Origin of the sequence: Ensifer sp. (assembly GCF_035999185.1) — a bacterium.
Classification (GTDB): domain Bacteria; phylum Pseudomonadota; class Alphaproteobacteria; order Rhizobiales; family Rhizobiaceae; genus Ensifer.
In genome coordinates, this window is sequence record NZ_DASYHB010000015.1 from 1 (window position 1) to 52,730 (window position 52,730).

Genomic DNA, 52,730 nt, shown 5'->3' on the forward strand with positions numbered 1-52,730 from the left:
CCGGGAGAGTAGGTCGTTGCCGGGCCTGTCAAGAATATCCCCTCATCACAATGACGAAACGCACAACGAACGCGGCGGCCGACACAAACGTCGCCGCCGCGTTCCGCGTCTCAAGACCAGGCCCAAAAATGCCTGGAAACCCGTTCAAGCCCTTGTCGCGGGTCAGGTTCCAGGACTTCAACATCATCCCGGTGACGGGTCCGTCGAGCGCTGCAGTCAGGCCGACGCGGATCATCTGCGCAATGCCACGAGCAATGTGACCGTCCGACTTGTTGAGGTGTTGCGCCTTCAGCAGCGATTTCATGTGCTGCGTCTCGATGCAGATCACCGGCAGGCCTGCTTCCGCCATGCCATTCACCAGCCACTGCGAGAGCGGCCCGGCCTCAATCCCTATCGGGCCATAGTCACCACTGAGTGACCTGAGCAGCCCGACCGAGATCGTCCGGCTCGCTCGCAACCTTCTGCTCAAACACAACCGTGTCGACTTCATCGTCGACGCATATTGTATCCTCTGCCAGCGGCGCGGGCGGATTTCAGGAGAAGCGGCGGCTCTATCGCAGCGTCCTTGCGAAGAAGGGCCTACGAAGGCTTTCGTCTTCTATGCGACCTGTTTCACGCCCGGCGGCTGCCATGTCCCTGCGCCCGCCGGCAAGATCGAAGGCGGCGTCGGCTTCGGCCAATACAGGCGCATCACGAGGTAGATCTTGTCAGCCGGCGCCGGGAGCCAGTTTGCTTCCTTGTCCGCGCCGGGGCTGTCCTTTTGGAGGTAGAGCGTCAATGAGCCATCCGCGTCTTTCTTCATCGCGGGCAACATCGGAGAGTTGATGAGGTAGCGATTGATCGGATTCTTAACCAAAAGCTGGCTCTTGCCGTCATACATCGTCACGGACCAGAACGCGTCTACAGGCGGCAACTGACCGGGCGCGAAGGTGATGGTGTACTTGTGCTTGCTCCCGTCTAGCGGCTCGCCGGTCGCGTCCGTTCGGGTGTACGGATACATGGCCTCCGCGGCATCGTTGCCCAGGAGACCACCCTTGGCGGAGCCGGCCCGCATCACCCAATCGCCGTTATAGAAGTTCTCGTCGCCAAAGAACGAGCCGACATTCCAGCCGTTGATATTCTTGTTTCCGTTAGCCAACCATTTGTCGACTTTGTCATTGCCTTGCTTCATGCCGACCAGGATCTCGGCCTTGTGTTCGAACGATAGATCCTTGAACGCGAAGGTCTTGCCGGGGCCGATGCCGATCTTCGCAAGTTTTGCACGAACCGCCCTGTCCCTTGCCGTCTCGGGCACGAATTGTAGGGCCGCGTCGAGATACTCGAAAAAATTATCCTTGATTCCCGCCGTGGTGGCAGGAACGAAGGCGTTCTTCGGCGCGGCGGGCGGGGCGGGCTGTTTGAGGAAGGCCGAGAGTGGCAGCGCCTTGTAGCCGAGCTGGATTTTCTCGACGTTCGGCATGTCGGCGGGGTTGAAGAGCTGGGTGCGGATCAGTGCGAGCGAGAACGGCGTCGTCGAGCGGAAGGCCTGCTTGATCCCGGTCGGCGTTGCACCCTTCCAGTCCGGGCCTACGACCAGATAGTCGCCCGGCTCGGTCCCTGTGGTGCGCGTGCCGATGTAGCCGTAATTGTAAGTGTTGCCGTCGATGAGCTGGACCGCGTAGTAGCGCTCCCTTGCGATCGCCGGCACCGAGATGACCATCGGCTCAGCCCGCAAATCCAGCCAGAGCATCGAGTAAGGCGTGTCGCTGTTCGGCGTGATAACCGCCGTGTCCGCGGGGGTGGCGACGTGGTGCAAGTTTTTGATTTCGTTAAACGGCGCCTTGAACTGCCCCGAGTTCCTATCGACGGCGAATTCCTGCATGACCGCGTAGATCATCACGAGCGGCAGTCCGTAGATGAAGCCTTCCTCCGCGATGTCCTTGGCCTCCAACAGCCTGGGCCACTGAGGGTTATCCTTCTCAAAGACAAGGGGGGAGACCGGATTGGCCTTTGCCGTTGTGCTGATAAGCCCCGCCATCGCCGCAGAGCCGAGCAGAGCGCGTTTCGTGATCATCTGAACACTTCCTTCCGGTTCGCAACTGTTCGTTGAAATCACGTAGGTAGCAGGATGAAACTAGGCTTCGATGACCGAAATGCAGTTACGGCGAGTGCAGAGCCACTTGTATGTCGGCGCCGGCGCGATCACGACAACGGGGAGGCATTCCACAAGGGGCTGCTTCCCCCATCATTTGGGAAACAGGAACTGGAGCTGAGCTCTCAATTGCCAATCGGCGGCGCCGCTGGGCTTTGCGACATTGTAGTAGGCTGCCAGCTGCGCATTGACGGGCTGATGACCGATCTTGAACACGCGCCCAAAACCGCCGCCGATCGGCACCGTCCAGCGGTCGCCATGGCCGGCCTCCCAGTCGGCGGTGATGATGGGCGACGACGTCAGATACCACCCGCCGTGGAAATTGTAGTTCACAAAGGGCTGCAACGTCATCGCATTGACCGTATTGCGGTTGCTCTTGCCCGCGAAGGACCAGACGTTGTTGACGAGAACGCCGACAACCCAGGGCCCTTCGATTGCCAGGGCGACGAAGGCCGGGCCCGCCGAGTACTTGCCGCTGGTCAGGGTTTTGTCGGTGCCGGTCGGGAACACAAAGGTCGGGCCAACGCCCCAGATGATGCCGTGCGTCGGTTGCTTCGGCGAGAAGAAGAAGCTGGGGTTGATGTCGCCCAGGCCAAATTCGCGATCGTCATTCACCGTTAAGGCCGGTTGTGAGATCACCGGCGTAATCCAGCGCGTGATCAGGTTCCAGTCCTTGTTCAGTGTGATCGGGACTACGGGCTGGATGTTGAGGACGTTTTGTAGCTTTTTGTGGGGCCCGACATTGAAGTTGAAGTTGTTCTGGAACGGCACGCTGATCATGTCGGCAACGGGGTTCTGCGCTGCTTTCGCCAGATCGCCGGGGCTCGGTGAATCCTCCGCCAGCGCCACTCCCGAGCACGACAATGTCGCAAAGAGTGTCAGTGTAGCCAGCCCGATAAGATCTCTCGCGCGCATGTCCCCACCTCAGCCATATGCAAGCCGACGGACACGATCGGGCTTACCGTCGCCCGCGGAATTTATACCGTTCTACAAAATATATCGGATGTCCAGAGCGGTCATTCTGAGACAGCTTGTCGAACTTCCCTAGTGTCAACCGCGTGACTGAGGTCCCCGTCATCACAGGCCACATCCTGCATGGCGTTGTCATGTTAACTGGTCGGTGATGCACGGGGACAATGGAGGTGGCGATATTCTGGCCAACGGCATCATGGGTAACGGCAATCGCGTATGATGCGGCCCCAGACGCCCGCCCGGCGCCATCGGACGAAGCGGTTATAAGCAGGTCGTGTAAGGGCCAAAATGATCCGGCAGATCGCGCCAAGGTGCCTTGGATCGCAAGACCCAGAAGATGCCGTTGAGGCACGCCGGTCGTTTGCCCGAGGAACGTCACGCGGGTTGTTCGGCAGCATGGTCGGCAAACCATTCATGATCCGCGAGCTCGTAGCGCATGATTCGAGCCTGCAGTTTAGGAGTTTGGTTCACGGGGGTCTGGCTAATCGCAACGCTTTCGGCTCAGTTCCGGTCCGGCGCTACGGATTAGGAACGGATATCAGCACGTCGACCAATCCCTGCTGAACAAGACACACTAGACCACGGTCCAACTTGATTTCGCATCTGTGCTGCGGAAACGTGGCTTTCGCCAGTGGTTTTCTAACGGAGATCGCTTGGGGAGCAAATCAGAACGAGCCGGGTCAAACTCAAACGCTAGTCGTTGAATCGAGCGCAGGTCGAGTTGACGGCGCAGTCAGGGAGGAGCGTTCGATGACGGCACCAAATCGACCAACCGGCGGTTCACGTACATCGCGTTCCGTACCGATCATCGACCGACGCGCATGGCTGATGCTCTCCCTTGCAGCAAGCCTGTTCGGGAACGTTAAACCCGCGCGCGCGCAGTCCGACCCGCTGCCGTCCTGGCACGAGGGGCCGACGAAGAAATCCATTGTCGATTTCGTTGCACGTGTGACTGCGCGGGGTTCGGGGGATTTCGTGCAACCCGCCGAACGCATTGCGGTTTTCGACAACGATGGCACGCTGTGGTGCGAAAATCCCATGCCCTTCCAGTTAGCCTATGTCGCGGACACGTTGAGGCAGATGGCCGTGGAGAGGCCGCAACTGAACCAGGATCAAATGGTTCAGGCGGCATTGGCGGGCGACTACGCGAAGCTCATCGAAGGAAAATACGATGGCCTGTTGCGCATCTTGGCTCTCACCCACACAGGGATGACCACCGATGAGTTCACGGCAAGGGTCGAGAAGTGGTTCGCAACCGCCCGCCATCCCCGCTTCGGGAAACCCTATGATCAGCTTGCTTATCGACCAATGCAGGAAGTGCTCGGCTATCTCCGCAACAATGGCTTCAAGACCTTCATTGTGTCGGGCGGCGGCGCCGATTTCATGCGTGTTCCGAGCGAGCGGGCTTATGGCATCCCGCCCGAGCAGGTTGTGGGATCGTACAGTCGCGTCAAATATGAACTCCGGTCCAACCGGCCCGTGCTGGTCAAGACGACGGACTACGTGTTTGTCGACGACAACGACGGCAAACCTGTTGGCATTCATCAGTTCATCGGCCGCCGCCCGATTGCCTGCTTCGGTAACGCTGATGGCGACCAACCCATGCTCGAATATACCACGATCGGAAATCCGCGGCCGAGCTTCGGCCTGATCGTCCATCACACTGACGGCGAGCGCGAATACGCCTACGACAGTCACCCCAAAAGCAGCGGCAAGTTGGTTGAGGCGTTGAAAGTGGCTCCACAACGCGGCTGGACTGTCGTCGACATGAAGCGCGATTGGAGAAAGGTTTTTGCCTTCGAGAAATGAAGGAGCAGGCGCTGTCATCCACCGCGGCGCGACGTGCGATGTGGGAATGTCCAGTTGTGACGGCCCTTCTCGGAAATCCAACAGCGTCCGCTGCTGCGCCGCTGTTAGAGACAAGAGGACACCAAATGCGCCGTTACCGAGCCTCCTGATTTATGAGTACACTGCCTAGAACCTGCCGACGGGCTACTCGATGGTGGCAGCGCAAAGCAAGCTTGCGGTCGTGCTGCGATGCCGTAACGCCAGCCAATTTCAGATAGCGTTTCATGGATTTCGGCCTTCACAGCGACACCGGATGTGCGGCGCCTCATCCGGCACCACGCATCAGTACGACCTGGGATAATTATTGCGCTGCGACGAGACCGGGCGGCTGCCACGTGCCTTTGCCCGGCGGCAATATTGAAGGCACTTCTGTCTTCGGCCAGTAGAGGCGCATGGCGGCGTAGATCGGGCCGTTCGGCGCCGGCAGCCAGTTCGCCTCCTTGTCCGCACCCGGCGACCTGTGCTGGAGGTACAGCGTCAGTGATCCATCCGGGTTCTTCTTCATGTTCGCCAGCATCGGCGAATTGATCAGATACCGGTTGATCGGGTTTTCGATCAGCAATTGGGTCTTGCCGTCGTACATCGTCACCGACCAGAAGGCATTGACGGGCGGCAATTGACCGGCAGGGAAGGTCAACGTGTAGTTATGCTTGCTGCCGTCGAGCGGTTTTTCCTCGGCGTCGAATTTCCCGAGCGGGTAGGTGGCTTCCTCCGAATCGTGTCCGTAGATGCCTGCCGTGGCCCCCGCGGCGCGCTTCAGCCAATCGCCGTTGATGAACTCGGCATCGCCCCAGAGGGCGCTGAGCCGCCAGCCATTGACCGACACACCCGCCTTGTCGGTAGCCTCACGAACGTTTCGCTCGCCTTGCTCCATACCGATCAGGATCTCGGCCTTATGCTCCAGCGGCAGGTCCCTGAAGTTGAACGTCTTTCCCGGCCCCACACCGATGCGGGCAAGTTTTGCCCGAATATCCTTCTCGCTCGCAAGCTCCGGCGCGAACTGCAAGCAGAAATCGAGATACTCGAAGAAGTTCGTCTTCACGAGCTCCTTGTCGATTTTCGGGAAGCTCACAGCTGGCGAGGCCGTCGGCACGAGTTGTTTCAGGTATGCGGAAAGAGGCTGCGCCTTATAGCCGGCCTGTACCTTGATCACATTATCGATGTCATTCGGTTCAAAAAGCTGGGTGCGGAAAAGGGCCACGGAAAACTGCGTGCTCGACCGGAACACCTTTTTGACCCCGGCTGGCGTCGTTCCCTTCCATTCCGGTGCAACCACCATGTAGTCGCCGGCATCGTTGCCAGTGGCCCGACTGCCGATATAGCCGTAGTTGAATGTGTTGCCGTCAACGAGCTGGACAGAGTAGTAGCGCTTTGGCTCCACCGCCGGGACCGTAACCACGATCGGCTCCGCTCGCAGGTCCATCCACAAAATCGAATAGGGCGTGTCGCTGTTCGGCGAAACGACGGCGGTGTCCTTATACGTAGCGACGTGGGTTTGGCCTGCCCCGATTGAGTGGTCCGGCTTCAATCTAATGCATGGTCGGCTTCACGGCCATGTTTGACGGCGGCACGATAGCTGCTGGGGCTGGCGGCTTGTAGCCAAGCGAGGAGTGCGGGCGCCTGGTATTGTAGTGCTGGCGCCAGCTCTCGATCACGGTCTTCGCTTCGGCGAGGCTGTAGAAGATCTCGCCGTCCAGAAGCTCGTCACGCAGCTTCGCGTTGAAGCTCTCGCAATAGCCATTTTCCCACGGCGAGCCAGGCTCGATGAAGGCCGTCTTCGCTCCAACGGCCGCGATCCAGTCCCGCACCGCTTTGGCGACGAACTCCGGGCCGTTGTCCGAACGCACATGTCCCGGCACGCCGCGCAGGATGAAGAGGTCCGAGAGGACGTCGATGACATCGGTCGATCTGAGCCGCCGATCGATGCGGATCGCAATGCATTCCCGGGTGAACTCGTCGATCACGTTCAGCATGCGGAACTTCCGGCCATTGTGCGTGCGATCCTCGACAAAGTCATAGGACCAGACGTGGTTGGGATGCTCTGGCCGCAGCCGGACACAGGAGCCGTCGTTCAGCCAGAGGCGCCCCTTCTTCGGCTGCCGCTGAGGCACTTTGAGCCCTTCGCGTCGCCAGATCCGCTCGACGCGTTTGACGTTCACCGCCCAGCCGGCGGCATGCAGCAGCGCTGTGATCCGACGATAGCCATAGCGCCCGTACTGGGTGGCAAACTCGACGATGTCGGCCGTCAGCGCTGCCTCGTCGGCACGACCCATTGGCTGCTTTCGCTGTGTCGAACGATGCTGCCCCAGAACCCGGCACGCCAGTCGCTGCGACACGCCAAACTTGGTCATGGCGTGGTCGATGCAGCGGCGACGGCGGGCGGGGCTCAATAGTTTCCCCGAGCAGCCTCGGCAAGGATCAGCTTCTCAAGCGTCAGGTCCGAGACCGCCTTGCGCAGCCGTTCGTTCTCCTTCTCAAGGTCCTTCAATCGCTTCACCTGGTCGCTCTTCAGGCCGCCGAACTCCTTGCGCCAACGATAATAGGTGAAGGCCGTCACTCCGATCGTGCGGATGCCCTCGGCAACCGGCCGACCTTGTGACAACAACACGTCGACCTGCCTCAGCTTCGCGACGATCTCTTCAGGCCTGTGCTTCTTCTGCGCCATAGCGGCTTCCTCCAAGGCTCAAAAGCCTACTTCACGGAGGACCACTTTTCAGGGGGCAGGCCAGGTTTCGTTCTTGATCTCGTTGAACGGCGCCTTGAACTGGCTCGAAGTCCGATCGACGGCGTATTCGTACATGATGCCGTAGTTCATCACGATTGGAAGACCATAGATGAATCCGGCCTCGGCGATGTCCTTGGCCTCGATAATGCCGGGGTGGCTCTGCGCCATCAGGAACCCTGGCTTTGCAATCGCAGAGCCAGCGGTCATCACTGCGGTCGAACGAAGTAGATCGCGCTTCGTCAACATTTGGCTTTCCCCCTTTTTCCTTCCAACATCACCTTGGAACGAGATGAAAGCAGCTATGTGTAGCTTTGCGCCAAGGCAGCTTAGATTGTTTAGTCAAGTAAATTCAAGTCAAGAGCCGGCCGTGCGAACCGGGCCGTTGTCCATGCTCGCGCGAGATCGATACCGTACTGCAATAAGCATGTTTCGAAAATTAGGCCGTGTACTCAAAAATGAGGAGGATCGGTACTGGCGCATTTGGTGTCCCCTTGTCTCCGACAGTGGCGCGCAAGCGACTTGTTGGACTTCCGAGAAGGGCCGCCACAACCGGCCAGCCACACATCGCGCTTCGCGCCGTGGTGGATGATACCGCCTTCTCCTTCACTTCTCGAAGACAAAGACCTTTTCCAGTCGCGCTTCATGTCGACGACAGACCAGCCGCGTTTGCCGCGCTCGTCCCTGCAAACAATCATCGTGTCGGTCACGGCACCAGACGCGGTTCAAAGGCGAAGGCACTCAGCCCTAGCCATTGTTGCATGGAGCCAGCCAGGGCCTTATCGCCGTCGATCTCCAACTGGCCAGTGTCCGACTCCTTCTTGATCGTCGTCAGCCCCATCCAGATCGCCGTCATCGTGCGCAGGGAACTGGTGACCAGCAGGTCGAGCGGATGACCGGGGTCGAAATTGCACAGCTCGACCGCACCGTCGGCAACCACCAGCCACCACCGCTTTTGCGACCCTGAAAGCTCGGGATACAGAAACTGTATCGTGCAGCGATGCGCGGGCAGCAGCTTGATGTTGAGGCTTCGGTGCATGTCCCACATCAGCAGCGACGGGTCGAGGTTCTTGAGCGAAAGCCGCGATTCCATCCAGCGTTGCGCCCAATTGCCGAGGCCCATGATCAACGGTCTCAACTCCTCGCCCGCCTCGGAGAGATGATATTCAACCGAGCCCCTCGTCTTGCGCGAGACGGTAAGAACCCCGGCCTGCTGCAATTCCTTGAGCCGTTTCGAGAGCAAAGCGGGCGACATTTTCGGCAGGCCGCGCCGCAGATCGTTGAAGCGGGTGCTGCCGCAGAGCAGTTCTCGGACGACCAGAGTCGTCCATCGGCTGCACAAAATCTCCGAGGCCATCGACACCGGGCAGAACTGACCGTAGCCGCCGCGATCGTTCATGGCGAACCCCGTTTTTCTTCTGGTGAATGCTATCAGATCGGGGTCGTACGGAAAACGCCGGCAGTTCAGTTCCTGAACTGGAAACCCAAAGCCGCTGCGGTCATCCTTCTGCCTTGCAGCAATGGAGGACTCCATGTCGACTATCACTGCTTCGAAGGCCTCGACCCCGTCAGTCGGTGCAGGCGCCGACCCTTCCACTAGTGTCGTGCAGACGGCGCGCAATCTCGCTCCGAAACTCGCCGCGCGTGCCGCCGAGATCGACCAGAATGACCGGTTCGTCAGCGAGAACTATTCCTTGCTGAAAGAGGCCGGCCTCGTGGAGGCAGGCGTCCCGCGCGAACTCGGCGGCGTCGGCGCCGAGATTTCCGAGCTCGCTGAGATGCTCCGCTTGCTCGCAACGGCCTGTGGCTCCACAGCTCTGGCGTTCTCCATGCACACCCATCAGGTCGCCATCCCCGCCTGGCGTTGGCGGCACCAGAAGGTCGCCGCCGTGGAACCGCTGCTGAAACGGGTTGCCGCGGAGAGAATTATTCTGTTGTCGTCCGGCGGCTCGGACTGGATCGCCGGATCCGGAAAAGCGGAACGGGACGGCGAAGGCTATCGCATCAACGCCCGGAAAGTGTTCACCTCCGGCGCCGAAGCCGGTGACGTCCTGATGACCGGAGCGGTCTACGAAGGCGAGGACGGGAGCCGGTCGGTCATCCACTTCGGTGCGCCGATGAAGTCTTCGGCGGTTCACATCGAGGAGACCTGGCGCACGCTGGGCATGCGTGGCACCGCGTCGAACGATGTCGTGATCGAGGATCTCTTCATCCCCGCCGCGAATGTCGCTTTTTCGCGCAAGGCCGGCGAGTGGCACCCGGTCTTTGAGACGATTGCGACGATCGCTTTCCCGTTGATCTACGCGGTCTACCTCGGAGTTGCCGAGAGCGCCCGCGAGATCGCCATCGACATCGCGAAGAAGAAGCCGGCATGCGATCCGTCGTTGGCCGGTCGCATGGACACCGAGTTGCGGGCTGCGCAGCTCGCACACCGCCTGATGTTGGATACCGTAGCGCGTAATGCGCCGTGCGCCGAGACGGTCAATGAAGTCATGATCGGGCGCACTCTGGTCGCTCGCCACGCGATTGCGGCCGTCGATCTCGCTATGGAGCTGGCAGGGGGGGCGTCGTTCTATCGGGCAACGGGATTGGAGCGGCGCTTCCGTGACATCCAAGGTGCGCGATTTCACCCGCTTCAGTCCGGTCCCCAGGCCCGCTACGCCGGTGCAATGGCGCTCGGCTTGCCAACGGGCTCGATTTTTTGATGCGCCGGCCGGAGGAGGACACGACATCTCGGGCCTCCTTCGGTCTTATCTCTGGTTCGGACTTCGCCCAGCGAGGCATTTGCCAGTCTCCAACCGACATTGTCGCGACCTGAACCTCCGGCGAGCTCGCTGGAACCCGCGCGCAGGTCGCGTTAACGTCTGCTTCCCGGCAGGCGCGGCCCGGCCTTTTGACGCTCAACACCCAAGCGACGGGCTTGACCTTGGATGCAGCAATTAGGCCTCAACCTCTCCGGAGCCGATGCATTCTTTGATCGCCTCCGAAAAGGCGATGATCGTTGCCTTACGGTTTTCGGCGCACATGGCTCGGAACACATTGAGGAAGTCATCAGTGCTGATCTGCATGACAACCTTTGAATTGCCCCCGCCGGAAGCCATAGCTCCACGAAGGGTGACACCACTCCGGCCTTGGCCGTCAGGACCTTTGCCAACCCATGCGCCGTGGGAAATTTGAACGTTCCCTTCGTACTGCCAGCGGCCGCTCCCCTGTAGGGGCGCCCTCCATAGCTGGCTACGTTCGCCCATGGTAGCTCCTTAAATTCTGTGGGTCGCGTGCTCTAAATCCGCGCGAACTCGTCACTCATTAGCTGGGCGCCATTTACGCCCCTCCAGCCGGAACATCCACGGCCGTCGCCGCGACCTGGCGTCAACAACTCGACCAATCCTCAATCCCGGCCGCGGGACTTGGCGCACTCAGATGCGTAGCTGCCGATCGACCTCCAACTTCAACGTCCCGACCCTGATTTCTGCTTTCCGGCGGCGAACCAAGGACCGCTTATGGCGCTATCCAAAAAGAAATCGTGACGTAAGATTTCAGAATCACGCTCGGAACGAACGCCGGCGGCCTATGAACAGTCGTCGGAAATGAGCCGAGTTATGGGTAAGCAGAAACCCTTGGCGAGCGCTGGGCCGTTTGCGCCTCTCAAGAATGTCACGTTCAGGGCAATCTGGCTCGCCGGGCTGATCTCAGGATTGGGATGGCTGATCCAGACCATCGCAATGGGCTGGTTGATGGCGACTATCACCCCGTCCAGCGTGATGGTCGCACTGGTTCAGGCCGCAACGAACTTGCCGGCCTTCATTTTATCGATTTTCGCTGGGGCCATTGTCGACAATTTCAATCGCCGCAAGGTGATGCTGATGGCCCGGTCCCTGATGGCCGTGACCGCTGCCGCCCTGACGATCCTCGTCGCAGTTGGAATGATCAATCCCTGGATCATCCTGTTCTTCAGCTTTCTTGCGGGATGCGGCATCGCCTTCAACGATCCGGCCTGGCAGGCGTCCGTGGGCGATATCGTTGATCGCAAGGATCTCGCGGCAGCCGTTACGCTGACATCCGTCGGGTTCAACACGGTGCGCAGCGTGGGGCCAGCGCTTGGGGGCATCATTCTCGCGTCATTCGGTCCCCTGACTGCGTTTTGCCTCTACACCCTTGGGCATCTCGCGCCGCTGATCGTGGTCTGGCGATCCAGGTGGAAAGTTCCCGTCTCAAGACTTCCGCCCGAAGCGATGCTGACGGCGATCTCCGACGGAATTCGTTTCACCTCCCTGTCTTCAGAGATCAAGACGGCGGTCACACGCGGCTTCCTGTTCGGCCTCGCCGGCATCGCCATCCTCGCCCTGCTTCCGTTGGTGGTTCGTGATCAGCTGAAACAGGGGGCGGTCGCTTATGGCGTGCTGATGGCCGGCTTCGGCGGGGGCGCGCTACTGGCGGGGCTGGCATCGACGGCGCTCAGGCGAAAGCTGTCGGACGAACAGCTGCTGAAGTTGGCTTGCGTCGCTTGCGCGACATGTACGCTCTGCCTTTCTCTGACGGCCACCGCTGCTGTCGCAGCTGTGGCGCTCATGCTCGGTGGTGCTGGGTGGGTGCTGGGATGGTCGGGCCTGAGCATAAGCGTGCAATGGGCGAGCCCCCGTTGGGTCGTTGGCCGGACGATTTCGCTCTACTACGCTCTCACCTCGTTTGGGCTCGCGATCGGGAGTTGGCTCTGGGGGATGGTCACCGAAAGCTATTCCCTGAGTTTCGCCTTGCAGGCGTCGACCGTAGCCTCTCTTGGCGTCGCCATTCTCGGCTTGCTCCTGCCCATCCATCAGCGGAAGGACGCAGATGTTTCGACGCCCGACAGCTTCGAGGCGCCTGCGGTCAACCTGGATTTGAAGCCGCGAAGCGGTCCGATTGCGGTCAAGATCGAGTATCGGATCGCTGCAGATCAGATCGAGACCTTTCTCGGCTTGATGCTGCAGCGTCGGCGCGCCCAAGGACGCAACGGCGCACGTCGATGGATTTTGATGCGCAATCTGCGCGATACGGCGGTTTGGACCGAGACGTTCCGCACGCCCACCTGGAACGATTATCTACGATTCAATTACCGCCAGACCGCAGCCGACAGGGCGCTTAATGCCAGGCTCGTCGAGCTGCACATGGGGCACGCCGCACCGGAGATAGCCCTCTCGATCGAGAGACCCACCGCTGCGCCGCGAAAAGCCGATGTGTTTCGACCCGAAACGCCCCATACCTAGAACTCGCGCTTCCATAGGCTCGGAAGCAGTCGAGTCTGCTGAGCGACTTTCTCGCTCCGAACGTCCGTTTTCAGGTCAGGCGTCGGAGTCCGCTCAGGGCGCATGTCGACAACGACACTGGCTTCATAAGCCCATTGCGACATCGTCGTAGAAGCGAGTCGGCATTTTGATTGCGCTCCGCAGCAAACTGGGCCAGCTTCATCACTCAACAAGCAATAATCCCGCTCGTTCTCTGGAATTTGCGAGGCTTGAGTATGGACGGCATCGCGAGGACTGCTAGCGGGCCAACAGCCCGTGCCATGCGGAGAGCTCTGCAACTTATTCTAGCCTATTCTAAGCTACGGTTATCAGAGCGAAATCGCCGGCTCCTGTCCTTCGTCGTGTCCGCGACAATCAAGGGCAATGCTGAACGCATCAAGGCTTCCACAATTGGGGTCGACGTTGTCGGTCACGGCGAAAGCTTTGATCCGACAACGGACCCACCGAATCTACGCGTATCGACACGCCACGTCGGATTTCGTTGCGTTGTCAAACTCACCCCCTGATGCCCAAACAGAAGGAGGACAATACGATGAAGAATGATCTGGATCAGAACGCTAAAACAATTGCTGCCAAGGAAGAGGCAAGCCTGGATCGTCGGAATCTCCTTCTCTCGGGGACGGCCTTCATGACTGCGGCTGCTGGCTTCGCCTCCGGGGCAGCGGCGCAGGCGCAACAGCCCGCGCCGGCCCCGCAGAGGCCGGCTCCTTCCGGTCGCGTGCCTAACATTCTTGTCATCTTCGGTGACGATATCGGCGTCCCGCAGATCAGCGCCTACACAATGGGAATGATGGGATACCGTACTCCTAATATTGATCGCATCGCCAATGAAGGCGCTATCTTCACGGATGCCTATGGCCAACAGAGCTGTACTGCCGGGCGGGCCTCGTTCATCATCGGGCAGGAGCCGTTCCGGACCGGCCTCCTGACAATCGGCATGCCCGGCGATCCGCACGGTATCGCAGATTGGATGCCGACGATTGCGGACGCGCTTAAGACCGCGGGCTACGCTACCGGCCAGTTCGGTAAGAATCATCTAGGCGATCGCGACGAGCACCTGCCGACCCGACACGGCTTCGACGAGTTCTTCGGCAATCTGTACCACCTCAACGCCGAGGAGGAACCCGAGGGCTACTTCTACCCGAAAGATGCGAATTTTCGGCGCCAGTTCGGACCACGCGGCGTGATTAAATCGTCAGCCGATGGCAAGATCGAGGACACCGGCCCGCTGAACACTAAGCGCATGCCGACCGTCGACGAGGAATTCCTGGCGGGCGCCAAGGATTTTATCGACCGCCAAGCTAAAGCGCAAAAGCCATTCTTCTGCTGGTTCAATTCGACACGCATGCACGTCTTTACCCATCTCAAGCCGGAATCCTTAGGCAAGACGGGCATGGGCATCCATGCCGACGGCATGGCCGAGCATGACGGTCATGTTGGGCAGTTGCTGAAGCAGCTCGACGATCTTGGCATCACCGAGAACACCATCGTGCTCTATACGACCGACAACGGCGCGGAACTCGCGCTCTGGCCCGATGGCGCGATGACACCGTTCCGTGGCGAGAAGGGTACAACTTGGGAAGGCGGTCTCCGCATTCCGATGATGGTGCGGTGGCCGGGAGTGGTTAAGCCGGGCACGCAGGTCAACGACATGATCACGTTGATGGACTGGTTTCCGACCTTCTGCGCTGCAGCAGGCTTGGGCGACGTCAAGGAGAAGATGAAGGCCGGCTTCCAGAGCGGTAGTAAGACCTTCAAGGTTCACCTCGACGGCTACAACTTCATGCCCTTCCTGAAAGGCGACGAGAAAAAGGGCCCGCGCGAAACAATGTTCTATTTCGACCAGGGCGGCAATCTCAATGCCGTCCGCTGGAACGACTGGAAGGTCAGTTTCGCCGTCGCGAGTGAAGGTAATATCGCGACTGCAACCCGCGAGGTGACGTCATGGGCGGGCATAACTAATCTCCGGATGGATCCCTATGAGCGCGGCATGAAAGAGGGCGGCGAGGCGATGAAGTTCTTCGGCCAGCAGATGTGGCTGCTCGTTCCGGTGCAGTCCAAGGTGAAAGAGTTCTTCTCGGACTTCAACGACTTCCCTTACCAGACCGGAAGCTCGCTGAACGCCTCCGGCATTAACTACGGCTTCCTGCAGCAGCAGGCTGCTCTCAAGCGCCTGGGCGATCTGGAACGCCTCAAACCCCGTTAAGCTCGAAATTGGCGCGGCGGCCGGTGCCGCCGCGCTTTGTGCTCAAATATTTGCGCTTTCGAGATTTGCAGGCATCGGGGAACTGATGAGTTCAAATGTCGGAAAGTACGTCGTCCCGCAAGACCTACGTGGCGACGATGCCGGAGAAGGCGTCCCACCGCGAGAGCATCCTTGAGCTTCAAGCCCGGATGAAGGCGGACATAATCGAGCAGGAGCGGGTGGTCGAGTGCACCGTCTCCGAGGGAAATGTACTGCTAGCGATGATCTTGACGAGGTCGGAGAACTTCATTCCCCAATTTGGTGGTGAGCGCGGGTGGAGTACTCGCAATCAGGCGACGAACGCGAAGTCAGCCGCGCTAGGGCATGCCTGATCGTGGCGCAGCCCTACGCGAGATCTCATCGCAAACCGCGGTCCAAAAGCTCAAGCTCAGTTGGTCTTCTTCGGAACGCGCTTGGCGGATCAGACGCCTGGCGGCAAGGAAGGCGCCTTGACCGTGGTCGCGCATGAGAATGCCTGCTGACAGGGATACAGAACGCCTCCAGGCTCTTCGCCTGGCAAGTAATTTGGATGAATGATCGCGCATACCTCGGTTTTGCGCACGGTCGGGAACCCGTCAATTTGAGCTGAATGTTCATGATAACGATTAGCCTTACCCTCATGTCCCACCTCACCAGCGACTCGTCAACGAGGCGGTGCGCAAGCCCGCAGGCTTCAGCTTTCATCGCGTGCCCAGCTTACTGGTGCGCTGGCGTCCTTTTTTGGTCAGAGTTCCCGCTATCCATTTATGGTCTGGTTGGCATCAAGTGCGTTGGCGATATCGCGCGTCATCGCCGTGGCTCGCTGGCCATCGGGCGTAATGGCTGGGTTTCTTCTTGGCATCCTCTCGGAGCGAATGACGCATCGGTTTGGTGACGCCGATCAGGCACAGACGAGTGAGGCGACACGTCACCCCTTATTTCAAGGGTCAGACTCCTCGGACGCTCGGCCGAGCGCCCGCTCGACAGAATGATTGATCAGCAGAAGCAATAACGCCAACAGTGTCGCGCTGAGCACGATGGCATAGTCACCCAGGCCGGCGGCACATCCCAGCGCTGCTGTGACCCAAATGGCTGCGGCGGTTGTCAGCCCCTGAGGCGTTGTTTCGCCTCGCCGAAGGACGATAACTCCGGCACCCAGGAAACCGATGCCTGTGAGGAGGCCCTGGACAACACGGCTCGCTGCGTCTGCCTCGTGCGGGTCACTGAAGATGGTCGCGGCAGCTGCTGTGCCTAGTCCAACAAGGCCAAAAGTTCTTACCCCGGCTGAACGCTGCTTGTTTGTCCGCTCCCAGCCCACAACAATACCTGCCGCCATTCCGGCGAACAATCGCAACAGCAAGTGAAATTCTGCCCAGATGTCGAATTGCACGACGCTCTCCTACAAAGGCCCTGCGTTGCGAACGCACGAGACGGGTACTCGTTCTCTCAGACGAGGTGAGTTTGGCGGTTTGCGGAGACCCGGCGAGGTGCAATCGCAGCTGGCGATGTCTGGTGGCCTGCCTGGAAGACGATGGCGGTGTCGCATAGCGCGGTGCCGAAGCCCAGCGGGCGATGCATGTCGCGTCAGTGGAAGGCTAGAGCGTCCGCTGAAGGGCACCCGGCCAATTCGAGAGACATGAACGGCTTAGCTCTTTGCCTAGCTTTCCATCGCCAGCGCAGCTCCTGTAAAAGTCGTACTTTAGCTTCGACATAACAATCTTCGGAGGAAACGAGATACTCGTCGCGCGCGCCTTACTTCCTTGGTGCTTCGCGGCGCCAGGATGGATTGCTCCGCAAACTGGAAACGGCGATGGCCGCCAAGTCCAGCGCTTCGAACGCGGATCTTTTCCAACGCCTTTCGCCAAACGAAAAGCCCGTCAGGTATCCCGCTAGGAATACAATGACGAGCAGGCCAGCCTCCATGGCGCGAGCCCTCACTAAATGCCAATCGGCAGATACAGGCGAAGCGATCTGAGCCGGGTCGCTTGTGACGTGACACTTAACGAAGCCACGTGCGCGTAAAGCCAAGCTTTCAGAGATCTCAGAAAGCCCGGCCTATCCGTCCAGTTTTGAATTGAAGGCCGCAAGCGCGAACGGTCAGGAGCTATGGCCGGTCGGACGCAACTGAGCGCGGCCTGCGCAATTTACGCTCGATGAGGCGCCGCCAGAAATTGGTCATACGACACAAGCTGTGCGTCGCATCCATAGCCGTGCCCAACGCCGAAGCGCCAACTATCGTGACAAGCGCGAGCGCCAGGATAATCCCACTGGACTTCGCGCCGCCTAAGCTTCACGACGCCACAGTTTCACTACGGTCACTAGCAGTCCTACATCCGCCTGCGTTCCCTGGGCTTCATCCGGTCGCCAAACAGGACGGCGATCTTGGGGGCACCCGGCTTGGGACAATCTGGACGCGCCACGGCGACAATTTAGGCCCTGGGTGACAAACTCTCTGAATCTCGAAATTTGAGGTGCTTCGGCCAACAATCGTATGGTTTCCTGAAAGTATCACAACAAATCGTACGGATCTGTCAGCGAAATCCGGATCATCCTTGCGTTTGGACAATCAGGGTTTACCCCGCTCAAATTGCGGGTTTGCCGAAGTAGCGCCCATGGGCGGATTCGCTGAGATTGCCTAAGTCGTAGAACGCTCCGGTTTGGGAAACGTCCCAACGAGCGCTTGCGACGCGGATCCGTTTTCGCGACGTGGCGTCTGCTGCGGCTCGTCATTGGTAGACTTGGATATCTATATGCGGAGCGAACGATGTCAGACGCTGATGCCATTGATTTAGCCGCCAATCGTCGTGATGTCATTAAGGCAGCGGCCGCTGCCGTGGGGGCAGGGGTAGGGCTGATGGGGCTCGGCGCTTCACCCGCCCTTGCTCAAGACGGCCAGCAGACACTTGGCGGTCAGCCGCCGAGGGGGGCGAAGGCGTCGATCAAGAGCTTCGACTACCAGATCAAGTACCAGCGTGCCTTTGAAGCCGTTCTGTGGGGCATCCCCGCTGCCGCGATCTACAGTTTCCGCAGGGCGGCTTTCAGCGACCTCGGGCTGAAGGACAACGACATCATCGCCTATTCCGCGACGGCGACCCCGAAGCTCGAAGCCATCACCGCCAACAGCACGACGCCCTACATCACGGCCTTCTCGGACCTGCGCAAAGGCCCGGTCGTTCTTGAGTTGCCTGTCGCCGGCGACGATGGCAGCGTTTACGGGCAGGTCGTCGATGCCTGGCAGCTCACGATTGCCGATGTCGGGCCATCCGGCCTCGATCAGGGGAAGGGCGGCAAGCTGCTGTTCACGCCGCCGGGGTATCAGGGTGCCGTCCCGGAGGGCTACATCCATGTGGCCTCGCCGAGCATCCGGATCGCGCTCGCCTTCAGGTCGGTGCCCGCGCCCGGCAAGAGTGTGGCGGATGCCTACGCCTACGCCAAGAAGCTGCGCATGTACCCGCTGTCCGAGGCGGGGAACCCGCCGCAACAGCGTTTCGTCGATCCCATCAACGATCGCTATCCGACGCTGCCCTTCTTCGATGAGCGCTTCTTCGAGGATCTGCACGCAATCGTCAGCACCGAGCCCGTCAATCCGCAGGACAAGGTGATGATGGGGATGCTGGCGTCGCTCGGGATCGAGCAGGGGAAACCCTTCGCTCCCGATGCGACAGCAAAGCGTGCCATGAAGCAGGCCGCCATCGATGTCTGGTTTTACCTGCAGCAGTGGTTCGACAATTTCCCGAAGGATCGGCTGTACTGGCCGGATCGGCATTTCGCGTCGCTGCTGATGACCGACACCAACAAGAGCTTCACCTTTGTCTACCCCGATCGCATCGACTTAATCGACCGGGCCGCCGAGTATTTCTGGTGCACCTACATGCCGAAGGTGCTGAGTGACACGCCGGCGACCCAGTACATGATGGCGATGGCCGACAAGAACGGGAAACTGCTCAAGGCGGGCAAACTCTACAAGATCGACGTGCCGGCCGACATGCCGGTCAAGCAATTCTGGGCTCTGACGGTCTACGATCGTGCGACGATGTCCTTCATCTACAGCGAAACGAATCGCACCACGCTGTCGTCATATGACCTTGGCAAGATGAAGAAGAATGCCGATGGTGGCGTGACGATCTATGTCGGCCCGAAGGCGCCTGCCGGGCTGGAAGCCAATTGGATACCGACCGCCGGAAAAAGACCGCTGCCGGCCATGCGCTTCTACGGCCCGACCGAAGCGATGAACAACAAGACATTCAAGTTGCCGGATTTCGAATTGGTCAACTGAACAAATTTTCGGCGGATCACTCTGTGGGCCTGAAAAGCTCACGAACTGCTCTGCTAACCAAAGCCTAAAAAGGGAGATGCGTTATGGGTCGTCCGTCAATCCGCACACTATCGCTGGCTGTCGCCCTGATGGTTGGCACACCCGCCGTGACCAATGCTCAGGCTCCCGCGACAACCGACCAGATCGACGAAAACGTTGCATACGCCATCGGCATGGAAGCTGTCTTCTACGGCCTCGCGCCGGTCCTGATGCAGATCGGCATCCAAAGCCAGACCGACGCCGACAAGCCTTATGACAACGGGCAGGCCCCGACAAACCAGATGGGTCACGCCCGGCGGCTCTACGGCCCCGACGACAAGTTCGTCGTCACCGCGAACAACGACACGCTCTATTCTTTCGCCGGGTTGGACCTGTCGAAGGAGCCGATGGTGTTGACGATTCCCGACACCAACGGGCGCTACTACATCATGCAATTGCTCGACGCCTATTCTCGCGCGATCGACGATGTCGGGATCGGCACGCTTGGTGCGAAGGGCGGAACGTTCGCCATTGTAGGGCCTGCCTGGAAAGGCACTCTGCCTCCCGAGATGGTGCAGATCAGATCGCCGACCCCGCAGGTCTACATCATCGGGCGAACCGGCGTCGACGGCGACGCCGATCTGCCGGCGGCAAGAGCGATGCAGGACCGGTATCAGCTCACGTCGTTGAGCAATTATGGCAAGCCGCCTGCCAAGGTGGAGCTGGGCCATAAGGCGGCGAGCGCAAAGCCGGCCTTTCCCGAAGGACTCAATTTCTTCTCGGTGGTGGACACGGCCATGCGCCGCAACCCCTTGCCCGACGATGCTCCGGTGACGGACCAGTTCAAGCGGATCGGCATGGGGCTCGACAAGCCGTTTGACGCGGCGTCGCTGTCCGAGCCGACGAAACGCGGCATGACCAGAGCGCTTAAGGACGGGATGGCCGCGGTTCAGCGCGTCGCGGCGGATAGCGGCTCCCGCGTCAATGGCTGGAACATGGAGTTCAAGGGCGGCGAATACGGAAACGACTACCTGCTTCGCTCGGCGATCGGCTTCAAGCAACTGGGTCTGAACAAGGCTCTGCGCGCTCTGTACCCGAACCGATACATCGACGCCGACAACAAGCCGCTCAACGGGCAAAATGCCTACACGATCAAGTTCGACGGGACAGTTCCGGTCAAGGCGTTCTGGTCGCTGACCATGTACGACGCCAAGGAACTCTACATGGTCGAGAATGCGATCAAGCGCTATTCGATCGGCGACCGCACCAAGGGCCTCAAGACTGCGCCCGACGGCAGCCTGACCCTGTACATCCAGGCCAAATCGCCGGGCCCCGACAAGGAAGCGAACTGGCTCCCGGCGCCCAATGGCGACTTCTTCCTGCAAATGCGCCTGTACGAGCCGGCGGAGCAGGTTTTGAGTGGAAGTTACCGGCTCCCACAAGTCACACGCGTAGATGGCCGATAGGCCCACGACCATGACGGGCGGGCGATCATGAGGACTTCACACCACCTCGGTCGCTTTTTCCAGGAGGGCCAACCGATGAGTGTACATCGCCGTGCAGTTCTGGCGGTCGCCGCTTTGGCATGGGCCGTTCCAGCACCTGCCCAGGACCGGCTCATCGCGATCGACGTGCTCTTGCAGCCTGACGACGCGATGCTTGGGGAGGCGTCCCGTTGGAATGGGCGGATGCGCGAACAGAGTCCCGAGGGCTTCAAGCTGGACGAACAGCATGCACCCCATATCACGCTGCTCCAGCGCTTTGTCGCCGAAACCGATCTTCCCGCGGTTCTCGGTGCGGTCGATCAGGTCAGATCGAAATTCGACACCTCGACGATACGCATGAAGGCGACCGGCCTCTACCATATACCCTCAGGCAACATCGGGCTGGCCGGCATCGTGGTTGAGCCATCGGACGAATTGGTCGCCTTGCAGCAAGCGATGATCGAAGCGGTCAATCCCTTCGTCCGACAGGGCGGCGACGGCTCAGCCTTTGTGCCCGACCCAACAGGAGCCCCGTTCGATCCGATGCTCTTCAAATACGTCGAAACCTTTGTGCCCGCTCAGACGGGTCCGAAGTTCAATCCGCATGTGACCGTCGGCATAGCACCTCTCGGATGGCTTGGAGAGCGTGAGAAGGAGCCATTCAGCTCGTTCGACTTCGGAGCCAAGGGAGTCGCCGTCTATCAGCTCGGCAATTTTGGGACCGCTTCCAAGCGATTGGATGACGTTAAGTAAGCGGCGACAGCTTGCCTCATTGCTGGCATAAGGCTGACGAAACGCCATCCGACAAGACCAGCAACAGGTCGATTTCGGGCGTGCGACGGCGGCCTCCGATGGACTGCTTGGGCATGACGTTGGAGTCCGCTATGAGCGCAGGAGCGCTGGTAACCGAGGTGCAAACCCAAGGACCGACGTGGTTGGATAGCATTTCCAGGGGGAGCACTTCCAGTTTTCAGACCTGCGGCGTCAGGATAGGCTCACGGTGACAGAAGTATTCGATCGCTAAAAGCCAGATTTCGCCAGCGCATCGTTGGATAGCATATCGCTACGCACGAATTTGCAAAGGGAGGCTGCAATGACGAATGATTTCGCATCGGTTCCAAGCGAAGGCAACGAAGAGATGGCGCCAACACCACCTTCGGCGATGTCTCGGCGAAAATTGCTCCTCAACTCGACCGTTCTCGCGGCGGCATCGGCTTTGACGCCGATGGCGGCGGTGCAGAAGGCCAACGCGCAGCAGGCGGCGACAGGCCGGCGACCAAACATCCTCGTAATCTTCGGCGATGATGTCGGCTGGCAAAACGTGAGCGCCTATGGTCTTGGCGTCATGGGCTATAGAACGCCGAACCTCGACCGCATCGCCAAGGAAGGCGCGATGTTCGTCGATCATTATGCGCAACCGAGCTGCACCGCCGGCCGCGCGGCATTCATCACCGGATCTTACCCGATCCGATGCGGCATGACGACAGTCGGACTACCGGGCGACAAGCTCGGATTGAAAGCCGGCACTCCCACCCTTGCCGACACGATGAAGGCACAGGGCTATGCAACGGGCCAATTCGGCAAGAACCACCTCGGCGACAACAACGAGCATCTGCCCACTGTTCACGGGTTCGACGAATTCTTCGGCAACCTCTACCACCTCAACACACAAGAGGAAGCCGAGCAACGTGACTATAAGGCTTGGGCGCAGAAGTACGGCCCCGACTTCGAAAAGAAATTCGGCACGCGCGGAGTTCTCGACTGCGTTGCGACTGACACCGATGATCAGACCGTGGATCCTCGCTTCGGCAAAGTCGGCAAGCAGCGAATTCGAGATACAGGGCCACTAACGGCCAAACGAATGGAAAATTTCGACGCTGCAGAGGTAATGCCGCGGGCGTTCGATTTCATGAAGAAGAACCGGGACGCTAACAAGCCTTTCTTCGTCTGGCTCAACACCAGCCGAATGCATCTGTACACGCGGCTCTCGGACGCCGATCGCTACCTGGCTGAAAAATTCACCTCGGAAGCGGATATCCATGGCAGCGGCATGCTCCAGCACGATCGCGACATGGGAACAGTGCTTAAGTGGCTCGATGACAATGGCCTGACGCAGAACACCATCGTCGTCTACACCACCGATAACGGGCCCGAGCATTCGTCGTGGCCCCATGGCGGCACCACGCCCTTCCGCAGCGAGAAGATGACGACCTATGAGGGCGGCGTCCGTGTGCCCTGCATGGTCCGCTGGCCCGGTCAGATTCCTGCGGGACAGGTCCTGAATGGGATTCAGACGCATGAAGACCTTCATGCGACACTAGCAGCAGCAGCGGGCGTTACTGACCTGGCCGATCGTCTGAAGCGACAGTCCAAATGGTATCTCGATGGACTCAACAACCTCGACTACTGGACAGAAAAGACCCCTGATTCCAAGCGCGAGTTCTACATTTTCTATATCGAGTCCAACGTTGCCGCAGTCAGAGCAGGTCCCTGGAAATGGCATTTCATTACCAGCGAGAACTATTACGGAACGCCGAAAAAGCTCGGGAAGCCGCTCGTTTTCAATATTCGCATGGACCCGTTCGAAAGCTACGATACTGTCGATGCTTACGGTCACCTCCTGCAGAAGGTCTCGTGGCAGTTTGCACCCATAAGCGAAAAACTGAAAGAACACCTGCAAACATTGATCGAATTCCCTCCCGTTCAAGGAAGTGGAACCTTTGACGTCTCAAAAATCATAGAAGAGGCAATACAGAAGGGTCAGCAATGACTTGACGTGGCCGCTCGATACGGGCGGCCACTCGACGTCATGACGCTGGCGCGATGGAGATCTGCTCCAAACCGGCGGCTCTCTGAGAAGCAGTGTCTGAGGTCCGAGGCGCGCAGATGTCGTTGAAAATGTCTGCGTTGCGGCGGGTGTGAGGTCTAGATTCGGTCCCCGGGGCGGAGGGCAGTGCGATGTGTTGGCTAACCGAGCTCAGTTGTTGCGAATGACGCAGCGGAAGCCGACATGGCTGGTCGAGGTGTCGACCGGCTCGGCATGCCGTGCAGGTGGTCGATAGCGCTGGCAGTAGTTCGGCGCACACAGATGCGATCCGCCCTTGAGCACCCGACGTGGAATCCGGACCTCCGGCTGGCACGGATCGTAGCTGTCGCCCTCGGGGCCGCCTCGGGGATTTAGCGGCACGCAGCAGGCCTTCGGCGCATCGGCCGGATGGCGCGTCGACCAGAAGTCGCTCGTCCATTCCCAGACATTTCCGATCATGTCGTAGAGGCCGTAGCCATTTGCGGGGAAGGCCCCGACCGGCGAGGTCCGGGCGAAGCCGTCCTCCCTGGTGTTTTCATGGGGGAAGCTGCCCTGCCAGGTATTGGCCATGTGCCGGCCTTCTGGCGTCAGCTCGTCGCCCCAGGCAAATTCGGCGTCCTCGCGGCCGCCCCAGGCGGCGAACTCCCACTCGGCCTCGGTCGGCAGCGCCTTGCCGGCCCAGTCCGCATAGGCCTGCGCATCGCGATAGGCGACATGGACGACCGGGTGGTCGTCCAGCCCCTTGATCGAGGAGCCCGCGCCATAGGGCTTGCGCCAGGTCGCGCCGAACTTGAACGTCCACCATTGCGACCAGTCGCGCAGATCGACCGCGCGCAGCGGTGGGCTGAACATCAGCGAACCCGGCCGCAGCATCTCGGGGAGCGCGTTGGGATAATCCTTCGCGTCCGGGGCGATCTCGGCGAAAGTGACATGCCCCGTCGCTTCGACGAAGGCACGGAACTGGGCGTTGGTGACCGGAGTGGAATCGATCCAGAAGCCGTCGACCGTGACGCGGTGGCTCGGTGCCTCCTCGGGATAGTGATGATCAGAACCCATGCGGAAAGTGCCGCCCGGGATGTGGATCATTCCCGCGACACGAAGGGGCGCCTCGAGAATCTCGCTGTCCATCATCGCAACGGCATCCCGTGATCAGGGCTTCCGCTCGCCGGTCAAGGCGAGACATTCCTTGCGGAGCTTGGCATACTCACCGCTCCGGCGGAAAGACCGTTTTCCAGTCCGCCTTCATGTCGACGATGGTCCAGCCCCTGGCCTTGCCTTCGTCGAGCGCCTTGTCGAGCTTGCCGATGCGCGAGGTCCGATCATAGGCCCATTCACGCTCGGCATCGGTGTGATGGACGATCAGCGCCAGGCGCGGTCCGTCGCCGGCGACGGTGTATTGCAGCATCTGGAGATCCCCGTCCGAATTGCCGAAGGCGAGGATCGGGCGACGGCCGATGAAACGATTGATGCCGACAGGCTTGCCGGCATTGTCGTCGATGAACTCGATCTTGGCTTCCTTGAAAAGTTCGGGCTTGCCGTTGGCTCCCATCCGGAATTTGACGACGCCCGACGATCCAACGACCTGCTCGGGCGGGATGCCGTAGGTCTTTTCGGCGAAACCTCGCATGAATTCTACGCCGCCACCCGAGACGATGAAGGTCTTGAAGCCATTGGCTCGCAGATGCGCCAGCAGTTCGAGTTGAGGTTGATAGACCATCTCGGTGTAGGGACGCTTCTTGGTCGGATGCCGCGCGGTGGCGAGCCATTTCGCGACGGACTGGTCGAACTCACTCGTGGTCATGCCGGCGTGAGTCGCGGCGACTACCTGCAAAAGGCCTTTTTCCCCCGAAGCGACGAGACCTTTGATATTGCCAGCGAGGATCGAGCGAAACGGCTCCTTGCCCTTCCAATCCGGTCTGGAGGGCGCCAGCTGTTTGATCTCATCGATCGCGAAGAGAAGCTGGAAATAGGCCGGCTGCTCAGCCCAGAGCGTACCATCATTGTCGAAGGTCGCGATGCGCTCGGCCGGCTTCACGAAATTCGGCCCCCCCTCCTGCGTCACCTTCCTGACGAAATCGAGGATAGCGGACTTGGTCTTGCCCTCGTTCCAGGAAGGAAGCGGATCAGTCTGCGCAAGCGCAGTCGTTTGGCTCGCACACATGCCGGCGAGAAACAGCGCGGCAACGATGGTTCGACGATTCAGCATCGCGTTACCTTCCTGGCGGGTTGGAGCCGATCCTCGCGGGCACATGCGGCCCTCACATGATCCGCGTTCTTGATGGCAGAGGGCGAATGGCTCGAACGGTATTCGGGCAACGCGCCTAGGTCCAGAAGCTACTGGGGACAAACGTCCCAGAAGCCCTGCGTTCGCTGCGGATCAGTGTAGAACCAGCAATAATCGGGGGCCGGAGGTGAGCCGGCATAGGCGGCCGCTGCCGCTGCGCCGACGAAGCCGATCGCCGCGCCTGCCGCGATGGCTCCGCCCGGACGCCAATAATATGAGCTGGGCCGACGCCAGCCCGGCGCGACCACCACGGGGCGACGCCCGGGCGCAACCACGACAGGTCGGCGTCCCGGGGCTGCCATACCGGGCCGCCGGGCTGGGCGGACGACCGCCCCCCGCCGCCCCGTAGCGACACCGCCTCGCGGACCTCGTACGGCGACACCGCGGCCGACATGCACCTGCGCCCATGCGACAGGCTCAGCGATCGAAATCGCCGGCATGTCCAGGCCGATAGCATCACCTGCCTCGGTCCGATCAATTGACGCAGCGCGTGCCGATGACGGGGCAACCAGCCACGTCGCGACCAGCAGCGAACCAGCCGCCATGACGACACGGAGACAGCGGCAGTTGGAGGCGAAAGTCGGCATGTCGTGCCCTCTGAGGTCTTCATCACCGATAATGGCATGCCGAAACCCGGGCGGCTTCTGGGGAGAATCCTGAAATCCGCCGCGTCAGACCCTGAAAGCCCGATGGGACTGGGCTCCCGCGAGGACTTTTGCCAGCGCGCAGAAAGCCATTGACGAGATGAGATGCCAAGCAAGCGAACGCCTTTCAATGCGCCGCCGCTCGTTTCAACCCGAACATCGAATTCCCGCTCGACGCTTGGACGTCTCAGGGTTTAACGTAAGGTTGTGTGATCAAGCTCGGTCTGTGTGACGTTTGGGGAACGGCATGAGTAGGGAGATCGCCTACGACGCTGTTGCCGAGCCCTCGGCGCCACCGCCGCGTATTCGGTTCGGGGTCGCGTTAGCTTTTCTGGCGATGGGGGTCACGACCTGTCTGTTCGCGGGTCTGTTGCTTTTGACGCGTGCTCAATCTGATGGCGCCGCGATCGAACGACAGGCGGCGAGGCGGGCTGTCGCGCTAACTCTTGCATTTGATCAGGAGGTCATCGCGGCCAAATCCCTGCTGACAGGGCTGTCCCGGTCTCCCGCAGTCATCTCCCGCGATCTGCGAGGTATCTACGAGCAGTTCATGACTACGGCCGTGCCGGACGGGGCCTGGTTGCTCTTCCAAGACATGGAGAAGCAGCTCGTCAACTCGGCGCGACTCTTTGGCACCGAGTTGCCACGCCATACCGTGTTTTCCGATTATGAGAAACTTTTCGGCCCGATCCGAGAACGCGGCTCGTCGGTGACGGGACGGATTGTGGGGGCAGCCACGGGGACCGTCCTCGTCGCCATCAGCCTCGGAACCGACGGCGTCCGTGGCGCTGTAACACATTTCGTCACCACGCTTCTCAGCGAGCGCCATCTCAGGACGATCCTGAACAAGGAAGCTTTTCCGAATGGCTGGGAGAGAGGCCTCTATGACAACGAGTTTCGGCCCATCGTAACGGGTGGCGACGACGACACGCCGGCGCCTTCTTCTCTGGCGGCCCGCCTGCGCGGCATCCCCTTGGACGATGTGATGAACGGAATCTACCAGGAGACGAGTGGTGGCGATCCTATGCTCGTGGCCTACAGCCGTTCGAACGTAACGGAGTGGACGACGGTCATCCGGGTCCCGCTTGCAGCTATCAATGCGCCAGTCAATGCAGCGCTTTGGGAAATCGCCGGGCTCGCGGGCTTCCTACTCCTTGCCAGCGCGCTTGCCGTCTCATTTACGGCCCGGCGCATGGAGCGGCCTCTGCAGGCCTTGTCGGATCGTCTGACGTCCTCCACCAGGCAGGTCGACGAGCTCTCAGGGCAGTTGCTCGCGCTTCAGGAGGAGGAACGGCAGCGGATCGCGCGGGAGCTTCATGATTCCACCGCACAGCACGTCGTCGCGGCCCGTATCGGGCTGGCTGGCCTCACGGAAAATGTCAGAGCCAATGCCGGAGACCGCATGGCGTTGACCCAGGTCGAGGATCTGCTTTGCAAGGCCTTGAAAGAGCTTCGTATCTTCACCTACCTGCTGCACCCGCCGGATCTCGCCAGGGACGGCCTGCAGACGACGTTGCGTCTCTACATCGAGGGCTTCGCCGGTCGTACCGGGCTTGCGTCCCGCATTCGCATTCCCGAAGAGGTCGACCGGATCTGCCCCGAGATCCAGTGGTCGATCCTACGCGTGGTCCAGGAAGCGCTGGCCAATGTCCATCGCCACGCCGATGCATCGCATGTCTCTATTCACGCGCGGATCTCGGCCCGCCGACTGGTCGTCCGGATTCGGGACGATGGCTGTGGAATCGCGGGTGCAACGGCGAGTGATGCGCCGATCCGGTTTGGCGTGGGCATCCCGGGCATGCGGGCGCGCCTGAAGCAATTTGGTGGCGATCTCCGGATTAGGACCGGGCGCTGTGGCACCGCCATCGTCGCGAACATCCCGCTGTCGACCGCCATACTCCGGACGACACGCGCGGATGGCGGGATGGCTGCCTTGCTTCCTTCCAGCGCATCATCCCGACGGATGGCCGTGCCTTGATTTCAGGGTTTGCCCCGCTCGGAATCAGGATTCTCAGCAGGTCTCCAACCAGCTTGACTCCGCTAGCTTCGATGATGCCTGCAACACGTCAGAGCCTCCCAGCTTAGGACGAGGCAGAAGGGAAGCTCGCTATGACGCGCATCCTTATCGCCGATGATCATGACGTCGTCCGCTTCGGCGTGCGCGGCATCCTGGCAACTCGCGCGGATTGGGAAGTCGTCGGCGAGGCGGCGGATGGCCGGGAGGCGATCAGCGAGGCCGTTAAGACGCGCCCCGATATTGTCATCCTCGACTACTCGCTGCCGCTGGTGAACGGGGTTGAGGCGGCAAGGCAGATCAAGGCCCGGCTGCCTGGAGTCGAAATCCTGATCTTCACGATGCACGACACCGACAATTTGGTGCGCGATGTGCTGGAGGTCGGCGCACGAGGTTTTCTGCTTAAATCCGACGCCAAGCAACTCCTGCTCTCAGCGGTCGAAAGCCTCGTACACCACAAGCCCTTCTTCACGGGAAAGGTCTCCGAGGCTCTGCTGGATTCCTATTTGTCGAAGATTGGTGTCGAACGATCGGAGCTGTCATCGCGCGAGAAATCGGTCGTCCAGATGATCGCTGAAGGCAAGACCAACAAGCAGATCGCGGACGCACTCAGTCTCAGTACCAAGACAGTCGAAACCCATCGAGCCTCCGCGATGCGCAAGCTCAATCTGGATACGACCGCCGGCTTGATCCGGTACGCAATACGAAACCGGCTCGTGGAAGCTTGACCGTTGGAAGCAGATGCGAACATGTGATCTCTTCCTGCCGACCGAGCGAAGACATAACTGGATGGGATTGGGCATGGATAATTGCTTGGCCGGCGGACTTCGCGCGACGGTCCTGGGGTTGGCAGCACTGGCTGGCGTGGCGGCCATGAACTCGCCGCTATCGGCTGCGGAAAGCGGTACGTCGATCTACCTGCTCGGCTCCGCGGGGCCTACTGCGGCCATCATGCCCCCGCTCGTCGGCCTCTATTTCCAGAACGACATATACCTCTATCGCGGAAGCGCCGGCGCAAACCGCAACTTCTCGCTTGGCGGAAATGTCGCCGCAAAGCTCGACGCCAACGTATTCCTTGAGATGCCGACGTTCGTCTTCGTTCCCACCACCGCTTTTCTGGGCGGCACGTTGGCCTTCGCTGCCTCCTTTCCCATCGGAGGTCCAAAAATCACCGCGGGCGCGTTGCTAAGGGGACCGCGTGGCGGTGCTTTGGGCGCCAAGACCGAAGACAGCATATTCACCTTCGGCGACCCTTACGTCTCCAGCTTCATCGGCTGGAAGAGTGGAAACTTTCATTGGCAGGTCGGCGCATCGGCGAATGTGCCCATCGGCGACTATCGCGAAGACGCTCTTGCCAACGTCTCGTTCAATCGATGGATGGGCGATTTCTTCGGTGCCGCCACCTGGCTCGATCCGGCTATCGGGCTCGACGTCTCCGGCAAGATCGGCCTGTCGGTGAATGGGGAGAACCCGAGCACCAACTATCGATCAGGCAATGACTTCCATGCGGAATGGGCCGTGGTGCAGCATTTTTCCAAGACCTTCTCCGCGGGCCTCGTCGGGTATCACTACCAGCAGCTAACGGGGGACAGCGGTGCCGGTGCTACACTCGGCGCCTTCAAGGGGCGGGTGACCGCGCTAGGGGGCACTGTCGGGTATGATTTCATGATCGGAAAACTACCCATCTCGACGCGGATCAAGGTCTATAGGGAATTCAACGTGGAAAACCGACTGCGGGGTACGGTTGGCTTCCTGACTGTATCGATGCCGCTTTACGTCAAGTAATAAAACCGCGATGAAATGCCTTATCCATTGTCTTCTAGTGAAACGCAGCCCGTGCAATTTTTGTTGAGCGCAGTGACAGGAACCGGCACTATCAATTTTGTGAGGCGCGCCTGCCTTGGGGCAGTCATCGCAGCTTCTGTCTTGATGGCCGGTTGCGGCACGAGACCCGAGGAAGGCTTCCTCGCTCCCGTGGCAGAGGTCGATCCCGGGTCGACGGCACATACGCTGCTCGTCGCGACCACCCGCAAGCGAGACGACCGGCCAGGCACGCTTTTCAACGGTGAGCGCGCAACGCCACTCGATTTCGCTAGGGTCGTCGTGTCGGTGCCGGAAAAGCACACGGAAGGCCAGGTCGAATGGGCCTCATCTCCTCCTGGCAATTCTAAAACCGATTTTGTTGTTCGTCAGGCTGGCTATCTCGACGGTGAGAGAGCCTTCGTCGCCACGCTCAATGCTCAGCTTGCGGCAAAGCCGAAGGGCAAGCGCAACGTCTTCCTCTTCATCCACGGCTACAACACGATGTTCGCCGAGGGGCTCTACCGCTTCGCCCAGGTTGTCCATGATTCCCGTGCGCCGGGCGTGCCAGTCCTGTTCACCTGGGCCTCGCGTGGTCAATTGACGCAATATGTCTACGACAACAATAGCGCGACCGCCGCACGCGACGACCTCGAGCGAACCATTCGGCTGATCTTCGCCAGCAACGCGGAGCAGGTGAACATCATGGCGCATTCGATGGGTAATTGGGTCACCGTTGAGGCCTTGCGTCAGATCCGCATCTCCGGGGGGCTATCCGAAAAATCCAAGCTAGGCCGGCTCGTGTTGGCCGCGCCCGATATCGACACCGATGTCTTCAAGTCGCAAATGCGTCGCTTTGGCAAGCCGGAAAAGCCGTTTTTCATCGTTCTCTCGAAGGACGACAAGGCGCTCGGCGCATCGAATTTCATCGCCGGCGGGTCGAGTCGGCTGGGTGCTGCGACGGATACGGAGGAACTGGCCGCGCTGGGCGCCATCGTGGTCGATATGACCGAGGTCAAGGGGTTGGATGCGAGCAATCACGGCAAGTTCGCACAACTCGCGGCTGTGGCGCCGCGTCTCACGGCGGTGCTCGAAGGCGGGGTTACGACGTCGCACGCCGCGGCGCATGGCGAAGACATCGCTAACGGGTCGTTGGAGGCAATCGTCAAGCTGCCGATCACGATAATCGGGGCACCGTTCAAGCTGCTAGCGGGGCGCTAATTCGAGCGGCACACGACACAACCCCTTGCCATCGAATTCGCCGGAAGGCTCTTGCCGCAGTTCCTATCTAGCCAATCCTGATCGGTCTGCTGGGGCTCATCTGCGGCGCTTGGAGCGCTGCTAGCCTTCAACGCGATAAAGGGTCTGCCCGTCAACGCGATTTGACACTCTTCAACATTCCGCGCCACGACATCTCCTCCAGCCCCATCGCGAACTACGCACCGCGGCCATGAACATCTGGGTGGAACACTCGGGCATGATCAAAAGGCCGAGCGCCGACACTGCCTGTGTCTCAACCCAAGTTAAGCTTACGATGCCCTCGTCACTCTTGCGACGCAGTGGCTCAATGAGCCCCCCTGGCTAGAAGCCACTCTCTCGGATAAGGATACTCACCGCCCTGCGCCAGAATTGTTGCAACGGAGCCGCAGGCTGCCCAGAAATGATTATCGTTCCCATGCGCGTCTGCGCAATCGGAGCCATTTGATCAGGTATCAGGGTGATCCGATACATGGGCAGGTCGGGGACCGGCGACTCATCCGTACCCATCCGGCTGGGGATCGGCCCGCCATTGACCGAGGCGAGTTCCGCATCCGTTAGGAGCCGCGTCGCCGTCGTGTCGATGGCCTGCACGCGTGCCGTCACGCGCGGCTGGGCCACGTCGGCGGGCACGAAAGTCGCGTCCACGCCTATGGCGATCCGGCCCAGCTCTGCCTCTTCCACATAGGCGGTGATGCGGGTGGTGGAGAGATCGGCGATGACGCCGATCAACTCGCGGGACTTGATCCATTCTCCCGGCTTCAGCGGCTCGGCCCGCTCCACGATGGTCCCAGAAATGGGGCTGTGCACGGTGAGGTGCGCGCTGTCGGCCTGTGCCGCGGCCAATGCGGCGCGGGCAGAGACGATGTCGCCCGCCAGAAGCTGGGCCCGGGGCTGGAGCGCGCCGTCCTGCGCGGCGGCCTGCCACTGGGCGATGAGGCTCGCGACCTGCTGCTGCGCCTGCTGGAGCTTGTACGCGACCTCGGGAAGCCGCTGCACCAGCAAGGGGTCCCCGGCCGCCACAAACGCGCCGGTCCTGATCGCGACCGCCTCCACCTCTCCCGCCATCTGTGTGAAGACGCGCACGCGCGTTTGCGCGCCCAGCAGCGCTGGGGCATGGATGGAGGTGCGCCACGGCACGCAGAGCAGGGCAAGCAGGAAGACTGCGATCAGACAGGTCATAAGCGTACGCCGGTTCAGGGCGTGGCCCCGCGCGCGGCGGACCCACCACGCCATCTCCCGCACTATCGGGCGCAGCAGGAACCACCAGATCTCCACCGCGAACAGGAACAGCCCAAGGGCCTTGAAGAACATGTGATAGACGAGCAGTGCGATGCCGAAGAAGATGACGGCCCGGTAGGCCCATGTGCTGAGGGCGTAGGCGACGAGGATCCGGCGCAGGTCCGGCGGCCAATGTTCCGGGGGCGGGTCATCGACGCCGAAGAGCAGCCTGCGCATTTCGTAACGCGTGAGGCTGAAGGCCCGCTCCTGAAGATTGGGCACGTCGAGTAGGTCCGACAGCAGATAATAGCCGTCGAACCGCATGAAGGGTGACAGGTTGATGAGGAGGGTCAGCAGCCAGGTCGTCGTCGCCCACACCAGCACGACGCTGCGCAGGAGGCCATCGGGCAGGAAGGACCACGCCAGCAAGGCATAGGCGGCAAGGCCGCATTCGGCGATCATGCCCGCGGCCCCGATGGCGAGGCGCTGGCGTCGATCGCGCAGCTGCCAGGCGGCGCTTGTATCAGTGTAGAGCACGGGCGCCATCACCAAAAGTGCAACGCCCATGGTCGGCACGCGGCATCCGAAGCGTTTGGCGGTGAGGCCGTGCGCGACCTCGTGCAGGATCTTGGAGGCCACCACCGCAAGGGCCGCCACGGCCACGCCCTCCAGCGAGAAGAACCATGGCAAGGCGGAGGCGAACGCATCCCATTGCCGCAGGGCGAGATGGAGGCCGAGCAGGCCAGCCAGCACGGTCAGGAGCAGAAAGGTGCGCGTGTAGATGATGTCGGACAGGGGCAGAAGGCGCGTGAGCAGCGGATCAGGCCGGACCAGCGGAATCCGGATGAACAGATAATGATGCAGCAACGTCCGCGCCCAGCTCTCGCGTCGCGAGCCCGCGCGCTCCACCCGACTTGCCGTCCCGCGTAGCGATAGGTCCACGTTCAGCTCCGACGCAGTGACGAAGTCCGCCACTCGCTCCACATCCGCCCGCGAAGGCGTGAGCGTGGTTTCAGCATGGATGCGGCGGGCAATCAGGTCGGGATCGCGCAGATGCCAGCGGTAGAGAATCTCGAACTCCAGCCAGCCGAGGCGATAGTAGCGGTTCGCCGGCGGGTCATGCAGCGTCCAGCTTGGCGAGCCATCCCGCAGCGTGGGGCCTTGCTGAAGCACCAGCTCCATGCGTAGTGGGGGCAGCGTTGCCGCCCGCCCGCCCGGCATTGGAGGGGTGATTGCGATGCCGGCCATGTTTCACAGCCCCAGCCACTGGCGCGCGGATGCCAGCGGGCGCCGCAGGATATAATAGGCGAGGGGTACCTGCGGGCCGTAGAGTTTCGCGGTGCCTTTTAGCCCGATGCGCGGGATACGATCGTCTCCCTTGAGGGATGCTTTGACGCGATAGGACACGATGCCGTCGAGTCCCTTCTGCGGCTGATAGGAGGCGAATGTCACCTCCCCATCCCGCACCCGTTCCGGCTCGATGTTCAGAAACAGACGCACAGGGCTTCCGCTCTCCACATCGATAGCCTCGGCCGAGGGGACGCGGATGTCGACCTCGACCTTGGACGGATCGGCGATCAACATGACGCGCTCGCCGATGACGACGGGACGTCCCAGCCAGTCGTTCGGGTCGTCGAACACCGCGAGGCCGGCTTCGGGCGAGCGCACCTCAATGCGTTCGAGTTGAGCCTTGAGGAAATTCGCCTCGGTCTGTTGCTGGTCAAGCTTGCCCTGCAGCGCAGGAAGGGTGGCGCGCACCTTCGGGTCGGAGACCGATGCCTGAAGGGCCTGCCGAAGCTCCGCCTCCGCCGCCTCAAGCGCGCGAGAGGAAACTTCGAGCTGATTACGGATGCGCCGGGGGTCCAGCGAGAAAAGGAGCTGGCTCGCCGTTACGGTCTCGTTGGGCCTGACGTGGACCGTATCGACCACGCCATCGAGCGGGGCGCGTATGGCGGCGGGCGCCTGGGGGACAATCTCCGCCGGCGCGAGGATCGACTGGCGCACCGGTAGGAAGCCGGCGGCGATGAGCAGCAGAAGAGCGGCGGCCGCAATGAGGCGGGTCCAGCGACGGGGCGTCTCGCCGGCCCGCGCGCGAAGGCCCCGGCGCGCGAGATGGGCGCGCCATGCGTGGCCATAGGCATCGGCGATGATCTCCAGCAGCGCCTTGTCGCCCTCCCGCAACGGTTCGTCGCGCCCGAGGACGAGCACGCTGGACGTGCCGTCGAGCGGCACCCAGACCAGTATGGGCGCGAACCATTCCTGCCATTCGGCCCGGAACTGCAGGGGAAGATCGCCGGCGCGCAGTTCGCGGATCCCGGCGATCCGCTGGTCTGCGATGTGCCGGAACAACCCGGCGGCCCAGACGATGTAAGGCGCATTGCGGTCGGTCGCGGCAAGGCCGGACGCCGCCATGATCTGGCCGGACGGCTGGCCCTGCCAGAGCATGGCCTGCCGGAATTTCACAACCGAGCCGGTCTCATTGACCATGATGAAGCCAAGCTCGGCAGGGCTTGCCGCCCGGGCCCGCTTTTCCAGCATGATGAGCGCCGTGAGGCGCGTCAGTTGCTGGGAATGCAGGTCGCTCATCGCTGGGATCCGGGCGGTTCCGTTATAGGCATGCGCGCAATGCCGCTCATGCCGGGGACGAGATCGGGAAAATCGCCCTCAATGCGGGCATAGACCTTGACCGCCTGGCTGACCGAATCGATACGCGGTCCGAGCCGTGCGACCACCGCCGGAAATTCGCGGTTCAGCTCGTCCACGCGCAAGGCGAAGCGCATGCCGACCTTGATCTGCGGTAGCCAGCGAGACGGCGCCAGCAGCTCGATTTCCAGCTCGCGATCACTGACGATTTCGATGATCGGCTCGCCGACTGTCACATACTGATGGCTGCGGGCCTTAAGTTCGGCCACCCGGCCCTCGAAGGGGGCGGCAATGCTGCAGCGAGACACTTCGATGGCAGCCAGGCGCTCCTCGGCCTGCGCGGCTTTCAGATCGATCTCTGCGAGATCGATCTCGACCTTTCCGGTCGCCCCGCGCCGGTCCAGCAGGCGGAAGGCTTCCAGCTTGCGTTCGCTCCGTTGCCTCTGGGCGCTCGTCTGCGCAAGCCGGGCGTCATGGCGGGCGCAGTCGATGCCGATCAGTTGCTGTCCCTTGGCGAAGGCCTGTCCCTCCCGGACATCCAGCAGCACGATGCGTCCGGCGATCTCGCTTGAGATGACGGCCGAAAAGCGGGGGACGAGTTGTGCGCGCAGACCGGCGTCCGTTGGCGTCTGCGCACCGGCCTTCACCGTCAGAACCATGAGGGACGCAACAGCCAAGCGCCTGTGCAAGGACGACATTCGCGATCTTCCCGATTCGTCTCACTGTTTAGCGAGAACGGGCGATCCGCTGGCAACATTCACCGGCTTCTCCACGGGGCGGGGGAGAACCGGCACCTGGATTCGTCCGCTTTGCCACTCTTTCTGCTGCTTGCGGATGGCCGCGACAAGTTCAGGCAGGCTGCTGGCCTGCACATCCAGCGGAAGGGGATCGATACCCAGCGTCATGTAGACGCCCGCGTCGGCATTCTGCAGGTCGGCATAGCTGCGATGGCTACGCAGTTCTGTGAGAACCGCATTGGCGCGTTCCCTGATCAGGTCCAGATCGGAGGTGGTCTGTGCTTCCTGGGTGTTCGTCTGGAGATCGGCGATGCGGCGGTTCACCGAGGCGAGATTCCGCGACCGTTCATAGGACTTGCGCGCGACAATGTATTGGCGGGCGGAAATCTGGACCTGTGCGAGCACGGACATGGTCAAGGCGAGCCGGCGATATTCGGCGATCTCTGACTGCGCCTCGTTCAGCTTCATCACATCGGGGATGGAAATCAAGCGGACCAGATTAGCGGCCAGCCGCGCGCCGACCTCTTTCCAGTCGTTGAACAGGAGATAGCTGTTGCTGTCATAGTTCACGGAGGCAAGCAGCGTCACGCCGGGAAGGAGCCGCAGCAGGGCCCGGCGGCCCTCATTCTGGGTGATGCGCCCGTTATAGGTTTCCTCCCGCAGTTCGGGGCGATTAACCAGCGCAACTCGCTCCATCTCGTCGATGGTCAGGCGGAGGCTGGGAATGTAGGGCGTACCGGCCGGTGCGAGCCGGTAGGTGGTGCCGGGACGCAGCCCCATCAACTGCGCGAGCTGGGTTTTGGCGATGGAGAGCTGTTCCTCGATGAGCTCCAGTTGCGCGATGAGCTCCATCAAATTGCGCTGATAGCGTAGAGCCTCTGCCGGATCCTGCGAGCGTTCCGCCCCGGCGGCCTTGGATTGGGCTAGCGCGCGCCGGGCTTCTGCCAGCAGCGGGCGCATGCGGGGCATGACCCGCTCGGACGCGACGGCATTCCAGTACGACGCACGCACCTGCTGGGAAATGTTGTTGATGACCCGGCGGCGCTGCTCCTGCGCGATGAGCACCCGGTCAGCTTGTTGCCTGGCCTGGATATAGCTCATGCCGAAGTCGATCACGTTCCAGGACAAGGTGAGATCGCCGAACGTCCGTTCCCGGTCCACGGACACGGTCTCGAAATTGGAGGGGATGATGGTTCCGGTCAGGTAGCTGGCGCTTGAACTCACCAGTTCCTTGTCGCGGCCCACATAACCCGCATTGGCGGTAAGGTTCGGCAGCATGTCCATCCGCGTCAGGTCGAGCTGACGGTCCTGGAGCGCGGCATTGAACATCTGCAGGCGGTTGTCGAGATTGTAGGCGAGCGCACGCGCTTGCGCTTCTTCCATTGAGATCGGCTTGTCGGGGGACGGGCTGTGATTGGCCAGCGCGGCCCGGTCTCCGCTCGCGCGGGTCACGTTCTCCTCGAACGTCAGGGGCTCAGGCTGCATGGAGCAGGCTCCAATGGCCACGCATAGAACAGCGATCAAAATACGCACGCGTCCTCCCAAATTTCCCCGAAGGAAACGTAAACAAGCCTGGTCGTCATTCCAGCCCTCGTGGCTGCGCGCGGATATCCGCCGCCAGCGTCTCCAGAAGGCGGGCAGTCTCGATGACCCGGCCCGCGGCACCAAAGCGGATCAAAGTGTTGAACAGAGGATCACTGGATAGGTCGGCCACATCCGGTCCGGCATCGGCCGCGATCCGGATGGGCTCGTCCTCCAGCGCATGCAGGGCCAGTACCGCAGCGAGACGGGCGTCGCGGCCATCAGGGCGTTCGGACGGTGCAAGACCGGTGCGCTCGCCCGTCGCAGCGGGTGCTTCCCCGTTCTGCGGCTCCCCTTCCTTCGTGGGGGCTGTATCCTCGGTCGGAGGCGGTGGCTCCGCATTGGGCGGCGTCCCAGGCTTGCGCACCGGGTCCGGCCAGCGGAACGTGTCGCGGAGCACGTGGATGGCGACCGTGGATACCGCTTCATTGCCTTCGGAATCGCGCGCCAGCACATGGACAAGGTAGATGCCGGGCGCGACATCTGCCGGCGGCAGGGCCGTGACTATCTGTGTTGAGCGGTCGAACGAGATCCAGGAGGGCAGGGGCTCCGAGCCGCGCAGCGAGGCTTCGAAGAAGAGGTTGCGCGTCTCCATGGAGCCGGTCAGCCGGAAGATGACCTGCTGGGTCACGTAATGGAGGGCGGTCGTATAGAGATGGGAGGGGAAGCCTTCGAGATCCGGTATTTCCCCATAGAAGCGGTTGTCGGTGAACGTGTCGGGCGGCACATAGGGCGGGGGAAGTGGTGGTGGCGGCGGCGGGAAGATGTTCACGCTGGTGGTGACGGGCACCGGCGCTTGCGACCATCCGCCGGTTTGAGTACCGAGCGCGCCGGCACTGCTGGCCGTGATATCCACCATGCTGCCGGCCGCCGCAGCGGGGAAGCCGGTGCCATCCGAAAGCCATGCTGTCAGCATGCCCGGCCTCCCGCTGAAGTCGGCGGCGGCAGTGAAGCGAATGGAGGCGCTGGCGGGAAGGATCAGGGCGCTTGTTTCGCCGAGGCCGCTGGTGGGAATGGCGCGCCAGCCCGAGCCGTCGCCCAGGTTGAACTCCCAGACACCCTGCGCGGCGGTCGCCGCATTGGCGGAAATGGCGATGCCGGCCAATGGCGTGTCGCCTTGCGTGCCCTGACTGATGAGCACGTTGTCCACCACATCGATATAGTTGCCGGCGAACAGGACTGCGACGAGATGGCCGGGATCGCTGACGAGCGTGGGATCGCTCGGAGGCAGGACGACCCCGCCCCCCGCGAGCGGACGATCATTCTCCGGCTGGAGCGACACCAGAACCTGCCCGGTGGCGACGGCGCTGTTGAACAGTCCATCCTTGCTGATGGCGCTCACGTCCAGCGCATAAAACTGCCCCGGCGCGGTGTTGATGTTGGGCGGGGCAAGGACGGAAATGCCGGCATTCAGATCGGCGAGGGAGAACTGGAAAATATCCGCGCCTCCCGTGCTCTTGCGGGCTTCGTCGCTGCCCACGCGAATCTGCCAGCCGGTCGGCAGGCCGGAAATCTCGACGGTGACAATTTCAATGCCGGACAGGTCCGTGGGCACCACCACGATGTCGAGCGGCACCCAATGGTCCTCCACGCCCGCGGCGACGGGCGCAATCAGGATGGGTTCATCGGCAACGGCCGCGACGAGGATCTCGGTGACATGGGTCGCGGTCGAAGGCTCAGCGTCGGGGCCGGCGCCGGCATTGATGTGATCATCGACGGTCAGCACCAGTTGATCGGTGCCGCTGTAATTACGGTGCGCGAGATAGGACAGCGTAGCGAGCGCGGCATTCAGCGCGTCACGCGTCCCGGCGAGGGTCAATGTGGCCCCGCTGCCGGTTCCCGTGACACCGGCGGTGTCAGAGACGGTGATCCGCCCATGGCTGACCGACAGCGTGAGGGTGAAGGCGTCCGTGTAGCCCATGCCCATGCGGTCGGCGAGATCGTCGATGCTGAGCACGGGCGCATGGTCCGCCCCCGCCCCGCCATCGAAGAGCAGGGGCGTGTCCTCGTGGCCTGCGACCAGCAGCGGCCCCGCGGCGCTTGGCGTATCGTTCACCGGCACGATGTCGAGGCGCATGTTGCCCGGTGCGGAGAAGCTCGTGCCGTCGCTCACCTGGAAGGTGAAGTTCGCATAGTTAAAGCCGTTGCCATCGGCATCGGGGGCAAAGGTCAGCTTGCCTGCCAGCACGTCGGTCATGGCGAATTCGGCTCCGGCGGAGACCGGAATGCCGTCGAACAGCATGGTCCCGCGCGCGGGGAGGGCGGTGATGCGCACGGCGGTTAGCAGGTCGCCTTCGGGATCGAAGACGAAGTCGCCCGGCCCGAAGACGATCACCTGATCCTCCCGCCCGCTGACATGATCGAGCGGATGGATGACCGGCGGATCATTGAAGCCGTTGATGGTGATGGTGAGGACGGCGGTCGAGACGTCTCCGTCGCCATCGGTGATGGCATAGCTGATGGTCTCGGTCAGCGTCTCGCCGGTTGTCAGGCTGTTGACGTCCGGGTCGTCATTGTCGAGCTGGTAGCTGTACGTGCCGTCGGCATTGAGCACTAACGTGCCATGCGCGGTCGCGAAGGTGGAACCCACCGTCTGCGGCAAGCCGTTGAAGGTGACGCCGGTGACGCCGCCCGACACGGCATAGCCATCGGCGCCGGGGGCGTCGTTCAGAAGCACGTTGCCGCCGATTACACCAGGGACGGCGTTTTCCGTTATGGCGGCACTGTCGCCGGAGGCCGCCGGCACATCGTCCACGATCAGAATGGTGAGCGTGCCGGTGCCTATGCTGCCTCCCGCATCCACGACCTGCAGGGCGATGGCATCCATGCTCGCGATGGCGGCCGGCTGGTTGCGGGCGGCGGAAATCTCGTAAGCGTAGGACAGCGTGCCGCCCGTGGGGATGCCGCCCACGGAGCCACTGGCGCTGAAGCCGGTGAGGGTCAGCGTGCCGTCTGCGGTGGCAATAGTGACCGGAACGGAGGCAAGACCGGCAAGGTCCGCCAGCGTGACGCTCTGTCCGCCGATGGTGAGCGAGGCAAGGCCGTCCGGGGCGGTGACCGCGATGGTGCCGAGCGTGCGCTGCTGGCCGGAGGCATCCACGAGCCCATGCTCGAAGACGGTGTTCTCGCCCGTCAGCACGCCGTTGAGGTCGTCCGGCACGATGCTTGGCGGGCCGTCCGTGTGGCCGTTGATGGTGATGGTCAGCGTGGCTGAGGACGTATCACCGTCGCCGTCGGTGAGAATGTAGGTGAACACCTCGCTGAGCGGCGGGTCACCGTCCTTCAGGGCGTTGACGGCGGCATTGTCGTTATCGAGCGTGTAGGTGTAGCTGCCGTCGGCATTCACCACGAGGGAGCCGTAGGTGGCCGTCAGGCTCGCGCCGATGGTTCCGGCCGAGCCGGAGAAGGAGATGCCGGTCACGCTGCTGCCATCGGCGCCCACGGCATCCGTGCCGCCCGGGCCGGCGTCCGTCACCACATTGCCGGACACGGTGCCGGGCGTCGCATCCTCGGTGATGCTCGCGCTGTTGGCCTGCGCCACGGGCACATCATCGATGATCTGGATGGTCAGGCTGGACAGCGCGCTGCCGTCGCCGCCCGCATCGATCGCCTGCAGCGCGAACACGTCCGTATTCTCGCTGGCGCCCGGCGTGTTCTGGGCAACGCTGAGCGTGTAGGTGTAGGTCAGCGTGCCGCCGGTGGGCACGCCGCCGCCGCCGGTCCCGGCAAAGCCGGTCAGCGTGAGCGTGCCCTTGGCGCTGGCGATGGTGATGGGCGTGGAGCCGAGCACCTGCAGCTCGGCGAGCGTGACCGTCCGGCCGCCGATCACGACGCTGGCGAGTCCATCGGGCGCGAGAATGGCGATGGTGCCGTTCACCGCCTCGGAACCGTCCGGCACCGAGGTCAGGCCGTGTTCCAGCACCGTGTTCTGGCCGGTCGCGGCACCGTTGAGATCGTCCGGCACGATGCTCGGCGGGCCGTCCGTCACGCCAATGATGTCGATGGTCAGCGTGGCGTCGTCCGTGGTCGTCCCATCGGAGATCCGATAGGTGAAGACGTCGCTGAGCGGCGGATCGCCGTCCTTCAGCCCGTTGACGGCCGGATTGGTCCGGTCGAGCACATAGACATAGCTGCCATCGGGATTGATGGTCAGCGTCCCGTATGTGCCCGCGACCACGGTCGCGCTGGAGACCGCCTGAGACGGCAGGGACACACCGATGCCGGTGAGGGTGAGCACCGCCGTATCCGGATCGGTGTCGGCCACATCGCCGGACGCGCCGACCGGCGCGATGACATTGCCGCTGACCGATACCGTGTCCTCGTTGATGACGCGGGCATCGTCATTGGCGGTGGGCGGGTCATCGGTGGGGGTGATGGTGATGAGGCCGACCAGCGTGTTGGAAGCGAGCGAGTTCGGATTGGTCCCGTCGCCACCGGCGTCGGGCACGCCCTGGTCGTTATTGCCGTCGAGCACGCTGAGGACATAGGTGCGGGTGGTGTTGGCGTTGTAATTGGTGGGGTTGTCGCTCGTGTTGCTGTAGCGCAACTGGCCGATCAGCGCCTCCACTTCCGCCACCGTGGTGTCCGCATCGAGCGTGAGGACCAGCGTGCCGTCGGTGCCCGCGCTCGCGGTGACGCCGGCCGGCAGGCTTCCGGCCACCGAGAGCACATCGCCTGCCCGATAGGTGGCGCCGAGGCTGAGGGTGACGGAACCCGCGCCGAACACGCCGGTCGCAAGGCCGGGGGTGGTGGCAAGGTCGAGGTCCGCGAGCGCGGCACCGGTGATCAGCGCGGCCGGCGGGATGCTGCTGCCGGTTCCCGTCTCGTTATTCTCCACCACGGTCGGATTGGTGGGCGTGCCGGACAGCACAGGCGCGTCATTGACTGCCCGCACGGAGGTGCCGAGCGACTGGGCGAGCGACCATGTGCTCGTCTGCCCGCTCGCGAGGGCGGGAAGCAGGTTGGTGGACGCGTTGAAAGCGACAGCCGTATCCGCGGCCCGCACCGTCAGCCCGCCGGGCGTGCCGTTAAAGTTGGCAACGGGCAGGAAGCGCAGCAGGGCATCGGTGGGCAGCAGCAGCGCGGAGGCATCGCTCAGGCTGCCGGAGACCTGCGCCCAGCTGGCGCCGGCATTGATGGAATATTCCCAGCGCCCCTCCGTGGCGGCATCGCTCGCATTGCCGACGATGGCGATACCCCCGAAGGCGGTGGCGGCATTGCCGCCATGATTGGCGGTCTGGTTGTCGGTGGCGTCGCTGTAGCCGCCGGAAAACAGGGTGCCCACGGTGGCACCGGGCGGGCTGGCGGTGTCTTCCAGCACCGGGGACAGGGTGCCTGCGCCGATGGACGGGCGGTCGTTGACATTGGTGACGCTGGTGCTGAGCACGATCGTATCCGCGCTGTAGCGCGTGATGCCGCCGACAGTCGTGGCATCCAGTGTCGTGCCGTTCGTGGGCGGGCTTGAGCCGTTACCGCCGTCGCCATCCTCCACCAGACGCACGGTCAGGGTGTTGGGTGTGCCGTGGAAGTCGGGATTGGCCTGGAAGCGCACCAGCGTCCCGGAGGCCAGATAGAGCGCGTTCGTGGCCGCACGGGCACCGATGTCGGTCCATCTGGAACTGGCCGTGTCGAAATATTGCCACGTCCCCTGCAAGGAATCGGTCGCGAGCCCGACGACGATGACGCCGATGAAGCTGTTGGAGCTGGAGCCGCCCGTGATCGCATCCACGGGATCGCTGAAATGGCTGGCGAACAGGCTGGCCACCGTCGCGCCCGCGGGCGAGGTGTCCTCCAGCGAGGCAGCGAGGGTCTCGGTGTTGCCGTCAATGACGATGGGGGCGTCATTGACCGGGTCCACATCGAAGGTGATGGTCCTGGTGGTGATCAGATTGGCGTCGTTGGCGGGATCCCCATCGGAGGCGGTGGGATCCTCATAGGTGTAGGTGCCCTGATAGGTGGGACTGGTGTCCGGCACATTGACGAGGCTACCCGGCCGGCTGCCGGTATTGCCGAGGTCGTTCACCTCGATGGTCACGCTGAAACTGCCGTTCCAGTCGGCCGCCCCCGGGGCTCCGGCTTCATCGGGCAGGTTGACGACGATGGTGTTGATGGCCGCATTGATCTGGTCGAGCGTGCCGCTGATGTTGACCACCGTATTGCCGGAGCCGAGCGTCGCTGTGCCGCCCAGCGGGCTCTGCACGGACGCGGCCGTAAAGCCGGCGGGCAGGGTGACGACCACGGAAAGCGCGCGGTCGATGGCGTCGACATCGGTGATCGCAATGCCGGATAGCTGGAACGTCGCGCTGGCTTCGCCCGTGGTCGGCGCGGTGAAGCCGATCTCGGCCGGATCGTTGACCGAGGTCGGGAAGACGATGCGCGAGGCGGTTGCGACATTCGCGGTCAGGCCGCCGGGCACTGCCGCATAGGGCGTCACCGCCGTGGTCGGCACATCGGAGGTGCCCCCTGAGGGCAGGTTGTCCTCGCCGCCATTGGCCGCCGTGCCGATGAGCGCGCCGCTGGCATCCCGCAGCCGGTCGTCGGCGATCACCTCGATGCGGTACTGAAGATCGTTATTGGCCTGCGCGCCGGTGATGGCGAGGTTGAGCCCGGCCAGATAGCTGTTCACGTGGCTGAGCGTGCCGCGCAGCACGAGGGCGCTGCCGGTGCCGTTGAATGTCGGGTCGATGACAAGGCCGGCGGTGACCAGCCCGGCCACATCGGCGGAAGAGCCGATGTTGATGGTGCCGTTGGTCCCGTCATAGCTCGTCTCGAGGACAGGGGTTCCATCGAGCAGCGTGGCGCGCACCGTGACCTGGATGAAGTCGCTTTCCCCGGTGGCGATCCCGCCGGCGTCCGCGATGTCGAGGTCGGCGACGCTGAAGCCCGGCACCGGCGTGACGCCGGTGAGCGGCACGATGCCGGTGCCGGCGGTGACGGTCGGCGCATCATTGACGGGGATGATGGTGAGCGCCACGTCGATGGGCAGCGGATTGTTGCTCGCCCCGCCGCTGCCGATGTTCGAGCCGGTGTCGTCCAGCGAGATGGTCAGCGTCACGTCGCCATCGCCGGCCGCGTTCAGGTCCTCATTGAGATTGGCGTCGCTGCGATAGGTGAGGCTGGAATTGAGCAGGGTCTGGATGTCGGAAGCCACACCGACGATCACCAGCGTAGCGCTGTCCCGCCCGGTGACGGTCATGCCGTCGGGCAGCGTGGTGGCAACGTTCAGGATGCCGCTGGGCACCGTCAGGGTCACGGTGACGGGGGTTCCGAACGCATTGGACTCCGGGTCGGAGACCACGAAACTGATCTGCGCGCCGATGGGCGAGGCCTGGTCCTCATAGACATCCGCCGCGCCATTGCCGTCCAGCGTGGCCGGGTCATTGTCCGAGGAGGCATAGAGAACCACCGATGCCGCATGGATGTTGCCATAGAGGGCATCCGTGGTGAGCGTGGGGGCTGCGTCCGCATACCAGTTGGGCTCTGTGGCCGTCACTAGCGTGGGGGAGGCGCCCGGCCCCGTGGCGCCCTGATTGAGGATGCCGCCGCCATTGCCGCCCGGATTGGTGCCGGGCACGCTGCTGTTGCGATCCAGAAACGCGCCCGTGGCGGTGTCGCGCACGCGGTCATCGGCGATCACCTGCACCTGATAGACCAGATCCCGGTCGCTGCCGAAGGTGACGGCGAGCGTGGCGAGCGCCGCATTGACCTGCGCGCTGGTGCCGCGCATGACGAGATAGTCGTCCTGCCCGTTCTTGTCTGCATCGATGGTCGCGCCGCCCGCGGTCACCTGAATGTCGAGGCCGCCATTGGCGAGATATTCCGCCGCGCCAAGCGGTGTGCCATCCGCGTGGAGTAGGCGGACCGTGGCCTGGAGAAAGTCCTCCTCAGCCGCACTTACCAGCGTCAGGTCGGGGTCCGCAATGCCGAAGCCCGGCACATTGTTGGCGACATCGGTGGAATTGATCGGCCCCGCAGGTGCGGTCACGACAGGCCGATCGTTGATCGGCTGCGCATAGGTCCAGAATTCGCGTCCGGTCTGCTCAGCGGCGCCCTCCGCCAGCGTGAAGACGAACTTGTCGTCAGGCGTGCCCGGATAGCCGGGGCTGACGGTGTCCGAGCGGTCGAAGAGATAATAGATTCGCCCGTTGTTCACGTCGTCCTGCGTGAAGGACGCGCCCGCGCCGATGGCGGTGAAGGTGACGCCATCGGTCGAATAGGCGATCAGGCCGCGGGTGGGGGCGGTGGTGATGCGGTACTGAACCTGCGTGGCGCTGCTGTCCGGATCCACCGCCTGCAGCATGGCGGAGGTGATCTGGTTGAACGTGCCTTCCCGTGTGACGAAAAGCGGCTCGTTAGCCCCCGAGCCGGGCGTGCCGCCGGGCAATATGCCCACGGGATCGGTCTGGGTTGGGTCGGCGGCGATCTGCGGGGGATCGTTGACCGGGGTGATGACGAAGCTGACCGGGGCGATGTTCGAGGTCGCGCTCCAGCGGTCGGTTGCCTGCGCGAGGAAGCTGTCGGTCTGGTCCTCGCCGCCATCGTGCACGTAGCGCAGGCGGGTGGTGCCGGCGTCGGCGGTGATCCAGCTCGCTTCCAGCACGGTGCTGCCGGTCACGGTCTGCCACGCGCTGCCGTCCCAATACTGCAGGATGCCGTGGGCCGGGAGGCTGGTTATGCCGAAGGTCAGCAATGTGCCGTTATTGTCGGCATAATTGGTGCCGCCGGAGGCGGGCAGGGTTGCGGTGCCCTCCAGATAGGATTCGCTGGTGGCATCGTCGGCGTCGGCGAAATTGAGCTGGGCGGTGGTGATGTAGAAGGTCTCGCCCTCGTTCAGCGCATTGTCGGTGGAGCCGGTGGCAATGGGCGCGTCGTTGACGGGCGTCACATAGAAGCTGAAGTCCGTGACCCACTGGTCGGGTGCGAAATTGCCGGTGCCGTCATCCACCATGATGCCGGCGGAGGCGATCAGCCTCATGCTGGATTCGAAATCCTCGCCGCCGTCATGGACAAAGCGGATGGCCCCAGCATTGAGATCCGCCTGCGTGAAGACGTCAGCCGGGCCGAGCGTCACCCAGCTTCCGCTGATCAGGCGCTGAAGCTGGCCGTTCCAGCTGCCGAAGTCCCCGCCGTTGAAGGCGACGATGGTGTAAATCACCTGCGCGGGATCGATGCCCGGTCCGCTGTAGTTCATGCCGGGGCTCAGGCCGGAGCCATCGGACAGGACGATTGTGCCCCCTTCCACCAGAACGCCACGCGCGGGGATGGCGGCCAGCGCCCGCGTCGGGTCGGTTTCAGGCTGGCCCGCATAGCCGGACGTGGTGCCCGTTACCCCGGAGCCGCCGATAGGCAGGCCATCGCCCGCGCCGGTGGCGGTGGGCACTTCGCGCAGGGTGATAGTGAAGGGGAAGTCACGCAAGGCGGCGAGTTGGGTCGGATTGGTGTAGATGCCGCTCGCCCGCTCATACTGCTCGCCATTGGCCCCCCAGCGAACGGAGACGCCGTTGTCGACCACCTGAAACACGAAGGTGTCGGTGTCGCCCGCGACCGCCGCTCCGGTCTGGTAGTAATAGACTCGGCCGGCGATCACATCGGCCAGCGTGAAGCTGCCGCCAACGGGGAGAAAGCTGGCGACGCCATTAACGTTCATCACCAGACTGCCCTGATCCAGCCCGCTCTGGTCGGTGACGCGGAAGGTGAGGCTCTCCGGAGCCGAGTCCGTGTCGGTGACGTTCATCATTGCGGTGGTGAGCTGCACGATGAAGCCGGAGGGCACGACGGCGGCCAGCGTGCTGGCGTCGACCCAGACAGGCTCGTCGTTCAGGGCGCGGATGTCGAGGGCGATACTGGCCGTGGCTGTCAGAGGCGTGCCGGTGCCGCCGCCACCGTCGCGCACGAGGACGTTGAAGCTGTCGCTCGGGGGACGGCCGCCGGCATCGAGCCCGTCATTGGCGTAGGTGAGGCCGGAACGGTCCTGATAGGCGAAGACGAAGCCGGCATCCACGTCCGCCTGCGTGATCTGGTGGTTGGTGTAGGACTGGCTGACGCCGCCGCGTACGGCGGTGCCCGAGAAATAGAGCAGGCCATGCGCGGCAAGGCCGGTGATCTGCACCTGCAGCGTGGCGTCGGTGTCAGTGGGATCGCCGCCGCCGTCGGCGGTGATGAACAGGCCGACCACGGATTGCGGCACGCCGTTCAGCGTGGCGTTCGCCGGCTGGCCCTCATAGAGTGTACCGCTGCCCGACACGGTGGGCGGCTGGTTCACCGGCGTGATGGTGATGGTCACGGTTGCCGGGTCGGACAGGTCCACCGGGGCAAGCGGAGTCGCGCCATCGTTGGCGAGGACGGAGAAGGTGTCGGGCGCATCTTGGGCTGAGCCATCATGCACATAGACCAGGGAGCCGTTGATCACGTCCTGATGGGTGAAGACCGAGCCGGCGCCGATGCGCGTGCCGGCGAGGGTGAGATAGCCGTGGGTTGGCGTTGCGGTGAGGCGATAGACGATCTGGCTGGCGTTCTGGCTGCCGAAGGCCACTTCCGGATCGGTGGCGGGGAGCGCCGAGACCGGGACCACGGTGCCTGTCGAGCCTTCGACGACCGCCATTGTGCTGTCGTTCACCTGCACCGGGTCGTTGGAGGGTGTGACATCCAGACGGACGGAACGCTGGCTTGTGGGCTTTGTGGGGTCGGTCTCGTTGGTGACGTTCAGAACGAGACTCGTCGTGCCCGGGACGTTGCCACGCTCCACATCCACGGCCGTGAAACTAAGCTGGTCCAGCCAAGCATTCGCGTCGGCGAGCGAGCCGGTGAAGGTGAACCCGCCGGTGACCGTGCTGCCCAGCCCGCTCGCGTCCGACAGCGTGCCGACGCTCGTGTCGGCGATGCGCGCGCTGACCGTGAAAGTGTCGCCAGTCAGGCTGCTGGCGATGTCCAGCTCGGCGAGGGTGATCGAGCTGGCACCGGCATCATTGAGAGAACTCGGCTCCTGCACGCGTAGGCCCGTATCGCCTCCCGTGATTGTAGGCGTGTCCAGCAGATGGTCCCAGGTGGCGAGCGTCGAGAGGAGGAAGGGGCCTGAGGCTTCGACGACCCCGCTCTGCGCTTCCAGCGTCCAGTTGCCGCCGAGGCCGGTGCTGCCGGTGGCATCCATGGATGCCGCCACGTCAGCGCTGGTCAATGCTGCAATGCCGTTGATGAGCGCTTGGCCGGCGGGCAGCTGAGCCACGTCACATCCCCATATCAGGATGTCCCCGTCCGCCTTCAGCGCATGTCCCCAGCCGGCGATCTCGGTTGTTCGCGCCGAGAGGGTGCTGGACGTGACGTCGGTGGTGCCAATGCCGAATTCGCCACTCTCGCCATGGCCGATGAAATGGATGGCGGCAAGATCGCCGTGGTAGCTCGCCAGAACTTCGCTCACCTGCGCGATGCCGTCCCTGGCGGCATCCAGGATCACGATCTGGACACCGCTCTTCGCCTCCAGCGAGGCGAGGTCCGGCAGGCGGCCGTCCACAAAGACGATCTCGCTGATAGGCGCGGCGTTGGCATTGGCCGCCTGTTCCAGCTGCGCCTCTCCCTTGCTGCCGAAGGGGCCGACATCGGCAGCAATAGCCGTCGTGGTGTCTGCTGGAGCGGGGGCGGGAGCCCCGTCGCCATGCGACCGGGTGGCGGCGTCGTGCCCGAAAGATTCCAGGCGTGGAGCGGCTTCGGCGGATGACGGTGCGCCCAGGGCCGGATCGGCCTTTGTAACGACGGACGCTGTCGCGACGCCGGCGGCATCGAACATGAAACGCGGTTCGAGCTGGAGCATGAGCGCAAGGGGCGGCGCCCGGCCCAGGGAACATAGAGTACGTTCCACTGCGGTCGTTTCCGGAGGGCTGACGATCTTGCCCATGCCGCTCATGAGTTGCGTCTCATGGGTTGCGTCCCGGGAATTTTATCAAGCAAAACAAGCAGCTTCTGACGTAGGGCGCATATGCTACGATCCGTTCGGCTGCTGGATATTTCTCTTCAGACCATTGTGCGGGGCAGCTAATTTCGAGAATCGCCTTAGGGCTATGAGTGGGTCAAAATCCTCGACAGTGTCAATAGAGGCGGTGGTGCACGGACGTTTAGGGCGGCGGCGTAAGGAGCCGGAACCCGAGACTTCAGCGTCGTCTGCCATGCCGTTCTCCTGCGCGGATGTGACGCCGTTCAACGGCGGCGACATGCATGTGCGTCTGCTGATACCGCCTGCAGGCCGCAAGCCAATCTGGCCGAGTTAGAGGGCCGATGGCCGCGTAGCCTGGGCGCGCGGCGAGTATGAACTATCGGTTCGCGCCTACACAATCAGGGCCGGGTGCGCCACCTCCCACAATCGGTCAAAGTCATCGCGCTCTCGACGGTCGGCTTCATCGAGGTTTTAGGCTTCGCATCAGGCGTACCCAGAGGGCACGGACGTGACCGATATTCTCATTCCGCAGTGCGGCGACGTCAACCTCACGGGCCGCCAAAACACCTTCGAGGTGCGCTGCGGCTTCCTCGGTCAGGCTGACGCGAGCCCCGAGCCGATCAGCGAAACGGCTGGCTGCCTCAATGACTCGCTCGATATCACCTGAGTGGCCATACGCCTCTCCGGTGACATCGCGAAACGCCCAAGCCCCGGCTATACGGCATACGGTTAGCTTCTGAGCCATGTTGTTTTATCCGCCCCAAGGGCTGATAACGCCGTCAGGCGACTCTGGTTCCCCGTTAAGCGGCAAATAATGCGGAATAGGACACACGGCTCCAGTCGCTGAGCCGCCGTTGGTCGGTGCTTGGTGTATCTTTTTCGGCAGAGTTCCGCATCGATGCTGTCGTGTCTGGACGACAAATACATCATCCAAGCGGTTGAACGTCATTGCACGGAGCTGCCTGATTACTCTCAAAGCTCTGCCGAGTTCTCGGCATCCGAGTAACATTGCCCGAGTCGAGATCTGGTTCAGCCGCGCGCAAACTATCCTGGCAAGAACGCTGACCGGATCCGCAGAGGATCTACCTCAAAAGGTCGTGCGCTCACGGTCCCGCCAAGTCTCTGGCTTCTCTCCGAAGTGGACGCAGTAGCCGCTTCATGGTTGGGCCCGGCGGTGGAGCACGCTTCTTCGCGGATCCTATTGCCAGTCGTCATCATCATCGTGCCGAGCTTCCCATTTCTCCGTCGCCTCGATCAGCGCGTGCAGCTCGACCTCTGCCTCAGAACCTTCAGGAGGTGTGCCGAGTTCGGCGATGCGTTCAATGGCCCGCTCGTGATCGTCTGCGCACCGCACGATGACCATTATCTCAATCAACATCACTCACCTCCAACCTTGAGCGCTGGATGGTTGCGGGTCTCATAATCCACCATCGCGGCGCTAATTTCGAAGAACTCGTCTTGCTCAGGACCAATTGCAGGCATGTCGCCCAGCGCTCGCAAGCGGACGATTGCAGCTTCGTACTGTTCGCTAGTCTCGATCGTCATGACTTCGCCGCCGTATCGACTGCGTGATCAACCGTGCTCGGAACCATTCGTTCCGCCGGGATCCAACTTACAGCAATGGAGACTGGAACGAATGTGTGGCTCCCTCGAGCGTTCTGCGCCCGGTGCCGAATGTTCGCCAGGCGACGAGCCAATATCTGGAACTGTCGCAACATAAACGGGCCAACGGAACTAGTTCCTACGCAGCGTGCGGACGACCGCTGCGACTATGCAGCGGAGGCTAACACGGGGACCCGGCGAAAGGCGCAGTTCGGGACCTAATCGGCCCCGAGTTTGCCGAAAACGTGCCAAGAGGAGTGAAGCTGGGACGCGGATCCGCGCTCGGTCGAGGCTTACTGAAGATCGTTGAGCCGGCAGAGGTCGCGAGCTTAACCAATCCGGTTGCACGTACTATACCCGCAGCAAGCCCGGCGAAGAGGCTAAGCAGAGAGCCAGTTCGGCTTTCGCATTTTGTTGCCGCTCCAAAGCAGGATGTGGTCGCGTCAATTGGGGATGGGGAATGTCATCGGCAATTTAGCCATCGCCCCTGCAACGACATTTCAGCGTGATAGACGCTCGAGCCGTCCGCCGACCGGACATGCACGCTAAATACTCTGATGTCCCCGTCGGGAAGAACCTCCCGAACCATATCGGCCAAGGCATCCAACGCGGCACGCCGAGCGCCATCATCGCTCGTCAGTTCAAGCCCGGTGTCGTCCTCATCGGACCGTTCGCCGTCAGAGCTGTCGATGAAGTACAGAGGCATGACGTTTCAATCCACGACACGACCCGCGGTTCCCGTCACCGCGGTTCCTGTATCAAATTTAGATAGGTCGGGTCCAAATCCGCTACCTTCGCCAGGCTGCCGAAATCGTGCACGATCTCGCTGTCACGCTGAAAGGAGCGAGCAACTCGAAGGCAAGACCCAGGAGCGCTATGGGCTAGCAAAGATCGATTCAGGCCCGACGGGGACGGCTGGTAGAACCGACAGAGACTGGATCATCGCCGGTCGAGCAAGCTTGGTGCCCAGCCAAACTTGACGTCATCGACAACCCGGCGCTCAAGAATGCGTCGGGCATCTATGAATATCGAACGCACGTGCGTTTTGGAGGGCAGCCGGAAGTTCGGTCAAATGACATTGTCAGCGAGCGTGCTCGGTGCTCCAATGAATTGCCCGCATCTTGAGGCTGACCCATGTTGCGACGAACGAGCGGTCCGGCAGCCACACCATGTGACCGGGGCAGAGACGCGGCCGAGCGCGTCGACAAACAAACTGTACTGTTTCGCTTTACCGACCAGTTGTTCCGCTCTCGGACTCTGA

At 62.2% G+C, this 52,730-nt stretch carries 30 protein-coding genes and 4 pseudogenes; 14 read left to right on the forward strand and 20 right to left on the reverse strand.

Features of this window, described 5'->3' with window-relative positions:
- Nucleotides 1-28: 28 nt before the first annotated feature.
- The 4 genes and pseudogenes from VGO04_RS32915 to VGO04_RS00990 all read right to left on the reverse strand — a co-directional run.
- A complete protein-coding gene (locus VGO04_RS32915) occupies nucleotides 29-349 on the reverse strand; it encodes a hypothetical protein (protein WP_414650495.1) in 321 nt (106 codons plus the stop codon).
- 249 nt (nucleotides 350-598) lie between these two features.
- On the reverse strand, nucleotides 599-2,053 hold the full coding sequence (locus VGO04_RS00980) for a DUF1254 domain-containing protein (protein WP_327494092.1): 1,455 nt from the start codon (nucleotides 2,051-2,053) through the stop codon (nucleotides 599-601).
- 171 nt (nucleotides 2,054-2,224) lie between these two features.
- Complete coding sequence (locus VGO04_RS00985; RefSeq protein ID WP_327494093.1) at nucleotides 2,225-3,046, reverse strand: hypothetical protein; 822 nt, start codon at nucleotides 3,044-3,046, stop codon at nucleotides 2,225-2,227.
- A 272-nt stretch (nucleotides 3,047-3,318) separates the two neighbouring features.
- Nucleotides 3,319-3,541 (reverse strand): annotated as a pseudogene (locus VGO04_RS00990) (transposase); the annotation flags it as partial.
- A 312-nt stretch (nucleotides 3,542-3,853) separates the two neighbouring features.
- On the opposite strand from VGO04_RS00990, the gene VGO04_RS00995 reads away from it, so the two are divergent.
- Nucleotides 3,854-4,912, forward strand: a complete 1,059-nt coding sequence (locus VGO04_RS00995; RefSeq protein WP_327494094.1) for an HAD family hydrolase — start codon at nucleotides 3,854-3,856, stop codon at nucleotides 4,910-4,912.
- A 340-nt stretch (nucleotides 4,913-5,252) separates the two neighbouring features.
- Here VGO04_RS00995 and VGO04_RS01000 read toward each other — a convergent pair.
- From VGO04_RS01000 to VGO04_RS01015, 4 genes and pseudogenes are all read right to left on the reverse strand, one after another.
- A pseudogene (locus VGO04_RS01000) lies at nucleotides 5,253-6,443 on the reverse strand (DUF1254 domain-containing protein); the annotation flags it as partial.
- A gap of 37 nt (nucleotides 6,444-6,480) precedes the next feature.
- Nucleotides 6,481-7,616, reverse strand: a protein-coding gene (locus tag VGO04_RS01005) for an IS3 family transposase (protein ID WP_327494095.1) whose coding sequence is annotated in 2 segments (ribosomal slippage) — nucleotides 6,481-7,355 and nucleotides 7,355-7,616 — 1,137 coding nt in all. Because the reading frame shifts where the segments join, the coding sequence is not laid out codon by codon here.
- A gap of 69 nt (nucleotides 7,617-7,685) precedes the next feature.
- A pseudogene (locus VGO04_RS01010) lies at nucleotides 7,686-7,922 on the reverse strand (cell envelope protein); the annotation flags it as partial.
- A 457-nt stretch (nucleotides 7,923-8,379) separates the two neighbouring features.
- Nucleotides 8,380-9,072, reverse strand: a complete 693-nt coding sequence (locus VGO04_RS01015; protein ID WP_327494119.1) for a helix-turn-helix domain-containing protein — start codon at nucleotides 9,070-9,072, stop codon at nucleotides 8,380-8,382.
- Nucleotides 9,073-9,205: 133 nt separating this feature from the next.
- On the opposite strand from VGO04_RS01015, the gene VGO04_RS01020 reads away from it, so the two are divergent.
- Nucleotides 9,206-10,378 carry an acyl-CoA dehydrogenase family protein gene (locus VGO04_RS01020; protein WP_327494096.1) on the forward strand — a complete coding sequence of 391 codons (1,173 nt, stop codon included), beginning with the start codon at nucleotides 9,206-9,208 and terminating at the stop codon, nucleotides 10,376-10,378.
- 234 nt (nucleotides 10,379-10,612) lie between these two features.
- On the opposite strand, the gene VGO04_RS01025 is transcribed toward VGO04_RS01020, so the two are convergent.
- Nucleotides 10,613-10,921, reverse strand: a complete 309-nt coding sequence (locus VGO04_RS01025; RefSeq protein ID WP_327494097.1) for a hypothetical protein — start codon at nucleotides 10,919-10,921, stop codon at nucleotides 10,613-10,615.
- 351 nt (nucleotides 10,922-11,272) lie between these two features.
- On the opposite strand from VGO04_RS01025, the gene VGO04_RS01030 reads away from it, so the two are divergent.
- Both VGO04_RS01030 and VGO04_RS01035 read left to right on the forward strand, forming a co-directional pair.
- Nucleotides 11,273-12,916 (forward strand): MFS transporter, encoded by a 1,644-nt coding sequence (locus VGO04_RS01030; protein ID WP_327494098.1) that lies wholly within the window; start codon nucleotides 11,273-11,275, stop codon nucleotides 12,914-12,916.
- Nucleotides 12,917-13,487: 571 nt separating this feature from the next.
- Complete coding sequence (locus tag VGO04_RS01035; protein ID WP_327494099.1) at nucleotides 13,488-15,161, forward strand: arylsulfatase; 1,674 nt, start codon at nucleotides 13,488-13,490, stop codon at nucleotides 15,159-15,161.
- Between the two features lie 958 nt (nucleotides 15,162-16,119).
- Here VGO04_RS01035 and VGO04_RS01040 read toward each other — a convergent pair.
- Nucleotides 16,120-16,569: an MgtC/SapB family protein gene (locus VGO04_RS01040; protein WP_327494100.1), complete on the reverse strand. Its 450-nt coding sequence runs from the start codon at nucleotides 16,567-16,569 to the stop codon at nucleotides 16,120-16,122.
- 1,374 nt (nucleotides 16,570-17,943) lie between these two features.
- Here VGO04_RS01040 and VGO04_RS01045 point away from each other — a divergent pair.
- From VGO04_RS01045 to VGO04_RS01060, 4 genes are all read left to right on the forward strand, one after another.
- On the forward strand, nucleotides 17,944-19,455 hold the full coding sequence (locus tag VGO04_RS01045; RefSeq protein WP_327494101.1) for a DUF1254 domain-containing protein: 1,512 nt from the start codon (nucleotides 17,944-17,946) through the stop codon (nucleotides 19,453-19,455).
- A gap of 83 nt (nucleotides 19,456-19,538) precedes the next feature.
- Nucleotides 19,539-20,939: a DUF1254 domain-containing protein gene (locus tag VGO04_RS01050; protein ID WP_327494102.1), complete on the forward strand. Its 1,401-nt coding sequence runs from the start codon at nucleotides 19,539-19,541 to the stop codon at nucleotides 20,937-20,939.
- 171 nt (nucleotides 20,940-21,110) lie between these two features.
- Nucleotides 21,111-21,710, forward strand: coding sequence for a 2'-5' RNA ligase family protein (locus tag VGO04_RS01055; RefSeq protein WP_327494103.1), 600 nt, complete (start codon nucleotides 21,111-21,113; stop codon nucleotides 21,708-21,710).
- Between the two features lie 340 nt (nucleotides 21,711-22,050).
- Nucleotides 22,051-23,727, forward strand: coding sequence for an arylsulfatase (locus VGO04_RS01060; RefSeq protein ID WP_327494104.1), 1,677 nt, complete (start codon nucleotides 22,051-22,053; stop codon nucleotides 23,725-23,727).
- 207 nt (nucleotides 23,728-23,934) lie between these two features.
- Here the strand turns inward: VGO04_RS01060 and VGO04_RS01065 are convergent, their stop codons facing one another.
- Both VGO04_RS01065 and VGO04_RS01070 read right to left on the reverse strand, forming a co-directional pair.
- Nucleotides 23,935-24,894: a formylglycine-generating enzyme family protein gene (locus VGO04_RS01065; protein WP_327494105.1), complete on the reverse strand. Its 960-nt coding sequence runs from the start codon at nucleotides 24,892-24,894 to the stop codon at nucleotides 23,935-23,937.
- A 73-nt stretch (nucleotides 24,895-24,967) separates the two neighbouring features.
- Nucleotides 24,968-25,969 (reverse strand): HAD family hydrolase, encoded by a 1,002-nt coding sequence (locus VGO04_RS01070; RefSeq protein WP_327494106.1) that lies wholly within the window; start codon nucleotides 25,967-25,969, stop codon nucleotides 24,968-24,970.
- Between the two features lie 969 nt (nucleotides 25,970-26,938).
- Here VGO04_RS01070 and VGO04_RS01080 point away from each other — a divergent pair.
- The 4 genes from VGO04_RS01080 (at nucleotide 26,939) to VGO04_RS01095 (ending at nucleotide 31,726) form a co-directional block, all read left to right on the forward strand.
- The gene (locus VGO04_RS01080) at nucleotides 26,939-28,669 is read left to right on the forward strand and encodes a sensor histidine kinase (RefSeq protein WP_327494107.1); all 1,731 of its coding nucleotides are present in this window, start codon (nucleotides 26,939-26,941) and stop codon (nucleotides 28,667-28,669) included.
- A gap of 131 nt (nucleotides 28,670-28,800) precedes the next feature.
- Nucleotides 28,801-29,433, forward strand: a complete 633-nt coding sequence (locus VGO04_RS01085; protein WP_327494108.1) for a response regulator transcription factor — start codon at nucleotides 28,801-28,803, stop codon at nucleotides 29,431-29,433.
- A 73-nt stretch (nucleotides 29,434-29,506) separates the two neighbouring features.
- Nucleotides 29,507-30,490: a SphA family protein gene (locus VGO04_RS01090; protein WP_327494109.1), complete on the forward strand. Its 984-nt coding sequence runs from the start codon at nucleotides 29,507-29,509 to the stop codon at nucleotides 30,488-30,490.
- A 189-nt stretch (nucleotides 30,491-30,679) separates the two neighbouring features.
- Entirely contained in the window at nucleotides 30,680-31,726 is a 1,047-nt protein-coding gene (locus VGO04_RS01095) for an alpha/beta hydrolase (protein WP_327494110.1), read from the forward strand.
- Between the two features lie 360 nt (nucleotides 31,727-32,086).
- Here VGO04_RS01095 and VGO04_RS01100 read toward each other — a convergent pair whose 3' ends face one another.
- The 5 genes from VGO04_RS01100 to VGO04_RS01120 form a co-directional block, all read right to left on the reverse strand.
- Complete coding sequence (locus VGO04_RS01100) at nucleotides 32,087-34,231, reverse strand: efflux RND transporter periplasmic adaptor subunit (RefSeq protein WP_327494111.1); 2,145 nt, start codon at nucleotides 34,229-34,231, stop codon at nucleotides 32,087-32,089.
- Between the two features lie 3 nt (nucleotides 34,232-34,234).
- Entirely contained in the window at nucleotides 34,235-35,569 is a 1,335-nt protein-coding gene (locus VGO04_RS01105) for an efflux RND transporter periplasmic adaptor subunit (protein ID WP_327494112.1), read from the reverse strand.
- Entirely contained in the window at nucleotides 35,566-36,324 is a 759-nt protein-coding gene (locus VGO04_RS01110) for an efflux RND transporter periplasmic adaptor subunit (RefSeq protein WP_327494113.1), read from the reverse strand. Before VGO04_RS01110 ends, VGO04_RS01105 begins: the two co-directional genes overlap by 4 nt.
- Nucleotides 36,325-36,345: 21 nt before the next feature.
- Nucleotides 36,346-37,848 (reverse strand): TolC family protein, encoded by a 1,503-nt coding sequence (locus VGO04_RS01115; protein ID WP_327494114.1) that lies wholly within the window; start codon nucleotides 37,846-37,848, stop codon nucleotides 36,346-36,348.
- Nucleotides 37,849-37,942: 94 nt separating this feature from the next.
- Entirely contained in the window at nucleotides 37,943-49,840 is an 11,898-nt protein-coding gene (locus VGO04_RS01120) for a cadherin-like domain-containing protein (RefSeq protein ID WP_327494115.1), read from the reverse strand.
- A 265-nt stretch (nucleotides 49,841-50,105) separates the two neighbouring features.
- On the opposite strand from VGO04_RS01120, the pseudogene VGO04_RS01125 reads away from it, so the two are divergent.
- Nucleotides 50,106-50,273: pseudogene (locus VGO04_RS01125) on the forward strand (siderophore-interacting protein); the annotation flags it as partial.
- A 102-nt stretch (nucleotides 50,274-50,375) separates the two neighbouring features.
- Nucleotides 50,376-50,534 (forward strand): hypothetical protein, encoded by a 159-nt coding sequence (locus tag VGO04_RS01130; protein ID WP_327494116.1) that lies wholly within the window; start codon nucleotides 50,376-50,378, stop codon nucleotides 50,532-50,534.
- A gap of 531 nt (nucleotides 50,535-51,065) precedes the next feature.
- On the opposite strand, the gene VGO04_RS01135 is transcribed toward VGO04_RS01130, so the two are convergent.
- From VGO04_RS01135 to VGO04_RS32920, 3 genes are all read right to left on the reverse strand, one after another.
- Nucleotides 51,066-51,245, reverse strand: coding sequence for a hypothetical protein (locus VGO04_RS01135; RefSeq protein ID WP_327494117.1), 180 nt, complete (start codon nucleotides 51,243-51,245; stop codon nucleotides 51,066-51,068).
- Complete coding sequence (locus VGO04_RS01140; RefSeq protein WP_327494118.1) at nucleotides 51,245-51,412, reverse strand: hypothetical protein; 168 nt, start codon at nucleotides 51,410-51,412, stop codon at nucleotides 51,245-51,247. Before VGO04_RS01140 ends, VGO04_RS01135 begins: the two co-directional genes overlap by 1 nt.
- A gap of 520 nt (nucleotides 51,413-51,932) precedes the next feature.
- The gene (locus VGO04_RS32920; RefSeq protein WP_327495667.1) at nucleotides 51,933-52,175 is read right to left on the reverse strand and encodes a DUF6894 family protein; all 243 of its coding nucleotides are present in this window, start codon (nucleotides 52,173-52,175) and stop codon (nucleotides 51,933-51,935) included.
- Between the last annotated feature and the right edge of the window lie 555 nt (nucleotides 52,176-52,730).

Bases quoted from the DNA above. Each gene is read 5' to 3' on its own strand.
- VGO04_RS01120 (WP_327494115.1), bottom strand. From the start codon at position 49,840: ATGAGCGGCATGGGCAAGATCGTCAGCCCTCCGGAAACGACCGCAGTG.
- VGO04_RS32920 (WP_327495667.1), bottom strand. From the start codon at position 52,175: ATGCCTCTGTACTTCATCGACAGCTCTGACGGCGAACGGTCCGATGAG.
- VGO04_RS01035 (WP_327494099.1), top strand. From the start codon at position 13,488: ATGAAGAATGATCTGGATCAGAACGCTAAAACAATTGCTGCCAAGGAA.
- VGO04_RS01115 (WP_327494114.1), bottom strand. From the start codon at position 37,848: ATGCAGCCTGAGCCCCTGACGTTCGAGGAGAACGTGACCCGCGCGAGC.
- VGO04_RS01030 (WP_327494098.1), top strand. From the start codon at position 11,273: ATGGGTAAGCAGAAACCCTTGGCGAGCGCTGGGCCGTTTGCGCCTCTC.
- VGO04_RS01070 (WP_327494106.1), bottom strand. From the start codon at position 25,969: ATGCTGAATCGTCGAACCATCGTTGCCGCGCTGTTTCTCGCCGGCATG.
- VGO04_RS01110 (WP_327494113.1), bottom strand. From the start codon at position 36,324: ATGTCGTCCTTGCACAGGCGCTTGGCTGTTGCGTCCCTCATGGTTCTG.
- VGO04_RS01135 (WP_327494117.1), bottom strand. From the start codon at position 51,245: ATGTTGATTGAGATAATGGTCATCGTGCGGTGCGCAGACGATCACGAG.
- VGO04_RS01045 (WP_327494101.1), top strand. From the start codon at position 17,944: ATGTCAGACGCTGATGCCATTGATTTAGCCGCCAATCGTCGTGATGTC.
- VGO04_RS00980 (WP_327494092.1), bottom strand. From the start codon at position 2,053: ATGATCACGAAACGCGCTCTGCTCGGCTCTGCGGCGATGGCGGGGCTT.
- VGO04_RS01100 (WP_327494111.1), bottom strand. From the start codon at position 34,231: ATGGCCGGCATCGCAATCACCCCTCCAATGCCGGGCGGGCGGGCGGCA.
- VGO04_RS01025 (WP_327494097.1), bottom strand. From the start codon at position 10,921: ATGGGCGAACGTAGCCAGCTATGGAGGGCGCCCCTACAGGGGAGCGGC.
- VGO04_RS01015 (WP_327494119.1), bottom strand. From the start codon at position 9,072: ATGAACGATCGCGGCGGCTACGGTCAGTTCTGCCCGGTGTCGATGGCC.
- VGO04_RS01065 (WP_327494105.1), bottom strand. From the start codon at position 24,894: ATGATGGACAGCGAGATTCTCGAGGCGCCCCTTCGTGTCGCGGGAATG.
- VGO04_RS01020 (WP_327494096.1), top strand. From the start codon at position 9,206: ATGTCGACTATCACTGCTTCGAAGGCCTCGACCCCGTCAGTCGGTGCA.
- VGO04_RS00995 (WP_327494094.1), top strand. From the start codon at position 3,854: ATGACGGCACCAAATCGACCAACCGGCGGTTCACGTACATCGCGTTCC.
- VGO04_RS01085 (WP_327494108.1), top strand. From the start codon at position 28,801: ATGACGCGCATCCTTATCGCCGATGATCATGACGTCGTCCGCTTCGGC.
- VGO04_RS32915 (WP_414650495.1), bottom strand. From the start codon at position 349: ATGGCGGAAGCAGGCCTGCCGGTGATCTGCATCGAGACGCAGCACATG.
- VGO04_RS01080 (WP_327494107.1), top strand. From the start codon at position 26,939: ATGAGTAGGGAGATCGCCTACGACGCTGTTGCCGAGCCCTCGGCGCCA.
- VGO04_RS01105 (WP_327494112.1), bottom strand. From the start codon at position 35,569: ATGAGCGACCTGCATTCCCAGCAACTGACGCGCCTCACGGCGCTCATC.
- VGO04_RS01140 (WP_327494118.1), bottom strand. From the start codon at position 51,412: ATGACGATCGAGACTAGCGAACAGTACGAAGCTGCAATCGTCCGCTTG.
- VGO04_RS01050 (WP_327494102.1), top strand. From the start codon at position 19,539: ATGGGTCGTCCGTCAATCCGCACACTATCGCTGGCTGTCGCCCTGATG.
- VGO04_RS01060 (WP_327494104.1), top strand. From the start codon at position 22,051: ATGACGAATGATTTCGCATCGGTTCCAAGCGAAGGCAACGAAGAGATG.
- VGO04_RS01090 (WP_327494109.1), top strand. From the start codon at position 29,507: ATGGATAATTGCTTGGCCGGCGGACTTCGCGCGACGGTCCTGGGGTTG.
- VGO04_RS00985 (WP_327494093.1), bottom strand. From the start codon at position 3,046: ATGCGCGCGAGAGATCTTATCGGGCTGGCTACACTGACACTCTTTGCG.